This window comes from Prevotella sp. MGM1, assembly GCF_002933775.1.
GTDB lineage: Bacteria > Bacteroidota > Bacteroidia > Bacteroidales > Bacteroidaceae > Prevotella.
On sequence record NZ_BEWV01000199.1, the window covers coordinates 1 to 54,416 of the forward strand.

Consider the following 54,416-nt stretch of genomic DNA (forward strand, 5'->3'; position numbering starts at 1 on the left):
AATAAGCATTTGGCTTAACTCCTTAACTTCTTGACTCCGAAGAAAAATCTTCCGAACTCCTGTAAAACTACTTCTTAACTCCGAAGAAAAATTTCTAAAGAACTACTTCACCACTTTTATGTTGACGTTGCTCTTCTTTATATTCTTGGCGTTGGCAAACTCAGCGTCGCCACGGGTTATGATGTCTATATCTGTCAGCGTGATACCGTCTATGGGCATTTCGGGAAGTCCCTTGAATTCCATGGCACGTCCCGAGCCGTTGCAAACGACCCTGCGTATGTCTATATTGCGGAATATCGGGGTTGTCTCGTCCACTGGTTTCTTGTCTGACACATTGGGATTGTCACCATCGGCGATAGACTCGGCGATAGACTTTCCGCCGTAATACATATTGAACGTGATCGCGTCGTTCTTTATGTCGTTCATAGATATGCCGTCGATGAATATGTTTTCGACAATTCCTCCGCGTCCGCGGGTACTCTTGAAGCGAAGACCTACATCGGTACCGAGAAACTGACAGTCGGTCACCATGATGTTGCGCACGCCGCCACTCATCTCCGAACCTACCACGAAACCGCCATGACCGGCAAACACCGTACATCCGTCTACCACCACGTTCTCACACGGACGGCCACGACGACGACCGTCGGCGTCTTTTCCGCTCTTGATACAGATACCGTCGTCACCGGCATCAAACTTGGAGTTTACAATCAAGGCGTTCTTGCACGATTCGAGATCAAGGGCGTCACCGTTCTGAGCATACGATGGGTTTCGAGCAAGTACATCGTCTATTATGATGTTCTCGCACATCAGAGGATGTATGTTCCAAGCGGGGGAATTCTGGAAAATAACGCCCTGCAACAACACGTTCTTGCAGTTGACGAGACTCACCATCACGGGGCGCAGGAAACGTTTGACGCTGTTCCAGTCGTCTTCCGACTTCATTCCCTGCGGCACATTCATGTTAGCTCCGGCATCGCCCTTGGCATACCCCTCGGAGGGAAACCACAGGTCGGCACGTTTCAGTACGCCTCCCTTGCCGGTGAACGACTTCCACTGTGCCTCGGTCACCTTCGCTTTTTTGAGCGGACGCCAGTATTGGCCGTTACCATCTATAGCCCCTTTGCCGGTTACGGCAATGTTAGTGGCTCCGTTTGCGCTCAGCGGAGACTGGCAACGGCGTGTCTCAAGTCCCTCGAAAGATGTGCTGATAAGCGGATAGAGTGACTCGTCGGCCGCGAAAAGGATTACCGCTCCCTTTTCAAGATGCAGGTTGATATTGCTCTTCAACACTATCGGCCCTGTATGCCATATACCTCTCGGCACGACAAGCCGGCCGCCGCCCTTGCCGCTCAGGTTGTCTATCGCCTTGGCAAAGGCTTCGGTACATAGGGTCTTGCCGTCGCCAACGGCTCCGAAATCTTTCAGGTTCACGTCACGTTCGGGAAACACCGGTGCTTTCACCTCCGGCATCTTGAAAGGCAGGTTGGCCGTGTAGTGCTTGTAAGGATTGTCCGCATGCACGCTTGCGGCAAAGGCGAGCGCGGCGACAAAGATACTCAATAAGGTCTTTTTCATGCTGTTTTTATTGTTTTATGATTAGTAATTATTATATGTCACAGTGGTTTTTACAACACACTTCGATACATCTTAATCGATGCCCGACCGGCGTTCATTACATGCCACAGCGGAATGTGCGCCGCAATTCAGGACTCCTCATCCGTCATTCGACAGGCTATTATCACACGTCACAATCTCTGTTCCGGCGTCACGGGCGTCTCTTCTCCCATTATCTCACGCAGCGGTATCATCACGAAATCACGCTCTTGCATCAGCGGATGAGGGATTTTAAGGTCGGGCTCGTCGACGGTAATGTCGTCGTAGAGCAGTATGTCGATGTCAATCGCACGGTCGTGATACCGCCCCGCCACGGTCTTCTCCCTGCGTCCGAGCCGTCGTTCTATCCGCCTGGTACGGTCAAGCACTTCCCGCGGACTCATGACCGTATCGCAACAGACCACCGCATTGACGAAACGGTTGGCCGACTCGAAGCCCCACGGCTCGGTATCATAAAGAGCAGACCGGCACACAACGGTGCCGATCTGCTCTCCTATCTCGTCAATGGCCTCCGAAATGGTGCGCCGGCAGTCGCCTATATTCGCTCCGAGACCAAGGTATAACTTGTGCATGGACATATTATGTTGTTGCAGACATCCGGTAATCCGACTTCAATATCGGATTTGCGTCTCGATATTCTGTATACTATTGGGGTATAACCATCCGGCAATCCTACGGTAAACGGTATTCAAACCGACTTGAATTCACCCGCAGACAGGCCGTCGTCAGCCGGCCATCACATCATCAATCGTCAACAATGAGAAGCGCGTCGCCATAGCAACCGAAGCGATAACCGTTTTTAAGGGCTTTCGAATAGGCCTCCATCACGATATCGTAGCCACCGAACGCAGCTGTGGTCATGAGCATGGTGGACTCGGGATGGTAGAAATTGGCGATCAGACTGTTTGCCATTCCGAAGTCGTAGGGCGGGAAAATAAACTTGTTCGTCCACCCTTCGTACTCTTTCAGCAGCCCGTCGGTGCCCACTGCGGTCTCAGTGGCACGGGCTGTGCTCACTCCCACGGCGCAGATACGGTGCCCTGCCATCTTGGCGCCGTTAACAATGCGGCACGCTTCGGGACCTATCTCCATCTGCTCGGAACTCATCTTGTGCTTGGTGAGGTCCTCGACTTCTATCGGCTTGAAGTTGCCGAGACCGCAATGCACGGTGATATACGAGAAGTTATACCCCCTGATTTCCATCATTTTCATCAGTTCGCGGCTGAAATGGAGACCCGATGACGGTGCGGTGACCGCTCCCTCGTTCTTTGCGTATATGGTCTGGAAGTTCTCCATATCGTCGGCCGTAGCCTGACGGTGGTCAACAATATATCGTGGCAACGGAGCCTCGCCGAGAGAAAACAGCTCGCGCTTGAACTCATCGTGAGGGCAATCGTACAGAAAACGCAACGTGCGGCCGCGGCTTGTGGTATTGTCTATCACCTCGGCGACCATCGGCCCGTCTTCATCGAAGAACAGTTTATTGCCTATTCGTATCTTGCGGGCTGGCTCAACGAGCACATCCCACAGCCGGAGCTCTTCGTTAAGCTCGCGCAACAGAAATACTTCTATCTTGGCGTCGGTCTTCTCTTTCGTACCGTAAAGACGCGCGGGAAACACTTTCGTATCGTTAAATATGAACGTGTCGCCCTCATCGAAATAGTTGACAATATCCCTGAACGTGAGAAACAGCGGACTACCGTCGGCATCTTTCATCTCATTGCCGTCGGCATCGGTCTTGAACATGTCTATGGCCCGGCTCTTACGGTGCACGACCATCAGGCGACATTCATCTCTGTGATACACTTTATCTATCGTTCCGTCCTCATTTTCGAAAGCACGGAATGCCGGTTCGAGCGCCACTTGCGCCTCCGGCAACTTGAATTTGAATTGTGACAGTTTCATATTTAGTATTCTCCTTTCTTTATATTATCATATACAGGTCTTCGCGTCATCGTCTACCGGCAATGCTTTCCAGCCATGCGGGGAAGTCGTCCAAGGCGACGCATCGCTCCAGCCTTACATCCCCTATACGGGTACGGCACAACTCGGTGAGAAAAGCGCCGCTGCCGAGCGCTATCCCGATGTCGCGCGCCAAAGCCCTGATATACGTACCCTTGCCGCATACCACACGTATACCCATCTGCATCCTGACAGGGTCGAAAAATGTGAGTTCTATCTCGTCAATGCGCAATGTCTTGGGCTTGAGTTCCACTTTCTCACCCTTACGCATCATCTTATATGCCCGCTTGCCGTCTATCTTGCACGCCGAATACTCCGGCGGCACCTGCTGTATCTCTCCGAGAAAGCGCGGAAGAGTGTCGAGAATAAGCTCCCGGGTGATGTGCGCCGTAGGGAATGTGTAGTCTACCGTATGCTCACGGTCGTAGCTCGGGGTGGTGCATCCGAGTTGCAGCGTGGCCGTATATTCCTTGTCACGATACTGCAAAGCCTCTATTTCCTTGGTCTTCCGTCCGGTGCATATTATCAACACGCCCGTGGCCAACGGGTCAAGAGTGCCCGCATGGCCTGTCTTCACTTTCTTGATACCTATACGCCGCGATATGAGATAACGCACACGGGCAAGCGCTCCAAAACTCGACATGCCGTAAGGCTTGTTCAAATATACAATTTCTCCTTCGGTGAAATTCATCGCAGGGATACTTTTAATCATAAAACAGAGAACAAGACAGTGGCCGTTCCGGCTATGGCACAGTAGATACCGAAGTATACCAGCTTGCCTTTCTTGACTATATCAATCATCCATCTGCACGCCACGCAACCCGACAGGAACGCCGCCACGAAGCCGACCACAAGCGGAAGGGTGTCTATCCCGCCGAAAGTGTCCTCGCCCTTGACGGCCTTCATTACATCGAGAAGAGCCTCGCCGAGAATGGGCGGGATAACCATGAGGAAAGAGAACTGCGCGAGATTTTCTTTCTTGTTGCCCAGCAGCAGACCGGTGGCGATCGTACTGCCCGAACGCGACAGGCCCGGCATCACGGCACAAGCCTGCGCCAGACCGATAATCAGGGCGTCGAGCCAGCCTATATGCTCTTTCTGACGCGGCTTGGCATAGTAAGAGAATGTAAGAAGAACGGCTGTCACAAGGAGCATGCACCCCACGACAAGCAGTCCCGATCCGAAGATTTCCTCCACTTTATCCTTGAAAAACACTCCCACTATACCGATAGGGACCATCGACACGACGATATTCAAAGCATATTTGGTCTCCGCGTTAAGTTCGCACTTGAACAACCCGCGTACAATCCAGTCTATCTCGCTCCAAAGAATGACAAGCGTGCTCATCACCGTTGCCACATGGACAAGAACGGTGAAAGCCAGATTTTCCGCCCCTTCCAGTCCGAAGAGATGTGAGCCTATGGCCAAATGTCCGCTACTGCTCACCGGGAGATACTCCGTCAGCCCCTGCACAAGGCCTAAGATCAATGCCTCAAACCAATTCATCGGTATTCTCCGGATTTACGGTTTCTTCCTTTTTATCATCATTTCCCGCCACGGTCTTGGGCTTGTGAAGAACTGAATATATCATCGACAGGAAGCCGATGACACACAGCGCCGGAGCAAGTTTAATGCGTCGTGCGCTGAATATTTCCGGATTATAGGTCGTGTCTGTCGACCCCGGACCACTCATCAGAATAAAACCGAGAACTATCACTGCCATGCTCACGGCAAGGAGGATGAAGTTCACACGGTCGAAAGCAAAATTTCTCTTATCCATATTTATTATTGGTGATATGTTTTCTTACCGGTACTGAAATGCACGGCCGGCATATCCGGCACGTATCCACCGTATGGCGTACATGCATCCGTCAGATATTGTAAAGCTCCCCGGCTGTCATTTTCAGGAATTTATTGACAGACAGGTACGAGCACACTGCAGTAATCACTATTCCGAAGAGGAACACCGAGCCTGCCGTGGCGGCAAGTTCCTCCCATGTGACAATCGTCATGATGCCCGGCTCATAGCGATAGAGCATATAAAAGCCTCCGCCGAGAGCCGTACAGGCAAACAGGGCGGCAAGCAATCCTAGCCCCATGGCACGGCGCAGGAACGGACGGCGTATAAATCCCCATGACGCTCCGACGAGCTTCATGGTGTGAATGAGGAAACGGCGTGAGTATATGCCAAGGCGCACGGTGTTGCTGATAAGCGAGAAAGAGACGCAGGTGAGCAGCACGGCGAGCACGAGGAGCACTATGCTGACCTTGCCCAGATTATCGTTCACGCTGTCCATCAGGTCTTCCTGGTATGCCACGTCAGTGACTTCCGGCCGCTTGCGCAACTCTTTCGATATCCACCTGAGGGAGTCGCGGTTGGCGTAATCGGCTTTCATACGTACCTCGACAGTGGCTACAAAGGGATTGAACCCGAGAAATTCCGACGGGTCGGAACCCATCGCGGCGCACTGCTCCTGCTGGGCCTGTTCCTTGCTGATGTAGTCTATGTCATGAGAATAAGGCCTGCGGTAAAGGTCACGGCACAGCATGCGGGCCTGATTTACGGAGACCGAGTCTCCGAGCATTAACGTCACGGTGAGGTTTTCCTTGACATAGGCAGACAGGTTACGCGCCGCAAGCACGAAAAACACCATCAACCCGAGAAGGATCAGCACCAATGTGGTGCTTATACATAACGTCACGGCCTGCATCCCGCCACGCGAACGGTTCTTTTTCTTTCTTTTTCCCATTATCTTTTCGGACGTAATACACCAAAATTGATGCAAAGTAACAAAAAAATCCATTAACACACAATACATTTAACATGTATTAACCGCAGTCGTGCGGTATTTTTATGTACCTTTGAATTCCATTAAAAGAAATACAGATGAGTACTATCATTTATCCATCGCCAATATTCGGACCTGTGAGAAGCCGCAGGCTCGGAGTGTCGCTCGGCATCAACCTGCTGCCGGCCGACGGCAAGGTATGCACATTCGACTGCATATATTGCGAATGCGGATTTAACAAAGACCACCGCCCCACCCTCGGAATGCCGTCGCGGGGCGAGGTGGCGGCCGCACTCGAAGCCAAACTGCAAGAAATGAAAGCGGATGGAACGGCCCCCGACGTGCTGACATTCGCAGGCAACGGAGAGCCGACATGCCACCCTGAGTTTGCCGGAATAATAGACGACACCATATCGCTACGCGACCTCCACTTCCCGGACGCGAAAATTTCGGTGCTCAGCAACTCTACCCGCATCACCCGCCGCAACGTACACGACGCACTGATGAGGGTGGACAACAACATTCTGAAACTCGACACGACAGACATCGGGTACATAAATGCCGTGGACAGGCCGACAGGCACATTCGACCTCGAAGCCGTAAAGGAAGCTATGAGGGCTTTCAAAGGGCATCTCATCATACAGACGATGTTCATGACAGGAGAGGCCGACGGACGGAGCGTGGACAATACCGGCGACGAATATGTGGCACCGTGGCTCGAAACGGTGAAAAGCATAAGCCCCGAGAGCGTGATGATATACACCATAGACAGGGAGACACCGGCACACGGACTGAGAAAAGCTCCGAAAGAGGCACTCGACGCCATCCGCGACAGGGTGATCGCCTGCGGCATACCGTGCACCGCTTCATACTGAACGGCAGGGGGCTATTGTCCGAACGGCCGCGACAAACATCAGGCACGATGAAGAGCAGACAGCAAAAAACCATTGCATATAGCGTGAAGTATAGCATGAAAATACTTGATTACGGAAGAATATTTCGCTATATTTGCATCAAACCAAAAAGCGAAATCCATGAAAAGAATGATATTTTTATTACACTCAGCACACCTGCCGCTGCATATTCATACACTTACGGAATACCATAAAATCTGACATCCGCATGCGGCAGGGTGCTTGAAACGATACGTTTTACATATTTATTGTCCGTCGGCACAGGCCGACAGATATGCTTGCGGGGCCTCACCACTGTGTGAGACCCCGCAAACATGTTTACACGAAGATGAATATTTATGCAAAAACAGGCTTTATGCCGCCTCCAACGGGATACTGATCGGAGTACGTTCGGTAGCTAAACGGACTCCAACGGGATACCGAATGCAACGCAACGGGTATCCCAATGCAGCACAATAAGCATTCTATTGCAAAAAAACGGCAAATCAACCTAAAAGCAATGAGAAACCTGTCATTTTTCAAAGTATTTTACACCGTGTAACGACCCGTATTGCATAAATATACAATATCGGAACTGCCGCCGGCATTACGAACAATATTTACAAAATGACGACCTGACGGTCTGAGCCATACCGCATGCGGAACAAAAAAATTCCGGCCCGACCGCATGACAGTGATATACACCGATGTCATGCGGCCGGGCCGGAAACCGTTTGATGAAAAAACCTAAGGCTGTTCTATCACCAATCCGGAATCACATCTTGCCTATGATCCCGAGCTTGGTGGCACGTATGAATTCAATGATGTTGCGCACTTCCTTTCCGTCGGGCACCTGCTGTTCAATCTGCATCACGGCGTCGAACACCGATGTCTGGCCGTGGAACACAAGTCGGTAGGCATTGGCGATATGTGCTATAACCTTATCGCTCACACCGTAATTTTGAAGGATTACCTTATTCACGCCACCATAACGCACAGGGTTGTCGGTAGCCACGATAAAAGGAGGGATATCCTTACTGAAACGGCTTCCGGCCTGTATCATCGCCGCGTCGCCCACACGGGCGCCCGGATTGGCAATCACTCCGGATGAGAAAATAACACGGTCTCCAATCTCGCAGTCTCCGCCGATTTTCGTTCCGTAGCCGAACACGTTTACATTGCCTATCTTGGTGTCGTGCGACACATGCACGCCTTCCATAAGGAAGTTGCGGTTGCCTATCACCGTACGGCCGTCACTGAACGTGGCACGGTTGATAACCACATTCTCACGTATCACGTTCTCATCACCGATAATCAACTGTGAGGCGTCGCCACGATAGTTGAAGTCCTGAGGCACGGCGCCAAGCACGGTATTCTGGAAAACCTTGTTTCCACGACCGAGACGTGTACCGTTCATCACACTGACGTACGGATAGATGACACAGTCGTCACCTATCACCACATCGTCTTCTATATATGCGAAAGGATAGATGGTAACGTTTTGGCCAATCTTCGCTTTCGGACTGATTTCTGCTCTTTCGCTTATCATAAAAATGAGGTTTATATGTTAAATGTAAATATGTTAGATGCCTGATGTCAGATGCTGGATACGGTATGAAAAATGTGTGTCACGCCTTGTGTCAGGCGTCAAATGCCAGACGACAAGTAGCTTTCTGACGTTCGTCATCCAACATTTAACATCAGGCATTTACATTAATATCTTCCGCCGCCGAGTGCGGTGTAAAGACTCACCACGGCCTGCATCTTCGAGAAGTCGTCGGCAGCCTTCGACAGTTCGGCGTTGAGCAGGCTCGACTGTGCCGATATTACTTCGAGATAGGTGCTTCCGCTGCTTGCGTAGAGCTGTTTGGTGTCTTCCACGTTCTGGCGCAACACAGCCACCTGCTTGGCTTCGAGGCGGCTTTTCTCATCAGAAGAGTTGTACTGCACGAGAGCATTGCTAACCTCACTGCCGGCCTTCAAGATGGCGTTCTGCCAGTTGTTGTATGCCTGTTCCTGCTGAGCCTTGGCCACTTTCAGGCCGGCTACCAGCTGGCCGCGGGCGAAAATCGGCTGGGTAAGGCTTCCGATGGCAGAGAGCAACCACTTGCCGGGGTTGACAATGCCCATGCCGGAGTTATTGGTATAGGCACCCGAACCGCTGATGGTGATGCTCGGATAGAAACGGCTGCGGGCCGTCTCGGTGTCATAGAAACACTGAGCGAGGGTCATCTCGGCATAGTGGACGTCCGGACGGTTGTTGAGCATCTGTATCGCTATGCCGGTGCTGAACTCGGCGGGCAGCGACTGCTCATCGAGCTTGCCGCGGGCGATAGTCTGTGCCGGCTGACCGAGCAGCAACGAAAGCGAGTTTTCCGTCTCACGAATCTGCCTGTTGATGTCGGCGGCCTGCGCCTGGACTGAATAGTAGCTTGCCTCAGCGCTCTGAACACTTGTCGAACGTGCGCGGCCAAGCTCTTTCTGCAACTTCATCATCTCCCACGTGTTCTTCGTCAGGCCCACCATCTCGTCTACTATTGCTTTCTGCTTGTCGAGCATCAGCAGCGTGTAGTACATGTTGGCGATACCGGTGATTACGCCGGTCTTCACCACAAGCTGATAGTCTTTCATGCCGAGAAGTGCCACCTGGGCGCTGCGCTTCTGCGAAAGCAGGTTTCCAAACAGGTCGATGCTCCAACTTGCGCTAACGGGAAGAGAATATATTTTCGAGGGAGTGTGCCCGTCCCATGATGAAAGCGTGCCCTGGGGGGTAAGCGAGATGGAGGGCAGGAATGCCAACTTCGAAGAGAGGAGCTGTGCCTCTACCATCTTTACGTTGAGGGCTGCGTTCTGCAAGTCGAAGTTATACTTCAACCCGGTCTCTATCAGTCCCTGCAACTGAGGATCGGTGAACACACTGCGCCACGGCAGATTGCCGAAACTTGTGGTGTCGCTCACTGCCAGCGTGTCCGTCAGCGATGTCACATCGCGCACCAATCCCTTTGTGTTCACATCCGGGCGCTCGTATTTATTGTATAGTCCGCAGCTGCCGAGAAGCAGCGATGCGGACATTATCATCATTAGTTTCTTCATAATCTTTCTGTCATTTATTTATCTACGGGACGTGTGTATTGCAACAACTCCGAATCAACATGGGCATCATCGTCCTTAAACGCTATCGGCTTGATCTTCTCTTGTATCAACTGGAAGATGTAGAACAGCGCCGGAACAACCATAATCTGGCAGAGCATACCGATAAGCATACCGCCGACGGCTGCCGCTCCAAGAGTCATGTTACCGTTGTAACCGGCTCCCATGGGGACAAGCAACGGCAAAAGACCGATAATCATGGCGAGAGATGTCATGAGAATAGGACGCAGACGGGCTGCCGCTCCCAATACGGCTGACCATGATATGGCCATACCGGTACGACGACGCTCAAGGGCGAACTCCACAATAAGGATGGCGTTCTTCGCCAACAGACCGATAAGCATGATAAGGGCAATCTGCATATAGATGTCGTTCTGCTTTCCGAAGAGGTTGGTGAACAGGAATGCGCCGGCCAATCCGAACGGAATCGACAGTATTACAGACAGCGGCAGCACATAACTCTCATACTGGGCTGAAAGAATCAGGTATACGAACGTCAGACAGAGCACGAAGATTATAGCCGTGGAGTTGCTCGATTCCTGCTCCGAACGGGTCAGACCAGAGAACTCATACGAGAAGCCCTCGGGAAGACTTGTAGCGGCTACCTCTTCCATTGCCTTGATAACATCACCCGTAGAGTATCCTTCCGCCGGCGACGCATTGACGTTTATAGACGTAAACAGGTTGAAACGGTCTATCTCCTGAGGCGCGTAAATCTTCGTCAGGTTGACATACTCCTTGATAGGGCTCATGCCGTTATTGGTACGTACATATATGTTATCGAGACTCTTCAAGTCGCCGCGGAACTCATAGGCCGCCTGTATCATCACACGATACAGCTTACCGTAGCTGTTGAAGTTGGAGGCGTAAAGTCCTCCGAAGTATCCCTGCATGGTAGAAAGAACCACCGACGGGTCGATACCGCTCTGCTTACACTTCGATACGTCGACATCCATCATGTACTGAGGATATTTAGAATTGTACTGCGTCATGGCGCTGCTCACCTCGGGACGCTTGTTCAACTCGCCGAGGAACTTCTGTGTCGTCTCGAAGAACTTATTCACATCTCCACCGGTACGGTCCTGCATAGAGAAAGTAAGACCGTTCGTAGCGGAGAATCCTTGTACCATAGGCGGCTGGAATGCCAAAATCTGCGCGCCTTTGATTGACGCTGTCTGCTTGTAAATCATTCCGAGCACCATGGATGAACCGAGATTGTGCACACCTACGTACTTCAACGGTCCCTCGGCAGCGTTACGCTCCTCGAAACTCTTCAACTTCACGATGAACGTTCCCTGGTTTGAACCTTGTCCGCCGATAAAGCTGTATCCTGTGATACGCAGAGTATTAGACACCGCAGGGTTGCTCTTCAACATCCTGTCAACCTGGTCCATCACTCCGTTCGTCTTTTCAAGGCCCGTGCCGGGAGGCGTTGCCACGGTAACGAAGAGCGTACCTGTATCCTCGTCGGGCACAAGTCCCGTTCGGGTATTCATCATCAGTACGGCCATTGCCGCTATACCCACTATCGTCGCGCCTACGGCTATGAGCGGACGCTCCACTATACGGCGCACACCGCCCTGATATTTATTCAGCACTTTGCCGTAAGCGGCGTTGAAAGCGGCATGGAAACGATCCACTCTCGACATCTTACGTTCCGTTCCGTCGGCGTTGTGCGGCTTCAACAGCATGGCGCAAAGAGCCGGAGAAAGAGTCAAAGCGTTGAGCGCCGAGATCACAATGGATATGGCCATGGTAACACCGAACTCACGGTAGAACGTACCGCTTGTACCTCCGAGGAACGACACCGGTACAAACACGGCCGCCATCACGAGTGTAATGGATATGATAGCTCCCGATATTTCACTCATGGCATCTTTCGACGCGGTGACAGCACTCTTGTAACCGAGGTCAAGCTTGGCGTGCACGGCCTCGACCACCACTATGGCGTCGTCCACCACTATGGCGATGGCAAGCACGAGAGCGGCCAGCGTCAAGAGGTTAAGCGAGAAGCCGAATACATACAGGAAGAAGAATGTTCCCACCAGAGATACCGGCACCGCGATAAGCGGGATGAGCGTGGAACGTATGTCCTGCAAGAAGATATACACCACGATAAACACCAACACAAATGCCTCTACAAGGGTTTTGACAAGCTCGTCGATCGAAGCGTCGAGGAACTCGGTCACATCTTGCAGCAACTTGATCTGCACTCCGGGCGGCAATGCCTTCTCCGCCTCCGCCAACACGGCCTTTACATCATCCGCAATCTGAGTAGCGTTACTGCCGGCAGTCTGCGTCACCATCATCATACACGAAGCCTCACCGTCCACCGACTGCATGAACGAGTAGTAAAGACCGCCCAGTTCGACGTTCGCCACGTCCTTGACACGCACCGTGCGTCCGTCGGTATCGCTCGTGATAATCATGTTCTGGAACTCCTCGGGAGTTTTCAGACGACCTTTATATCGTATTGTATACTCGTACTGATTGTCCGTCTGCTCGCCGAACTTACCGGGAGCGGCCTCAATGTTCTGCTGAGCCAGCACGCCGGTGATGTCGCTCGGCATGAGGTTGTGGTTCTTCATCTTCACCGGATCGAGCCATAGGCGCATAGTGTAAGACTGCAAACCCATGGCCTGACACTCACCCACACCCTTCACACGCTTGATGGCGGGTATGATATTGATGTCGGCATAGTTGCCGAGGAACTTGTTGTCGTATTTCTCCGGATCACCGGTGATGGCGAAAATGAGCACGTTACTGTTCTGACGCTTCATCACCTGCACACCGGCACGGGTAACCTCGGCAGGCAACAGCGCCGAAGCCTGCGACACACGGTTCTGCACATTCACCTGTGCCATGTCGGCATTGGCGCCCTGCTGGAAGTATACGGTGATTGAGCCGGAACCGTCGTTAGTGGCGGCCGAGGTCATATAGGTCATGCCCTCCACACCGTTTATCTGCTCCTCAAGCGGTGTTATCACCGAGTTGAGCACCGTCTCGGCATTGGCACCGCTATACGAAGCGCGCACCATGATTGTAGGCGGAGCGATGTCGGGATATTGCTCGATAGGCAGCGACACCAGTCCGATAAAGCCCAGGATGACTATCAGGATGGAAATCACCGTCGATAGCACCGGGCGTTCTATAAATCTGTCTAATTTCATTGTTCTCTAATAATCGGTTTTACATTCCCATTGCTTTCTTAAACGCACTGAGGTCGCCCTGGGCCTCGCCGAGTTTCTCGGCTTTCTGCAATTTCTCTGCATACTGAGCCTCGGTAAGCGGTTTTATTTCAAGTCCGTCAGACAGTGCGGACACACCGTAAACAACAATAGACTGTCCGGCCTTCACGCCGTTTTCTATTATATAAGTCTTGCCGTCGTTATCCGGATTTACGGTAACGGGAGTATATTTCACCTTGTTATCCTTGCCCACGACATATACAAAATACTTGTCCTGTACCTGTGTCACAGCATCCTGAGGAACAACGATCGCACCCTGCTTGGTCTGCGGGATGATAACAGAGCCTGAACCGCCGCTCTTGAGTAGATGTTCAGGATTGGCGAAATCAGCACGAACCTGCACGGCTCCCGTCGAAGCGTCTATCACTCCGCTTATCGCCGCGATATGTCCTTCGTGTCCGAACACGCTTCCATCGGCCAGTTGCAACTTGACCGCCGGAAAATCCTTGACTGCCGCGGTCATTCCACCGGCTGCCCTGGACAGGCTCATGATGTCTTTCTCCGTCATGGAGAAGTACACCTGCATGGTCTTGATGTCGGCCACGGTTGTCAACGGCTGCTGAACGGACGAGCTGACGAGCGCTCCCACCTTGTATGGCAATTCGCCCACCACGCCGTCTGCCGGACTTGTCACATAGCAGAAGTCGAGATTTTGCTTTGCCGATATATATCCGGCCTCGGCCTGTGCCAGAGCGGCCTGTGCCGACTCGTACGTATTTGCGGCCGACTGCAGTTCGTAATCTCCTATCACCTTGTTCTCAAACAGCTTCTTACTGTTCTCGTATGTCAGTTTGGCCGTGTTAAGTTGGGCCTTGGCCGCATTTACAGAGGCCTTAGACTGGCGCACGGCAGCCTCATAAGTGACATTATCTATCACAAAGAGCACCTGCCCCTTGCGCACTTGCTGACCTTCATGAACATTCACCTTTGTGATAAATCCTGCTACCTTCGGACGGATCTCCACATCCTGCACACCCTTGATTGTGGCCGGATATGAATTTGACAACATTGCCTGCTGTGCCTGGATTGTCCTCACAGCATACTCATTGTCACCGAAATTGGGCTTGCCGCCTTTCTTGCCGCCTCCGCAAGAGACAAGCACCGCAGCCAAAGCCACCAAGAAAAACATCTTCTTCTGTTTCATACTTTCTTTTTATATACTATTGATTTACTATTATTGCTTTACAGGGTAGTTCCTTAACAGACAATCAAATTAAACGCAACAGGTAAGAAAACTTTTTTTACCTGTTGAGTTTCCAGGTTGCAAATATAGTCATAATTATATTATATGGCCGATTTCAGCTTTTTAATTTAACAATAATTATTCACAAGTTAAGGATTTGTAACTAAACATAGGCACGCTCCATGCAATCATACCAGCCTCATTTCCCTCGCTTTGTCCATAAGCAGGCGCATGAGCGGCTCGCGCTCGTTAGGCACCCGGTTATCGAGCACGGCATCCTTGAGAGCCTGTTTCAGAGCGCCCACTTCCCTGCACGGGCCGAGACCGAACATTTCCATTATCTCGTTACCGTCGATACATGGCTGAAGCATCCGTTTGTAGTCTTTCTCTTTCAGGTCGGCGAGCTTCTCGCGGACAACACGGAAATTCTCGAGAAAACACTTCTTCCGAACCTGGTTCTTGCTCGTGATGTCGGCCTCACAAAGTGTCATAAGGTCGTCTATGTCATCGCCGGCATCATTCATCAGACGGCGCACGGCACTGTCGGTCACCACCTCGTCGGCAATCACTATCGGCCGCATGTGCAGGTCCACGAGCTTCTGCACGTATTTCATCTTGGCATCCAGCGGCAATGCCAGCCTGCGGAAAGTCTGAGGCACCATCTTCGCCCCTATGAAATTATGGTTATGAAACGTCCATCCCTGAGCCGCATCCCAGCGCTTGCCGCGTGTCTTGCCGATGTCGTGCATCAGCGCGGCCCATCGCAGCCACAGGTTGTCAGAGCGCCGGCACACGTTGTCGAGCACCTCGAGAGTATGGTAGAAATTGTTCTTGTGCGACCTGCCGTTCTTCGTTTCCACTATGTCGAGCGCAGCCAGCTCGGGCAATATGATGTTGAGCAGTCCGCAACGCTGCAAGTCAACAAAACCGCGGCTCGGCGTGTCGGTCATCATTATCTTGTTCAGTTCGTCTTTTATACGCTCGCCGCTCACGATCTTTATCCGGTCGGCGTTTCGTTCGAGAGCCTCGAACGTCTCTTCCTCTATCATGAAGTTCAGCTGCGTGGCAAACCGTATGCAGCGCATCATGCGCAACGGGTCGTCCGAGAAGGTTATGTCCGGGTCGAGCGGGGTACATATCGTGCGCTCTTCAAGGTCATAAATGCCATCGAACGGGTCTACCAGCTCTCCGTACCGTCCGGCGTTCAGGCACACGGCCATGGCGTTGATCGTGAAGTCCCGGCGGTTCTGGTCGTCTTCGAGCGTGCCGTCTTCCACCACCGGTTTGCGCGAGTCGTGACTATAGCTCTCCCGGCGCGCGCCCACAAACTCCACTTCCATGTCGCCGAATTTCACCTGGGCGGTGCCGAAATTCCGGAATACCGAAAGACGGGCCTTGCGACCGAGCATCCTTTTCAACTCAGACGCCACCTCGATGCCGCTGCCCACCACAACCACATCTATATCGTTTGACGGACGTTCGAGAAACAGGTCCCTCACGTATCCGCCCACCACATAACACTCCACTCCGAGCTTGTCGGCAGCGGTTGAAATCTTGCGGAATATCTCTCTGTCGAGCACTTCCGCCAGTTCTTCGTCAGTAAGTATTTTCATTTCCTTGAATACACTCGTTCAGGCACCAACGCACCTTGTCCTTTTAAACGTGAATAAGGTTGCAAAAGTACACATTATATATGACATAGCCAAAAAGAAAAGACTTTTTCAACCACGCAAAAACAATATTTCACACACAGGGCACCATTATCCTCTCAACACACAAGGCAAATGAGACACAGACTGCCATAAAAACGACGTTTTGTAAACAAACAGTCACACAGGACATCACGACACCGAAGTGCATAAACATGCAATACCGGAAGAAAAGCAACGAAATATCCTTTGTTTTTTGATATACACACAACATGAAAACAATTAAAACGCCACTGTTCCGCAACCGGCATCCCGTCATACCGCAACCGGTATCCCAATGCAATGCATTTAGCGTCTAAACGGAATGCGACAAGTATCCAAACGCAACGCAATAAGCACCCTAATGCAGCACGAAAATATCGGTATAAACGCAAAAAGGCTCCCGATGCCACGCACCGGGAGCCTTTGAATAATTCGCCTATAATACGACCGTATATGCAAAAACGGCTTCACGACCAGAGAGACAAGCACATACCCTCATGCCTAAACCGCACACATATTACTACGGTGACGACCCCACCATATCGCGATTATCAAAAATCGCAGCCGTCAAAAACCGTATATTTATACACATTCCAATATCAACCATATATTTATCCAACACTTTTGTAAATATTTATCACGACAGAAACGCTTTTAAAGCGATTTGCCGAGAACAAATATACGCAAAAAAGCGATGGAAACAAAATGTCATCGCGATACACTTCACGATACACCGTAACAAAATACAACACCAACAAGACAAAGACACACATTAAATAAAAAACAATAAAAAAACGAAGTTTTATTCTTAAAATGACCGCACAGGCATTGATAATCGGGAAAAGATGATTAATTTTGCGGGACATTACCAAAAAGCTCATACACAATGAAATCGAAAACGCTTATCATATCGCTCGCCGCTGCGGCAGCCGTCTGCGGATGTAACAGCACACAAAAAGAAGCCGAGAAACTGCTCGAAAGCGCCAACTACGACTTCGTGCACGGACGCTACGACATTGCGCTCGATGCCATCGACTCACTGCGAAAGATATATCCCAACGCCATTGAGGTGCGCAAGCAGGCGCTTGAACTGCAACAGCGCATCGCCTTGAAGAAAGCGCAGGAAGACGCCGAGGAAGCAGACAAGCTGTATCAGATAGCGAGCAGAGACTATGAGGTGATGAGAAAAGCGGTGGAGAAAAGCGGAGCCTACGCCACACAGGAACAGATAGACGAACTGACAAGGAGAAGAATAGAGCGCGACTCCATGAAAATCATGATGGACACACAGTTTGCCAAAATCAGATACATACACCGCCGGCAGTTGCAAAACGACAAATGAGAAACCCCGATTTGGCTGTTTCGTAATATTTTAATAATTTTGCAGCGAATAAACAATCACTCACAATGGCAACAACCGAAACAAACACCGACGGACAGTTTGAACAGGTGATAAGCGAATGCCGCTCACTGTTCGGCAAAAAACTGCACGACTACGGTGCCTCTTGGCGCATACTCAGACCGTCATCGCTCACCGACCAGCTGTTCATCAAGGCAAAACGGATACGCAGCCTTGAAATAAAAAAGGTATCGAAAGTGGGTGACGACATACGTCCGGAGTTCATAGCGCTGATAAACTACGGAATCATAGGCCTGATACAGCTCGAAAAGGGATTTTCCGACACTGTGGACATGACCGCCGGCGAGGCCATGGAGCACTACGACCGGCACGCGCTCGAAGCGCTCGAACTCATGAAACGCAAGAACCACGACTATGATGAGGCCTGGCGGTCGATGCGCGTGAGCAGTTACACAGACTTCATACTGACGAAGATCGAGCGCATCAAAGAGATTGAGAATCTCGGGGGCGACACGATAGCAAGCGAGGGTATAGACTCGAACTACATGGATATAATAAACTACGCCGTATTCGGAGCGATCAAACTGAGCGATAAGTGAGAGCAGTTTCAGTAAACGCCTGCCGCCTGTTACTCGCCGTGACATTCATATTCTCGGGATTTGTCAAGGCCGTGGATCCTACGGGCACGCAGATAAAGATAACGGACTATGCCGAGGCAATGGGACTGGCGGGATACATCCCCGACTTCATCGCCATGATGGCGGCCGTGATTTTGGCCGCGGCCGAGTTCACCATCGGCATAGCGTTCCTGTTCGCCATACGCCGCAAACTGACATCGCAAGTGGCGCTTGCCGTCATGGCCGCATTTACTCCGTTCACGCTGTGGATAGCCGTTGCGGACCCGGTGAGCGACTGCGGATGCTTCGGCGACGCAGTGAAACTGACCAACTGGCAGACATTCTGGAAAAACACGGTGCTGCTCGGCGCGGCATTCGTGATGTGGCGGCGACCGCTCACAGTGGTGAGACTGATAGGCAAGAGCAATCAATGGATAGTGATTAACTACACGGTGGTGTTCATCCTGTTCGTCTCGGGCTACTCGCTGTACTACCTGCCGCCGTTCGACTTCCGCCCATATCGTATCGGGGCGAATATCAGACAGGGCATGGAAATGCCGCCAGGAAAGACCGGCCCGCAATTCGAGACAACATTCATAATGGAAAAAGACGGTGAGAGAAAAGAGTTCACACTCGACAGCTATCCCGATTCCACATGGACTTTCGTAGACAGCAAGACTGTACAGACGGCCGAGGGATACATACCACCGATACACGACTTCTCGATAGTGACGAGAGACGGCAACGAAGATATAACCGACAGGGTTCTCGACGACAAGGGATTCACGTTCCTGCTCGCGGCACCGCATCTGGAAACGGCAGACGACAGCCGGCTCGACATGATAAACGCCGTGTACGAATATGCCGAGGAAAACGACATACCTTTCTACTGCCTGACTGCAAGCGGAGAGAAAGCCATGAACAGGTGGCAGGCCATCACGGGAGCCGAATATCCGTTCTGCACCACCGACCCCACAACCCTTCAGACCATGATAAGGAGCAACCCGGGGCTGATACTCATCGAAAACGGTACCGTGGCAGGAAAATGGAGCTGCAACGACCTGCCGGACGAGAACTCGCTCACAGGCATTCTCGACAACATAAGGGCCGGGAACACAAACGAGCATTCGACCACCGGAAAGGTGGCGTTCATAATAATGTGGTACATTCTGCCACTCTTCGTCCTCACTCTGGCAGACAGGCTATGGGCATGGACAAAGTGGCTGAAAAGAAAGAAAAATTCGAATAAAATATATAAACTCTTAAAACAAAAGAAAATGAGAAAAAAAATTGTGGCAGGCAACTGGAAAATGAACATGAACCTGCAAGACGGTATCGCACTGGCAAAGGAGCTGAACGACACTCTTACTACTGACAAGCCAAACTGTGGCGTTGTCATCTGCACCCCGTTTATCCACCTGGCAAGCATCGCCCAATTCCTCAATCAGGACGTTATCGGCCTCGGCGCCGAGAACTGCGCCGACAAGGAGAGCGGAGCATATACCGGAGAGGTATCGGCAGAGATGGTGAAGAGCACCGGAGCACAGTACGTGATACTCGGCCACTCAGAGCGCCGCGGATACTACGGAGAGACTCCCGAGATACTGAAAGAGAAAGTACTGCTCGCATTGAAGAACGGCCTGAAAGTGATTTTCTGTATCGGAGAGAGCCTTGAAGAGCGCGAGGCCGACAAGCAGAACGAGGTTGTGAAAGCCGAGCTGGAAGGCAGCGTATTCAACCTGACAGCCGACGAGTTCAAGAACATCGTCATCGCATACGAGCCTATCTGGGCTATCGGCACAGGAAAGACTGCCACCGCAGAGCAGGCCGAGGAGATCCACGCTTTCATACGCAGCGTTGTGGCTGATAAATATGGCAAAGAAGTGGCTGAAGACACAACCATCCTCTATGGCGGAAGCTGCAAGGCAAGCAACGCTCCCGAACTGTTCGCCAAGCCGAATATCGACGGCGGACTGATCGGCGGCGCATCATTGAAAGCAGCCGACTTCAAGGGCATCATCGACGCGTTCAACTAACAACGGAGGAAGGTGAAGACTTGCTGTTTCGAGGATTGAAAATGGAGGATACAGGAATGAGGCATGCGTGACGGGATATCATGCCCGGTGCCACTCATATCTTCATCCTATATCCGCCATTCACAACCCTCGAAACATTCCCGACCCCGACCCCATAAAAACTCTGCAAAGAATGCGCAAAGCGATTATAATATCACTCCTTTCATGCTTCGCCGCCACGGCCGGCGCACAGACATTCATCGACAGGCTGCAAAAGAAGACCGCCGGCCAGGGTGTGGTGACCGTGACACAGGACGAGGCTGTGAGCAATCTGGTAAACGGCCCGAGAACGGCAACCGCACCGTCAAGAAGCACATCCGGCAGCAAAAGTATGCCGATGGCACGGAAAACGGAAAGCATGCCGGCAACAGGAAAGGTCAACACCGAAACCACAGCGTCCCGGAATACCGTAGCGACAGAGAGCGAGGCACCACGAACGACAACGTCTAGAACCCGAAAGGTTACCGGATACAGAGTGCAGGCATTTGCCGGCGGCAACACCAGGCAAGACAGGCAGAACGCCGAAAAAACAGGAAACAGAATAAAATCGGCATTCCCTGACGAGTCAATATATGTGCATTTCTATTCTCCACGCTGGATATGCCGTGTGGGAAACTACAAGACATACGAGGAGGCGCACCGCATGCTTGAAGCCATTCAAGGACTCGGGTACAAGCAGGCATCGATAGTGAAAGGAAAAATCAGCGTACAATATTAATCAAATGAACTTGGAAACAGAACACTGTGAGAGCCTCGACAAACTGGCCTCACACTACGAAAGCATTCTCGGACTGCTCGGAGAAAACCCTGAGCGAGAAGGCCTGGTAAAGACACCTATGCGCGTGGCAAAGGCCATGCGGGTGCTGACAAGAGGCTACGGAATGGACGCCAACAAGGTGTTGACAGACGCCTTGTTCAAAGAAGATTACAGCCAGATGGTAATAGTGAAAGATATTGACTTCTTCTCACTCTGCGAACATCACATGCTGCCTTTCTACGGCAAAGCGCACGTGGCATATATACCCAACGGATATATCACCGGACTGAGCAAGATAGCACGCGTGGTGGATATATTCTCACACAGATTGCAGGTACAGGAACGAATGACATCGCAGATAAAGGAGTGCATCGAGCAGACACTGCACCCGCTCGGAGTGATGGTCGTGGTGGAGGCACGCCACATGTGCATGCAGATGAGAGGCGTGGAGAAACAGAACTCCGTGACGACGACAAGCGATTTCAGCGGGGCATTCAACCAGGCAAAGACGCGGCAGGAATTCATGAACCTGATACACAGCAAGTAAAGCGGGCCTGAACAGAACAATAATCGGCAACCATTTAAAACACACGGACATGTATCAAGCAGACAGAGGCACATACAAAAAAGAGACTTTCACGGAATTATTCTACCACAGTTGTCTCGGGAAGCTCATCATCATGGCGGTGATTGTCGCCTTCGGACTACTATTCGCCAACCTGTCGGTTCCGACCGAGGATGACATGATCTACAACACGGCCGACGGAATAAGCCAGTGTATCAACGAGAACAAACTCTCGAAAAATGATAGAATCGATGATGTGGTACGCAATTTCACGGCTATCTTCACCGACAGTGACTCTGCCTCGATAATAAATAACCTGAAAGACTTCGACAAATACAACCGTCTCGAAGTATACAGACACACATTCTACTCGACAGCACGGGTACACAACAACTTCCGCCCCGAGGGCACAAGAGTGGCAATAGGCATCTTCGGAATAGTAATCCCAACTGTCAGCTACAACGATATTGTGATGACCGTGGGGCCGGTAAGAAAGGAATACAACCAAAAGATTATCGAGACAAACTACGATGACGAGTATTTCGGCACCAACCCCGACCTTGGCAACACTTACAATACCTACCAAGGCGACGGCAGCGCCGAATGAGACGCAAGACACCCTTTACACACCCCGCACGACAACGGACGCCCTATCTCAGACTGCGGAAAAATTCTTTCATCATCATGGCGCACTCATCACCGAGCACGCCGGTGACTATCTCTGCCTTCGGATGCATCGCACCGGGGGCAAGTTTTTTATAGCCGCGTTTCTCATCGGGCGCGCCATAAACTATACGGGGTATCTGTGCCCACCCGATAGCGCCCGCACACATGGCACACGGCTCGACCGTCACATACAAAGTACATCCGGTGAGATACTTGCCGCCAAGCATATTGGCGGCCGATGTAATGGCCTGCATCTCGGCATGGGCTGTCACGTCGTTAAGAGTCTCGGTGAGATTATGTGCTCTCGATATTATCTTCCCTTTGCACACTATCACCGCCCCGATGGGAATCTCGCCGGCTTTGAGTGCCTCTTCGGCCTCTGTAATGGCCTTGCGCATATACTTCTCGTCTTCTTTAAGTTGCTCTTCCGCCGTCATATCCATATTATTTTTATATACTGCGACAAGTGGGCCTAAGCGATGTGGACAGCATTGGTCGCCAAGGCACAACTTATCTGATACAAAAGTAATACAAATTCTTTGACGAACGGGATAAAAATGCTATTTTTGCAATAATAAACAACAAACCAACCGTCCGCCTGCCGATAAGCCGCTACAAACGCATTACAAGCATATCCACAAATCGGACAACATATAAAAAGAACGAGACAGATGGCAGAACACAATGATTTCGGGCAATGGGGAGAACGCGTCGCAGCCGACTTTCTCGAACAAAAAGGGTACGGTATCATGCGTCGCAACTGGCGGTTCGGCCATCGCGACATCGACATAATAGCCGTAGACAGAGACACTTTGGTGATAGCCGAGGTTAAAACAAGAGCCGGAAACACACTGACGGAACCGGAAACGGCCGTCGACAGCCGCAAGATGCGCTCGCTGGCAATGGCGGCAAACGCTTTCGTGAAGAAACATGGAATAGACGCTCCGATACGTTTCGACATCATTGCCGTCACCGGAGCCAGCGGAGGCGAATACAGTATAAACCACATCAAGGACGCTTTCACCCCGCTGCCTTACTGATATAAGAACGGCAGAGAAACCCACACAATGGAACATATAAAGACTATTTTCATCGAAGAGACCGGCTCGACGATAGATTTCCTGCGGTATTACCGTGGCGAAGAGGGAACCCGCATGACAGTGGTATGCGCCGAAAACCAGACCGCCGGCCGGGGCCAAGGCACCAACCGGTGGGAAAGCGAAGCCGGAAAGAACCTATTGCTCGCCGTCAAGGCATATCCGAAAAATGTACAGGCACACCGGCAGTTCGTATTGCTCGAAGCGGGAGCGTTGGCTGTAAAAGACGCGTTGGAACGACACACGGACGGCATCTGCGTCAAATGGCCTAACGACGTGTATCACGGCGACTGCAAAATAAGCGGCACCCTGTCCGAATGCACCATCGCCCACGGCCTCGTCACGAGTTGCATAATAGGTACGGGCATCAACATAAACCAGCGGCTGTTTGCCGGCGACGCTCCAAACCCGACGTCACTGGCGGTAATCAACGGAAAGGATGCCGACCGAATGGAGGTTCTCGGAGTATTCATCAGACACCTGTCGACATATCTCGACATGATAGACGGCGGACACCACGATGACATACACGCCATGTACAAGGAGGCATTATACCGCCGACACGGCATCCACGCATACCGGGACAAGGACGGAGAGTTTGACGCCACGATAGAATCAGTAAGTCCCAACGGCATGCTAACGCTCGCTACGGCAGACGGGAAGCGACGCGAATACGCCTTCAAAGAGGTGTCTTTCATCATAAACAGCAATCAATCAAACAACAAATAACATTATGGCAAAGTACAAAAGAATATTGTTGAAGCTCAGCGGCGAGAGCCTCATGGGCAACCAGAACTACGGAATAGACCCCGAACGGCTGGCCGACTACGCCCGCCAGATTAAGGAAGTGAGCGAAATGGGAGTGCAGATAGGCATCGTAATCGGCGGGGGCAATATCTTCCGGGGCCTCAGCGGCTCGCAGAAAGGCTTCGACCGGGTGAAAGGCGACCAGATGGGTATGTGCGCCACGGTTATCAACTCGCTCGCACTCAGTTCGGCACTCGAAGCCATCGGCGTGCGCACCAGCGTGCTCACGGCTATCCGCATGGAGCCGATAGGCGAGTTCTATACCAAGTGGCGCGCCATCGAGGCCATGGAAGCAGGCCGCGTCTGCATCTTCTCGGCAGGCACGGGCAGTCCCTACTTCACCACCGACACCGGCTCGTCGCTGCGCGGAATAGAAATCGAGGCCGACGTGATGTTGAAGGGAACACGTGTCGACGGTATTTATACCGCAGACCCTGAGAAAGACCCCGAGGCCACCAAGTTCGACGAGATAACATACGACGAGATTTACACCCGCGGCTTAAAGGTGATGGATCTCACGGCAACCACGATGTGCAAGGAGAACAACCTGCCGATATACGTGTTCAACATGGACGTTGTCGGCAACCTGAAAAAGGTGATGGACGGCGAGCCTATCGGCACGCTGGTACACAACTGACAACCTTGCCGACGCACATTCACGGTATGATGCCCACCCGACGAGGCTGCCGCAAGCAGCGGAATGTGAGCCGAAAGCAAAACAAATTACAAACAATAAGCGACACATTGCCAATCGGCGGGCAAACGGCCGCAAATATCGGGGAAAGCCGTTCCGGCTTTCCCCTTTTCTTTTTTGCCTCAACTCCATATCCCGTGTATTTCCGTTCGCACAGCCTAAAAGGTTTCACTATACTCATCTTTTATTGCTTATATCCGAAAAATATATTAATTTTGCAACTTAGTGTAATGATTCTTTATGGTTGACGATATGTCAAAACGTTTTTATTCGCATCGCACATACATATTATATATAGTGGCAGCGGCAGTAGCCACGGTAGTTTTATCCGCCTGCTCGGCACCCGAATACCGCCGGGAACTGATTGAGGCGGACAGTCTTACATCCGTAAATCCCAATGATGCGACGGCCATGCTCGACTCTATCAGCAGCGCAATGGCGGCCGCTCCCGAGCATGAGCGGATGTACTACGAGTTGCTGCGCATCAAAGCGGCCGACAAGGCATACGCCACGCACACGTCGGACAGTGCTATTCTCAAACTTGTGGAATATTACGAGAATGGCGGCGACAGCCGGCTTCTGCCCGAGGTATACTACTATGCCGGAAGCGTTTACCGTGATCTAAACGATGCCCCACGCGCCATCGAATTTTACCAAAAAGCGGAAGAAACGCTGAAAGACAGCAAAAACTATCGGCTCCTGAGCAATATTAGCGCACAAGAGGGATTTATTTTCGGGCAACAATACCTTTATGAAGAAGCATTACAAGCACATTTGAAAGCATATAAATACGATAGCATTCTAAAAGATACCGTGAACATGGTATATTCTTTACGAGATATTGCAGACATACACAGATACAACAAAAGTCTAGATAGTTGCCTTATATATTTCAAAAAGGCAATGTCTTTTGCTACAAAAATAAATAATCATGAAATAATAAATGATATAAATTCATCTATAACCAATTTATATATAAAAAAACAAGACTATGATACTGCTCTAAAACTGCTCAAAGCCAATTTATATAACAATGAGAATAAAAGTAAAAGCCATGATTATAATATGGCTGTCAATATTTATATGCAAACTAACCAATATGATTCCGCATATAAATATTCCATGAAGTTATTAGACATTGGTACTATGCACGCAAAACAAACTGCAAGCGAAAGTCTTGCCAAAATTTATTTGAATAAAGGTGACTATATCAACGTCGAGAAATATATGCAGTTAACCAAGACCCATATAGACTCCATATTTAAAATCACCGCCGCCGAATCTGTGGCTAGAATGAGCTCACTATATAACTATAAACTGCGCGAAAAAGAGAACTTGGAGCTGAAAGCCGAAAATGCATCGCAGCTGAACATCATTCTGTTCAGCTGCATAATAATCTGCGCAATATCGGGAATTCTCGCAATATACATCATCAGAAACGTCCAAAAACGCAAGGAGCAGACCGAGAAATTCAAACGAATGAAAGCGGAACTGTTCAAGCAAAGCGAGGCATACATCAACGAAAACAAAGCCAAAATAGCCGAACTGGAAAAACAACTGTTCTCCACCGCCAACGAAAACAAAAGCCTCACGGAAAAGATAGAGCAGCAAAAGGCAGACCTGATACTCGCCAACGAAAACGCGAAACGAAAACAAGCAAGAAACGAGGCGGCAAGAGCAAGACTCGCAAATACCGAAATATATAAAACAATCATTCAGCGGGCAAAGGCAGACAAGGTGCTGCACGTTGATGAATGGAAAACACTCGACGAGACTATCAACGCAGAAATTGAGAATTTCCGCAACACAATCTACGAATATCATGATATCAGCACGCAGGAATATCGCATCTGCATGCTCATCAGACTCGATATTCCGATAAAAGACATAGGCACCCTCCTGAGCCTCTCCACCAGCGGAATATCGAAAGCCAGAAAGCGGTTGCAAGAAAAACTATTCGGAAACGACGGAACCGCAAAAGACTTTGACGCTTTCATCAAATCCCTGTAAACCAATAATTTAGCTCTCTTTTGTCAATAACCTGTCAACTCTTGACGGCTATTGTCAACTTAATGTCAACGCTTTTCGTTGGCATTCTTTTTTCGTATTCATACTTTTGCATCGAAATCAGAAATCAAACGAAATCGAAAAAAATAAAAGTATGAAAAAGAAATTTATGATTTGTTGCATGGCAATCATCACAAGTATGGGCATGCACGCACAGGGAAAAACAGTTGAACTACATTGGGATATTCCAAAAACTGACCAACATCGCTTTGAAGTCCCCACGGTAAAGTACGACAAAGACGAAGTTACCATCAGCGCAGACACCATTATATATAATGCACATATTATAATAAAAGATGCCACCGGAAACACAATCTATGATAAAAAGAAAATGATAAACCCGGCAGAAACCACATTAAGCATTCCCGAAGAATATCAAAACGACAAATTCACTATCGAGATTTACTATAAGGATAAATACGTTTACGGATATTTTGAATAAACAAATTATAATCAATTTAAAAATCAACAAAATGAAAAATATTTTAATGAGCACTATGCTCGCAGTAGTAATGCTTGCTTCTTGCAGCAATGAAGAATACGTAAATAATGATACCGAGCCATCGGATGAAGTTGCAAGGACATTTAAATATATGTCATTAAATGATCAGTTGGCACTTAATAATTCCCAAACTCGCACTGATAAAGTAAACCCAGATTATTCTGAAAAAAATAACGTTACGATAGTTATATGCAGATGGTCTGAATGGGGAAGAACAAGCAGAAACTGCCGAGGCTTCGGATTATGCAATTTTGAATGGTTCCCTAAAAACACCAAATTAACATACGATAAAAAATATGTTACAACCTATTTGCAACAAGACGAAAATGGGAAAAAATTTGTAGATTTATTCTTATCTGAACCGCTAAAAGATATCAATCCCGAAGAGATACCAAATTTGCATATTGATTGTAATTTGACTGGCACATACGATAAAATTCATGCGGACAAAATCGAATTAGATAGTATAGGAAATCCTGTTTATGCAGGCCATATTGAAAAAATGCCAACCTCACTTACAATGAAAAAAGGTGATTACCAATATAACCCCAGTCTTGGTACAAATGGCGGATATCGTATTTATTTTGAATAATAGCCATATACACTGATAATGTTCATAACACTATATGATGATATTGTGTTATGAACACTATATGACTACTGCATAAAAAAAATAACATGAAGCATTTTTTTATTTTATCAGTATTTCTTGCCATGCTGCCCATGAGCGGAAATGCACAGTGCAACCCCAACGCCACGACGAAATACCTATGCCTCGGCATCGAGCCGAATATAGGAGCGTCGTTCGGCAACAAGGGGATGAGGATGAACAACTATGCCCTCGACCTTTACTTGGGCATACAAGGGCGGCTGAACATCGTGGGAAGCGTGGAGCAGACATACAACTACTACAAGATGGACGACGTGAAAACGTATTTCTCGAACACGGGACTCGCCGGCGGACTGGCATACCAATTCGTAAAAAACGCCAAAAGTCACTGGCAGATGAAAGCCAAAATGGGAAGCACGATAGGGCACGCCGACTGGAAAAATACGTTCTATGACGTATCGGTGAGTTTCGTTCCGCAAATAGGCAAATCGTCGTCGAACGGCTCACTGAGCCTGGGCTACCGCTATGCCCACTCGAGGACAGAAGACATCGGGCACCATAATTTCATCTATTTCGCACTTGGTTTCGGACTATGATTATTTAATATAATCATAAAAAGATATCAATACTAATAAATACAAAAACAAAAAGCATTCATCCATGAACAAATTTATATTGACAGCCCTGCTGATAGCAGCTCCTTTTCTTATGCACGCAGAAGAAAAGGAAAGATGAAGTGGCCAGATTTGGCTTGTACACCGAATTGAAGTTAGACGCAAGTTTCAGGCAGCATGGCACCGAAGCCGGAGCACTTAACCTGACATTGGGTTTTGAGCCGATAAAAAAGTTGTCTGTGGCGTTCAACTGGAAACCGACACTGACATTGTATAACAACAATGACTTGAAAACCTCTTCTCGTCACCCGATGTCATCGGCGGAAGCATCGGATACAGAATCTTCCGGTAGAAAAACGGCACGAGATACGTACCCGAAGGTCAGTCGCTCGACATCCGCACTTCCATCAACTCCACACTGGGAGGCAATGATTTGAAATTCACTTCATACGACGTAGGACTGTACTACTATCAGCGGAAATCCGTTTCCGCTCCTGTCACGGGCATCGGTTTCAGGCACACATCATACCACACACCGGGCATTCAAGACACCTACTGCGTGTTTATAGAATGCGGTTTCAGGTTCTAACCTTATATAATACCGATACCATAAACACCAAGTGAGGCCCCGCAGCCTGCCGCCATAACCAATAAAGATGTTACACTATCTACATGCAGACATGCGGCGGCCTCACTTTCGCCAATCAATCGTAAAACAAACAAATACCCTTAACCACAATGAGAATATCAAATCCCGGAATATTCATGCCGCTATTCTTCACGTTTTTCTTGATAATAATCACGTGGTTCTTCACGCCCGACACGCCGTTATGGCTCTTCACCCGGTTCACGCTGATAGCAAGCATGGCCATATACCTGTCTACCTGCTTCCTGAAATCGGACAACAAGAACCTCGCCCACCTCACGCTCACGGGCGATGCCTTCGTCGCCGGGGGCTTGTTCATGGTTGCGGCATTCGCCGACTCCGAGCATCTGCAATTGTGCATGATACTTATCTGCGTGCCCCTGGCAGACATGATGCGGTATGTTTGCCGCGAAGACCCGCCAAAGAGGTACTACCCCATAGATCACCGGAACACGTGGATAGTGTACACCGAGATTGCGCTCACGGTGCTGACATACACCGTCATCGTGATATGTAATTTCAGATACCCGTCGCTTCTCGACGTAGTGTTTCTCTCGCTGGCGGCCGTGGCTTTCCTCATCGGTTTCTACCTGATGACAAGCGAGGAAGCACTGATGCCCGAAGAGAGGGAAAAATATCTGCCCATGACATTCTTGGCCGTCCCGCTGGCTTTGTGCTCGCCATACATATACCGGAGCGTGGGCAAAGCCTCGTTTGTATATTGCATCGCCTTAGCGTTGGTGATTGTCGTCATTCTCACCCTCGACACGATGCGATTTGCTGCGCGCGACAGATGATTGCAACAGCAAGATACATACTCTCCGCTGCACGGCAGTGACATTTTATACTTTAGATTGTTGCGCTTTCCGCTGTTTATTCGTACTTTTGTAGACAATAAGCCACGACAACTATACAGTTTGACAAGAGATATGGAATACTCACTGTTATAATATCACACCGCATTAACATGGTGAAAACAGTGCCGAGGAATATATAAATGATAACAACAATAAACATAATGGCATGAAGAGACAAGAAAACATGAAGAAAATGATCTTCATACTGCTGTTGGCGGCCATGCTGCCGACGAGCATTATGGCACAGTGCAACCCCAACGCCACGACGAAAAACCTGTGTCTCGGCATTGAGCCGAACATAGGAGCGTCGTTCTGCAAACAGGCAAGTCTTCATCGCACGGGTTGCTGAGCGTGGGTTGCCGCTATGCTCACTCTCGGACAGAATACATCGGACACCATAGTTTCATATATCTCGGCCTCGGACTATGAGAAAACCGGCACGGTGGCTTTTGATTATTCAACTGTTTCGTAATGAGTGATATGTAAAAATAAAATCACAATACAATAACTGTATTTTTATACGCCATGAGTAAATATTTATGCAAATATATAAACGGCATACACTTGTTTTTCTTTGTTTTTTGATACTTTTTCAATTGTCTCAAAACAAAATATCCGTTGCTAATATACAAAATTTTAAAGCGGAATGCAAGAGAATTTTAACGGTAAAAATGCATTTTTACCGTTAAACGCTTTCCTCGAAGTCCACATATTCACCATCGCCGTCGGCGAATATCTTACGGTCGGCGGTCGCGGGGTCGCGGTTGTCGATAATGGTTGTACCCGAGGCGGTGGTGTGTGTCCGTGCGCCGGCTGTTCCGCCGTTCATGCCGTTCCATGCCGACGATGACGATCTGCCGCCGGCACGCTGTCGGTCGCCGTTGCGGTTTCCTGCACGGCTGCCTCCGGTGAAATCGCCCGTGGCAGCGCGTGCCGCGTCGCGAAACATGCCGAGACCTCTCGCCACAATGCGTACCACCACCATGGCCGCCACGGCAATGATGACGAACATCAACAATAATATGAACAACAGGCCTTGCAACATGGGCAGATAAAGACTTGGTGACTATGCCTTGCGGCGCGATGTGAACACCGACAAAGCCACATACCACGCTATGACGGCGGCAAAACCGCTCATGCCGAGCAACAGAAGCATCGGCACGCAGGTGACGATGAAGATATACTTGACCTCGTTGCCGCTCCACCCCCACGTCTTGAATTTGAGGGCAAACATGGGTATCTCGGCCACTAGAACCAAACTGCTGACGAACACCATCAGCACAACAGCGGCCACCGCCCATGGCGATGACGAAAGCACCGAGCCTCCTCCGACGATCAGTGATGCCCAAAAGAGCGCATTGGCGGGAGTCGGCAGGCCGATGAAAGAAGTGGTCTGCCGCTCATCGAGATTGAACTTGGCAAGGCGGAGAGCCGAAAAAGCAGCCATGACAAACGCCACATAGGGAATGAAAGTACCGATAATGCCGACAGACGGCGGATATATGGCGGTATCGAGAAAGGTAAATATCATCGCAGATGGAGCCACACCGAAAGTGACGCAGTCGGCAAGGGAGTCAAGTTCCTTGCCTATTGGCGACGATACACCGAGCAAACGTGCGCTCATTCCATCAAAGAAATCAAACACCGCACCAATTATTATAAAAAGAAACGCCGTCTCGTAACATCCGAGAAAGGCGTTGTATACTGCCACACACCCCGACATGAGGTTGCATGATGTTATCGAGTTGGGTATATGACGTTTGATACTGTTGGCCATTGTCACTTCATTTTTGCTATTACCGTGAGGTCACCTGTGGTCTTCTGACCCATCTTCACGCACACCTCGGTGCCTAACGGCAGGAACACATCCACCCGAGAGCCGAGCTTTATGAAACCGAGATGCTCGTCGATGAAGCACTCTTCGCCCGCCTTGGCGTATGTGACGATGCGGCGCGCCATGGCTCCCGCTATCTGGCGGCAGAGCACCTGCTCGCCCTCGGGGGTCTCGATCATCACGTCGGCGCGCTCGTTCTCCTCACTGGCCTTTGGCAGCCAGGCCTTGTGGAAATTACCGTTGCGATGCTTTACAAACTTCACCTTGCCGTCCACGGGGAACCAGTTGGCATGAACATTGAACAGACTCATGAAGATGGATATCATCAAACGGCGGTCATGGAAATACTCGTTCTCCTCAACTTCCTCTATTACCACTATCGTACCGTCTGCCGGTGCCACAACAGTACGCTCGGTGCTGCCCTCGAAAAAACGTTTCGGGCAGCGATAGAAGTTGAGCACAATCATCCAAACAATACTGAAAACGCACACAAACGCAGCGAACGGCACCTTGCAATCGACATAACGCCACAGCAGAAAAGCCACGGCTATGAGCAAGATAAGACTTACAGTCAGAGTGTTTGTTCCTTCACGATGTATTCTAATCTTTTTCAGTTTCCTAAGTCTTTTATCCATCAGTAAGTTTCAGGTTATATGTATATGCCTTGCAAAGGTACTCTTTTTTTACTTACCCCGCAAACTTTTTACCTTTATTCTTTGGCTGTATCAGGTTTTAAGCGTAACTTTACGCCTCAAAAATCAGGAACAGACAAAGATACCGCATGCAAGATTTCGTACACCTACACGTTCACACCTACTACTCTATCCTTGACGGCCAGGCGAGCATCCCCAAGCTCGTGGACAAGGCCGTGGGCAACGGTATGCGCGGAATGGCAATCACCGACCACGGCAACATGATGGGCATAAAAGAGTTTTTCAACTACTGCAAAGGCATCAACGGCAAGCGCAAGGACAAGGGCGAGGAACCGTTCAAGCCTATTTTCGGTTGTGAGATGTATGTGGTGCGCAACGGCCGACGGCTTACAGACAAGGACAAGTCTGCGGGAGACTCAGGCGGTAATCACCTTGTGGTGCTGGCGAAAAACGAACGCGGCTATCACAACCTTATTAAACTGGTGTCGAAAGCATGGGTAGAGGGCTTCTACGGACGACCGAGAACGGACCACGTGGAACTGGAAAAGCACAGCGAGGGACTCATCGTCTGCTCGGCGTGCATCGCCGGCGAGGTGCCCGCCAAGATTCTTAACAATGACATAAAGGGTGCCGAGGAAGCCATTTTATGGTTCAAGCGGGTATTCGGCGACGACTATTACCTGGAATTGCAACGGCATGAGGTGAAGCGCCCCGATATTAAGGCCAATCGTGAGACGTTTCCTTTACAGCAAAGAGCCAACAAGGTTATAATCGAACTGGCCCACAAGCACGGCGTGAAACTGGTATGCACGAACGACAGCCACTTCGTAGACGAGGAGAACGCCGAGGCACACGACCGTCTGCTTTGCCTGTCTACCGGTAAAGATCTCGATGACCCTACACGCATGCTGTATTCGAAACAGGAATGGTTCAAGACCAGGGAGGAAATGAACGAGGTGTTCTCCGACGTTCCCGAAGCGCTGGCCAACACCTGCGAAATACTCGACAAGGTGGAGACATACTCGATAGACCACGATCCAATCATGCCGTTCTTCCCAATCCCCGAGGAGTTCGGCACGGAAGAAGAATACCGTGCGAGACTCACGGAACAGCAACTGTATGACGAATTCACATCGGACGAGAACGGCCAAAATCCGCTTCCGCCCGAGGAAGGAGCGAAAAAAATAAAGAAACTGGGCGGATACGACCGTCTGTACCGTATCAAGTTCGAGGCCGACTATCTGAGCAAACTGGCCTACGACGGAGCGTACAAGCTCTACGGCACGCCACTGTCTGACGAAGTGAAGGAACGTGTGAACTTCGAACTGCACATAATGAAGACGATGGGATTTCCCGGCTACTTCCTCATCGTGCAGGACTTTATCAACTCCGCCCGCGAGGAGCTGGGGGTGATGGTCGGTCCGGGGCGCGGCTCGGCTGCCGGTTCGGTGGTGGCCTATTGCCTCGGCATCACCAAGATAGACCCCATCAAATATGACCTCCTGTTCGAGCGCTTCCTCAATCCCGACCGAATTTCGCTCCCCGATATAGATACCGACTTCGACGACGACGGCCGCGGTCGTGTGCTCGAATGGGTGGAAGACAAGTACGGGCACGACAAGGTAGCGCACATCATTACCTATGGAACCATGGCAACCAAGAATTCCATCAAGGATGTGGCGCGCGTGGAGAAACTGCCGCTCGAACGAAGCAAACAGCTATGTAACGCTATCCCCGACAAACTGCCCAATGGCCTGAAGATGAACCTGGCCAATGCCATAAGCGTAATCCCCGAACTGAGAGAGGCGGAAGCCAGCGCCAACAAACTCGAAAGCGAGACGATAAGATACGCCAAGATGCTCGAAGGCACGGTGCGAAACACCGGCATACACGCCTGCGGAACGATTATATGCCGCGATGCCATCAGCGACTGGGTGCCGGTGTCTACGGCCGAAGACAAAAGCAATCCCGGCCACAAGTTGCTCTGCACGCAATACGACGGCCACGTCATCGAGGAGACCGGCCTCATCAAGATGGACTTCCTCGGCCTCAAAACGTTGTCACAGCTCAAAGAGGCCGTGGAGAACGTCAGACTGAGGCACGGTGTGGAGATAGATCTCGACAACATACCGATAGACGACGAGCTGACATACCGGCTTTACTGCGAAGGCCGCACGATAGGCACGTTCCAGTTCGAGTCCGCCGGCATGCAAAAGTATCTCCGCGAGCTGCAGCCGTCGGTCTTCGAGGACCTGATTGCCATGAACGCGCTCTACCGTCCGGGGCCCATGGACTACATTCCGTCGTTCATCGCACGTAAAAACGGACGGGAAGAGATTAAATACGATATCCCCTGCATGGAGAAGTACCTGAAAGACACATACGGGATTACGGTCTATCAGGAGCAGGTCATGCTTCTCTCCCGGCAACTCGCCAACTTCACCAGAGGCGAGAGCGACGCCCTCCGCAAGGCGATGGGAAAGAAGAAGAAGGCCATCGTAGACGCCATGAAGCCTAAATTCATAGAAGGCGGCAAGGCAAACGGCCACGATCCGAAAGTACTTGAAAAGATATGGTCCGACTGGGAGAAGTTCGCCTCATACGCATTCAACAAGAGTCACGCCACGTGCTACTCGTGGGTGGCTTACCAGACAGCATATCTCAAAGCGCACTACCCGGCCGAATTCATGGCTGGCATCATGAGCCGAAGTCTCGACAACATAAACGATATCACCAAGTTCATGGACGAATGCCGCGCGATGGGCATCCCGACGCTCGGCCCCGACGTGAACGAGAGCCGCCAGAAGTTCAGCGTAAACAAGAAAGGGGAAATCCGGTTCGGCATCAGCGCCATAAAGGGCGTGGGCGGAACGGCGGCCGACGCCATCATATCGGAACGCGAAACGAACGGCCCTTACAAGAGCATTTTCGACTTCATACAGCGTATCAACCTCAACGCCGTAAACCGGAAATGCGTCGAATCGCTCGTGCTCAGCGGCGGTTTCGACAGCTTCGGCATCAGGCGCGAGGACTTCTTTGCCAAAAATCCGAAAGGCGAGGCATTCATAGATACCTTCGTACGTTACGGACAGACATTCCAAATGGAGATGAACCAGATGCGCAACTCGCTCTTCGGAGGCGACAACGAAGTGGAGATTGCCACCCCGCCGATAATAAGGGGCGAGATGTGGAGCGATATCGAGCGGCTCAACAAGGAACGGGATCTTGTCGGTATATACATATCGGCGCACCCGCTCGACGAGTACAAGATAATACTTGACAATCTTTGCAACACCAAATGCAGCGAGCTATCGGACATTTCGCAACTCCAAGACCGGGAAGACATCATCATGGGAGGTATCGTCACGGCTGTCACTTCGAAGTTCACGAAAAACGGAAAGCCATGCGGTTTCGTGACGATAGAAGATTTCGAAGGCTCCGGCGAGCTGGCACTCTTCGGTGAGGAATGGGGACGCTGGAACGGCATGTTCAAGGAAGGATGCACCATTTACATGACAGCGAAGTGCCAGCAACGCTACCGCGACAGCAAATTCTTCGACCTTCGCCTCCAAAACATCGAGTACTTACAGTCTGTGAAAGACAAGGCCATCGACCGGATAACCATCTCACTTCTAACAGATGAGCTGAACGACCAGATCGTTACCGAACTGAACGAGATCATAAACGAGAACCCCGGACAGACCAAACTGTTCTTCCGCCTGCACGATTCGAGCGGCAAGAACCACGTGTTGCTACGCAGCGGCAACCGGATGGTAGACGTAAAACGAAATCTCATAGCCTATATCGAGCAGAACAAGAACGTGCTCGACTATAAGATTAACTGACGGACGAACGCCGACGGCATTTCAAACATCAGGCAACAAATAAAGCAGATGGTCGTGAACGAAAGCTCACGACCATCTGTTTTTTATTCCATTAAAACTCAAAAAGCCTTCACACAGACATTATCATCATCTCCTCCGCCTGCCGCTCCACAGGCAAACAGCCGCAAGTATGCCCATGACAAATATAAACAAGAGCGCAAACACACCGGAAGATGTGTATATCCGGCCCGTATGCGCTTCGAGAGCCACGTTCCACAGCGACATTGGCAACGTGGAAAGGCATTCCGGTTGTCCGATCACTGATGTCCCGTTATCATACTCCACTACCGTGGGCATCGGCTCGCCGGTAGCCGAACGCACACATATATCGGCTGAATAGCCGCTCACGGCATGCTTGCCGAATGGAGGCCCCGGCTCGGGCGAAACACTGTCGCCGGTAAACCGGTCGGTAATGCGCCCCGTACTCCTGTCCCAAAGGTACATCCCCGAGAACGAGCCGGCAAGCCAACGGTTGCCTCCCGGCTCACGTTCAAGCACGTTCAAGCCCATCACACTGACAGCGGGAGCTTCGCGCAACGGCTCGGGAACACTCCCGAACTCCTTTAACGAGTAAAAGCCTTCCGACGTGGAGAGCATCCAGTCGCCCGCTACATCATCCCTGCGCAGCATCCGCAACTTGTCCGTCCAAGGATTGCCACTGTCCAACGACGTGAACGGTACGGCCGGAACATCGCACGACAGCAATCCTATCATGACAGGCGGGCGCAGGCTCCACCCGGTGACAACCACCAAAAGCAACAGATACAGGGTCTTGCGGCCGGCATAGTCGTGCACCCGCCGCATCTTTTTCAATGCCGAAGAAATACACGCGCCACCCTTTCCACGCCTCAACACACCGAGCAACAGCCAATAAGCCACACCCGTAATACATAGGACGACAAGCACAACGGCGACCAAATCCATCACCAAACGCCCCGAAAGGCCGAACAATTCGCCGCTGTGAAGCATCCATACCGTGCGAAAGAGGCTCACCGTGCCATCATGACCGGCAGGAGCACGCAATACAACCCGGCGGAACCCGCTGCCGCCCGGGCCGGAAACATAAAGGCACGAGCGTCCCACGACAATCACGCTGTCGCCGGACACCACCATGTCGGAAAGCCGCTCGCCGCCATTCGGCAGGGCCACTTGCGACCATCCGCCACGCTCTCCGCGCATGAAAAGGCCGAAAGGCGACAGCGCATAGAGTGTGCCCGAGGCCGCGCGCGCCATCGAACGGATGTTACGCATATCGGCGCCACACGGCAAGCCGTCGTTAAAGTCGGTCACGCGAACGGCGGAGCATAGCCCCGCCGGCAGGCTGTCCAACGCCACAAAAGGCTCGCCGGACACCAGAAACACCCCGCCGGCACCATAGACAAGCACCCGCCCCGCACTATCGGGCGAGTGCTTGCCACAGTCAAAGCGGCCGTCGCAGACCAATGTGCCGCGAAGCAAACCGTTATTCCAATCTTGAAAGCGATATACGGTGGGCAGCAAGCCGCGGCTCACACTCAATCCGGCAATGGCCCGGCGGTGGTTCAGCAACACGCCCGACACACAAAACACCACGATGAAGAAGCATGCGGCCAGCCCTGTCCATTTATGCAACGTCCTCCTGCTCACGCTTTCCTCTTCTTTACGGCCTCAACCCACATATATAAGGCAAGCGACACGAACGCGATGAGCATGACTATCATCTGCACCGCATACTTATGCGGCTCCACCCATATCTCGTTAAAGAAGTCCATGCGGCCGAGAATCTCCACCGGTGTCCAGAATACTATCACCGTGGCGATGGACATCCGTATGTTGGCACCCCACGAAGCGAGGCGCAACTGGCGGCGGAACATCAGCACGGCACCGGCCAAACAGCCCACGCCGACAAGGAAAGTGACGGGATGGCGGTCGCCGAGGAAGCGGCTGTCGTAGCAGAACATGAGCAGAAGATAGCTCGTCCAGAGAATCATGTTGAGCTCCATGAACGTCACTATGCTCGTGTGCCGGGTCATGGGGCGCGCCGCTATCTCCGTCTTCCGCCCCAGAAACAGCGTCCGTTGCCACCAGTTGATGAAGCCGCAACCGGTTTTAGTGCAGAAGACATACAGCATCATGACCATCATCCACAGGCCGAACGTGGCCGGAAGAATAAGGTACTCGGGCTTGGTGACTATCTCGCCGTCGACAATCTCGGGCTGCGTGCCCCAGCGGTTGGCGTAGTACTGAAAAAGAAACTCCACCCAACCTGTCCAGAAGAGCAGGCCGCCGAAAAGCCCGAGAAGCGTCTGCCGGGTGTCGCCCCGGACGAAAACACCCGCCACCACGACAGCCAGCCCCGCGCCTCCCATGGCGAAAGCCCAGCCGTGCACGGCCGAGGGAGGCATCGTCCGCTCCATCATTATCATCAGTGCGTGTCCGAGAGGCATCATGAACAGCACCAACAGAAAACTCATTACCGTTTTCCACCAGTTATTTTTTCTTTCCATAAAACAAGTTATTGTGCTTCCGCTGTGTATCGCCCGCCGGCCGGCACTCCGGCCGACAGCCACGAGACACAAGACGGAGGGTTAAAAAATCCTGTCGATATCCACCGAAAGGCCGACGCTGACGGTGGTTCCTGTTGTCACGGGCGACTTGCAGTAATAATACTCCGGCACGTAGCCTAACAGGTTGTCGACCGTCACCGACAGGCGGCAGGCGTCGAAAAGACGGTGCGAGGCCGTCAGTTTCCAGATGGCGTAGCCCGGATAATGCCGCTCCACGGTCTCCTCGAACGAAGCCAGCGAGTACTCCATGCAGTCAGCCGAAGAGAGCAACCGCCCCGAGAGCGATATGCCCGTGGCCTGCCGTGCGCTCCACCTCCGGTCGTAGTCGAGGCGCACCGTGGCCGCATGCGGACGGGTAGACAAGCCCACCGGCAGTCCGTTCTTCACGCTCTCATGGGTATATACGTAAGACAGATGAGCCGAAATGCCGCAGGGATAGCGTGCCGACACGCTCGCGTCGACTCCCGATATGCGCATGGACGACATGTTGACGTACGACTGTCCGCCGAGAGCCGTGTTCCACGCCGTGCTTATCCTATTGTCAACGAAGTTGCAGAAGCCCGTGACCGTGATGTTATACCGCCCCCGCGTGTACTCGGCCGAGAGTTGCAGGTTGTCGCTCGTCTCGGGACGGAGGCCGCTGTTGCCGTAGATCATGAATATCCCGGCCATGTCGTAGTCCATGAACATCTCTTTGAGAGACGGCGCGCGGAAACCGTCGGAGTACGAAGCGCGCAGCGACAGGTGCGGGAACCTGTACATCAGGCCGGCCTTCGGCGACACATGGCGCACGGACGCACCAGAGAAATAGTCGAACCGCAGGCCGCCGATGACGCTGAGCCGCTCTGTCAGCGCCCAGTCCATCTGCACGAAAGCGTCGATATTATACTGGCTTCGCGACCCGTTGCCGTCAAACTGGTAGGACATGAGGTAATCGCCGAACCAGTCTCCGCCGACAGAGAGCACCGTGTTTTCGGCAAACGAATGGTTGTACAACGCCCGCACCGCATGCTGGCGGTTGCTGTAATTGCGGTCGTCGCTGCCCGTCTTCACCGTATATTCGCTTTTGTCGTATTGGTCATAGCCGTAGCTCAGCTCGATGTTTCCCGCCGAACCGACCGACAAGTCGGCTCTCAGGCCTCCCGAATAATCCCTGTAACGGTCTTTGACGCTCTTCAACGTGTTGCGCTCACGGAAGAAATAACCGCCCCGGGCGGTGAGCGTCAGCCGCTCAGAGGGTTTAAACACGAGTCGTTCTTTCACGTTCCACGTCGTGTTTCCTATTATTTTGTTGAAGTCGCCGGCCGTGATTTGCCCTGGCTTCAGCAGGTTGATGTCGTCTACCGCCGTGCGCTGCACCGTGGTGACGCTGCTCAGCCCACCACTACGCAGCCCGAGCAGCCCGCCGTAGCGGTATTCGCCGTGCGCCCCGTGGCGGCCGCCGGCATTGGCCGACCAGTCGCGGCGCTGCTTCTTGCTGATGATGTTTATCACCCCGCCGACAGCGGCCGAGCCGTAGAGCGACGATGCCGCCCCTTTCACTATCTCTATGCGCTCGATGCTTTGCAGGTCGATGCGAGAATAGTCGATGTTGTCCATCGTCTCGCCCGCCATGCGCTCGCCGTCGACAAGAAACAGCACGCCGTTGCCGCCGAAGCCCTGCATGTCGAGCGTCGTCTGCTGGTTCATGGCGAAGGTGAACTCCATGCCGGGCAGTTCCTGCTGCAACAGGTCCTTGATGTCGGCGGCGTTGCGCTTCTCTATATCCGCCGCCGTGATGACACGGGTGACTATCGGCACGTCTTTCAGCGTCTTCGGCGTGCGTGTCCCCGTGACCACCACCGTGCCGAGAGCCACCGAGTCGCTCACCCCGGCTGCCGCCGACAAGCCCGCGGCCGGAATTTCCGCTCCTCGGCCGGCCGACACGGGAGCCGAGAGGACAAACGCCGACATGACAAACGCGAAATACCTGCTGCCGGACATTATTTGTTATCGGTGAATTTGAACACGAGGTCGAAAGGCATCTTGCCCACTTTCAACGAATATGTGAGCGCGAGTTTTCCACCTGTCACCGTTCCGTTGAGCGCTCCCCTGTATTCCTTTCCATCCACTTCAAGGTCTATCTCGGCCGGGCCGATGGTATATGCGCCATTGCCTGACGAGGCCACACTCACGCCTTTCATCGTGAAGCCGGCTATTACCATATCCGTGCCGCCCATATTATAAGACGCTCCCGGCAGCGTGAGCGTCGCCGTGCCGTCGCTCCCGGCAGCTATTTTCACCGTCGTGGCAAACGGGTCTATCGCAATACCGGGCATTGCGGGCAGGCTCATGTTCATCACTCCGGAGTAGTCTCCCGCCACATTCCCGGCAGCCGACGGAGTGCTGCCGCTTTCTTCATCGTCACCGCAACTTGCCGTTGCCACTGTCATGGCCGCCATCATCACGACCATCATCATCAAATTGAAAATCTTTTTCATTCAGTTTTAATTTTATTGTTTTGTCTTTTGTCTTTTTCCGGGTGCAAAATTAATTCTATTCCATTGACGGTGCAATACTTAAAAATTATGATTTTAACAATAAACGACTTTTATAGTTCAGAGTGTAGAGTGCGGATGAATAATATTTATTATTGATTTATGTATTTAAAGACAAGAGGGTGAACTCTATTTACCGTCCATGCCGGCCTTGTCTGACTACGAGTAATAATATAAAAACGCAAAGGGCGCAAAGACGCAAAGGTACATACCTGCCTTATTTAAATACGAGTAATCATACCTCTGCACCCTGAACCCTAAACTCTGTACTACGGATAATAATACCTCTGCACTACAAAACGCTTCTTCTGAATAATGTTGACAAAACGCGTTCCATAATTCGTTTATTTCAAAATAAAAACCCCGCGGCCGAAAATATCGCCGTATTTTGAGGTTTTCGCAAGTGCTTGTGTTTCAGCGTGATATGTCTGCCACCCCTACTCCACACAAAAAACCTACTCCACATACAATCCCGATTTTTCACAACCGGCGTCCCGTTGCGCCGCAACGGGCATTCCGTCATCACCCGACGACCAACCCGACGCACTGCAACCACTATCCAAACGCCCTCCAACGACTATCCCGTTGCAAAACAGCGGCAAAACCACCGTTTCTCAAAGAGCGGCCCGCAGCCTTGTGTATCGCAATCCGTATCGCACTGTTTTTTCTATTTCGACGAAAAATAAAGTGTTAAATTCGTGATATTATGTTTACAACCGCGGCATAAACCGTAGCGAACAACACCCGGCTGAAGCGTATGCCGCAGGCCATCGACCGCTCGATACAAAACAATGACCACTATATATATAATGTCCTTACACTGTCCCGTGCCCCAATCCCGCCGCATCCGCCGCGACGGCACGGAACCGAAAGGAACATTAAAAACATATTACTCTCACATAAAATTAGGTTATTTAACCACCCGCCGCTTGGCAGCGAACAAATAATGTCGTATCTTTGCACTATCAATTAGTAAAACACCATAAAACAAATAAAGCTATGGAAGTAAAGATTACAAACGAGAATTTCGAGACATTAAAGAATAGTGAGCAGCCGCTCGTAGTGGATTTCTGGGCTACATGGTGCGGTCCCTGCCGTATGATAGCCCCCATCGTTTCCGAACTCGCCGATGAGTACGACGGCAAGATAACCGTGGGCAAGTGTGACGTTGAGGAGAACGATGATGTGGCTGCCGAGTTCGGAATACGCAACATCCCAACCCTGCTGTTCTTCAAGAACGGCCAATTGGTAGACAAGATTGTGGGAGCTGCCTCAAAAGAGAAGATCAACGAAAAAATGCAAACCCTCCTCTGATTATGGCCGACTTTGAAGACGAGTTGCGGATGGACGAGGAGGAGAACGCACGCGAGGCGGAATTCATTCTCAACAATCTGCCGGCGGAAATAAAAGAGAAGTTCTCTACCGATGACATCCTGTACATGATGGATGCCATAGTGGAGTACTACTTCACCAGCGGAGTGCTCGATGCCGAAGGAGACAGCGACGGGTACATTGACATCGACCTGCAGAAAGTGGCAGAATACGTATGCAAAAAAGCTGAGGAAGACAAACGCGGAATATATGACCCCGACGAAATCTTCTTCGTGGCACAGGCCGATCTCGACTTTCAGGAAGGAACGGAATAATTTTCATAACGGTTTAAAGGAAAAGAGGAATGACAAGCTATCGCTGTCATTCCTCTTTCAGTTTGTCACGGCAAGGTTGCTACGGCATTCAATAACAAACCGCCATGGTTCGCAATAACGCTCATAATAATACGGCTGTATATTTCAATCCTTTATCAAAACAGTCCTTCCACCGTCTTCACGCTCGGCTATCTCCACCCTCAGAGCGTCTTCGGGCAACAGGTCTTCTATCAGTTCGGGCCACTCGATGAAACATAGAGCGCCACTGTAAAAATAGTCCTCGTAGCCCATGTCGTACACTTCGTCGAGTTTCTTGATGCGGTAGAAGTCAAAGTGATAGATGAGTTCATCGGTGGTATCGCTGCGATACTCATTGACGATGGCAAATGTGGGCGATGTTATGACGTCCGTGACGCCGAGTTCCTCACACACTGCCTTGATGAACGTAGTCTTTCCTGCGCCCATTTTACCATAGAAAGCTATCACCGTGCTTTCTCCGAGGGCAGCCACAAACTCATGGGCCGCCTCGCGGATATTTTCCAAATCGTTTATCTGTATTTCCATTTGCTTAATTCGTAATTTTCAATTTAACAACTGCATTTTCAGAATCCGCAACCAATCGCTGCGATACAAGCCTCATCACCGTTTCTTTCCTGTCATCGTCACCACAGGGATTATCATCTCTTCCATAGATATGCCGCCATGCTGGAATGTGTTTTTATAATAAGACACGTAGTAATTATAATTATTGGGATATGCGAAAAAAGAGTCACCAGTGGCGAAAACATAACTCGTACTGATGTTGGGAGCGGGCAACTGGGCTCGCCTCGGGTCTTTGATGACAAAGAGTTCCTTGCTGTCGTAAGCCAGGTTCTTTCCGAGTTTATAGCGCAGGTTGGTGTTGGTATTGCGGTCGCCGATTATTTTGACCGGCTTGTCTGTACGTATCGAGCCATGGTCGGTGGTGACAATCACTTTACAGTCTGTCTGCGACAGTAGCCTGAACAGTTCGGCTATAACAGAATGGCGGAACCAGCTCAGAGTGATGCTACGATATGCCGACTCGTTATTTGCCAGCTCACGGACCATCTTCGACTCCGTGCGTGCATGGCTGAGCATGTCTATGAAATTGAATACGACCACATTCAGGTCATTCCGCCCGAGATTTTTGAACTGTTGCATGAACTTCTCCGCTCCCGCAGAGTCGTTTATCTTATGATATGAATAGGTGTGACGACGGCGATAACGGTCGAGCTGCGTGCCGATGAGCGGTCCCTCATTGAGGTTTTTTCCTTCCTCCTCGTCTTCGTCAACCCATAGCTCGGGAAACATCTCGGCAATCCTGTTGGGCATCAAACCGCTGAAAATGGCATTGCGAGCATACTGCGTCGCGGTGGGAAGGATGCTGAAATACAAGTCCTCCTCTATGTCGAATGAGTCTCCTATCTCACCGGCTATCATCCGCCACTGGTCGTAACGGAAGTTATCAAACACCACAAGAAAAACCTTCTCGCCAGCGTCGAGTGCCGGGAACACCTTGCTCTTGAACAGCTCGGGACTCATCATGGGGTGGTCCAAGCCCTGAGATGACGGATTAAGCGCGTCTACCCAATCGAGATAATTCTTCTTTATGAACTTGGAGAAGCCGTTGTTGGCCTCTTCTTTCTGCATACAAAGCATCTCGGTCATGCTGCTTGACGTGCCGCTAAGTTCCAACTCCCAGTGCACAAGCCTGCGGTATAAATCAATCCAATCCTGATATGTGCGGCAGTCGCTTATCTGCATGGATATCTGTTGGAAATTCTGTTGATAGCCACTCTGCGTCACCTCCGTCACAATCTCCTTGCGATGTATGTTTTTTTTCAGGGCAAGCAATATCTGATTGGGGTTAACCGGCTTTATCAGATAGTCGGCAATCTTCGAACCTATGGCCTGGTCCATGATGTTCTCCTCCTCGCTCTTTGTCACCATCACCACCGGAACCGCGGGAGCAATCTCCTTTATCCGTTGCAATGTCTCAAGTCCGCTGAGACCGGGCATCATCTCGTCAAGCAGCACAAGGTCAAAGCTCTGCTGACGGCACTGTTCGACGGCATCAAGACCGTTTGTCACCGTGACCACCTCATAGCCTTTCTTTTCAAGAAACAGCAGGTGCGCCCGCAGCAATTCGATCTCATCGTCTGCCCAAAGTAATAATCCGTTGCTCATCTGTAAAAGTCTTCATCAAAATCGAAACCGTCTGCCGGCGGCTCATTGTTATTATTGTTCGGCGGCAGTCCGATACCGTCGAAAAGTTCATCGGCATTGCGGGTACCGGTTCCGTCGTTATCACTGCCGGCACCTTCGCCATCCTCATCCGCTCCATCTTCCCCGTTTTCAGGTTGCTCTATGGTCTCCGGAATATCGAGCAGGGACTCATCGCTGACCCGCAACGGAGCGAACGAGCGTTCGAAGAACCGCTCATAGTCAACATAACTATACCGGATGCCAAGCAGCTTCAAGTTCTCCTCACTTATTATTATACGGCGACAACCTTTCAATCGCTCCGCCATATCTTTGTCTGAATAGAGACGGCGGGCATATTGCAGGGCCTCATCGTAATTCAGGAAACCGCTGATAAGCATGCGGCTGATTTCTCCGTCGTCATCGACGACAATATCGAAATTACGGACGAGGAAATTGGAAAAGTTGTATCTCGCCATCTCATAAAGCAGCTGATTGGAATTGACAGAGTCCGGACGGAACGCAAGGAGGAACACGAAACCGGTATTCCTCTCCATGCTCAACGTATCGGTGGCTGTGGAGTCACTGTCAGCGGACACCCCGCGGCGAGACCATATATCGCCTATATCAAACTTGCCGCCATGCAAGCGCCTGCCGGCCTGCACACCTTTTATTATCATCCCGGCCAGTTCGGTAACCTCACTGTCGGGATATTTCTCCACCACTTCTTTCATATCGGCCACACACGCCGCAGCGTCTCCGTCGTTAAGATGCCCCAATCCGTTGATGAAAATGAACTTTGGACGGTTTATTCCGAGAGGGAACCGCTCGGCAGAAAGTCGTGCGTTCGCTTTGACCTCATCATACCTGTCGGCCTTGAAAGCATCGTATGTAGCGGCGTAGAGCGAATCTTCTATATGAACGCCAAAGCGGGCGTTCTCGGCAAAATAAGGATCGCTAAGCAATATTGTCCATTTGCTGTCGGGATAAGTATCGCGCAGACGAGCAAGGCAGTGTTCGGCCATGGCGGTATCGCCACGACGTGAATAAATAAGAAACAGGTGATACCACGCCTCGTCGTTTCTGTCATAGTCGGAATACTGTCCCGTGAGCCGAGTGAGCGCTTTCTCGCTGAGAGTGAGATTATCGAGTTTATCCTTGAAAATGACTCCTGAGTTGAACAGCCCGTCTTTTATTATATTGTCGCTTTCAGCCTTTTGTTCTTCCGTAAAAGGAATCTGTGCCATATAATACTCACGCTTATGGGGATCGTCAGCCACGCTATCGGCCGCCGCCCCGAAAACATCAGTAGTCACACTGTCGGTGGCAATGGAGTCGGAAACAGCCGTATCGTCAGAAAGTTCATCGACATTATTATCCACACCGGCCTCCATGTCGGCGGCAAGATTTACCACGGTGCGGTTGACACGCTGCCAATCGTCCGTATTCTCACGCTTTCCCCACAACCGTTGAAATGCTGCCTTACCCTGATTTACGACCATCGGATTGTAAAAATACCACTGTCCAGACTGATTTACAGGAGCCGCGGGGGTATTACCGGCCGCCTGGCCGTTGCCTTGCGCACCTTGCTGCTGCAACTGTTTCTCGACCTCAGCCTCCCGGGCGGCACGTTCTTCCTCCTTTTCCTTTTTCTTCAACGCCTCTATCACACGATCAATAGCGGCATTGCGCTCTGCCTCAGGCATTTTGGCCAATAGCTGAAGAGAGTCTTGCAGATGCACCGCCTCGGTATGGGGGACAAGTTCATCAAGAACCTTGGAACGCCGGGAGAGTTGCTCGTAGTCGTCCCGTTCCTTATCGAGCAGGCCTATCGCCTCTCCATAGCAACGCTGGGCATCGGCATACCGCTCTTTCACCCAATAAAGATCTCCAAGTTTCAGCAACAGCACGCCTTTCTCTATTCCGCCACGAACGGACTTCTCATTACCTTTCTCGTATGCCGCAATGGCATTCACTGTATCGCGCTCGGCAAGATATATGTTGCCGATGGCATAATAAACCTGATCAAGATAATCCTTATTATTGTCTGAAACAGCCATGCGGCGCAACCGACGTATCATCTGCCTGGAACGTCCTGCCGCCATGACCTCGGTCTGGGCTATGCGGGCGTTGAACTCCAACTCATACGGAGGACTCTGCCGCACGACCTTGCGAAACGCCCTATATGCCTCCTCACGATTGCCAAGCTTGGTCTGGATCTGCCCCATGAGATACCACTGACGGGCACGCTGCTTGCGGCGCCGTTCATGTTTTATCACCCGTGAAAGATATTTCACCGCCTCGTCATATTGCCGTGCATGTATGTAATAGTCGGCATAGGCATAGTCCCAGTCTCTCACCGCACGATAATGCATAGTGTCACGCCGCATCTTCGTTATCACGTCCTCGGCATCGTAGAGCCAGTCGAGTTCGGCATAGCTTTTTGCCAGCCATGCACGGGCTATGCCGTTGATGGCCGGTTGTGTGGCATACAAGCGGGACATATAGGAGAATGTGGCGGCAGCCTCATCGAAATCACCTTTCTGAAACTGTGACTTACCGAGCAAAAGCCATGCCCTCCACAAGAACGGATTATACTCGCGGCGGTTGAGCCACTCTATATCCTTGGCTGTCTTGCGACGGCTCTTGGTCCATTCGGGACGCCGCTTGATGCTGTGCAGCTTTATGGCCTTCTCCGATTTCTCTATCGCACGGTCGAAATTGGTCTTGCCAAGATCGCGGCTTGCCTTGTTGCCAACAGTATAGAGAGGTATCATCTCCGTGAAATTATCCTTGTTGCCGCTCTCTTTGGCCAGCGCTCCGTCTATAAATGCCTGGCTTCCGTTATAATAAGTATTGTATCGGGCGTTGAACGAATGCCACCAACGGCTCTTGCCGGTGTTCTTCTGCGTGGAACAACCCGCCACCACAAGCAGAACCGCGGCGGATAAAAGCAGGACTATATGTCTCGTTCTATGATGTGTCATCATTATATCTAAACTTCAGATATGTGGTTTTATTGTTTGCCAAAGGTTTTTCTTTTGACTCAACCGGCTATCAGAAGCATCATTTCATCTTTTATCTGGTCGGGTACGTTGATGCCCCGTAGCGAAAGGCTGCGACACCAGTCGGCCACCTCCTCCGGTCTCATGGAAAGCATCACGGCACCAAACTCATCGGCCTCGTCATCCGTATATCCGTCAGAAGGTCTGCCGGAATATGCGTCAAGCTCCTCGTCATCGAAATATTCGGGTTCTTTCGCTGCCGCTTCGAGCATGCAATCCATATTGCATTTAGTGCCGCCACCGGCACATCCCGAGCAGTCTTGCCCGACTGTCACCACACCGCCGTCATCGTCTGTGCGATAGAACAGTTTTGCCATTACGGCGGTCAATACGCCAAGAACAACTATTGCCGCTGCTAAAACGAACATAAACTATGGATTTACAGTTGGCGTATATCAAAGTCAACACGCCGCAAATCGTTCCAATACTGAGGATATGACTTGGTGACAACACCGGGATTGTTTATCCTCAGACCATCGATTTTCATCGAGAGAGGAGCAAAAGCGAGAGCCATGCGATGGTCTTCGTATGTGTCGATGACAGGTATCGGCTCGGCATCACACCGTTCTCCGGTCCATCTGAGTTCACGACCGTCTATTTCCTCTATGACATAACCGAGCTTGCGCATCTCAGTCTTCAATGCCTCTATACGGTCGGTCTCCTTTATTTTCAATGTCTGCAAGCCCTTGAAATGAAACGGTACGCCAAGTGCGGCACAGCAAGTGACAAACGTCTGGGCGAGATCGGGAGCATTGATGAAATCATATTCGAGACGCGGCACCATGCGACCGGTATTCTCTATTGTAACCATTCTCGGCACATCGGAACCGGAGACATCGAAAACAGTCTTCACTCCAAGCAGACTGAAAAGATATCTAACCGATGAATCGCCCTGCCTGCTACTGTCCGTCAACCCGGAAAGGGTAATCCTGCTGCCCGGCCCGCCAAGAGCGACCATCTCATACCAATACGATGCGGCACTCCAATCATTCTCTATATCATAATGATGTGCCGCATAAGGACGTGGTTTGACCTCTATAGTCCGATTGTCTTTCCACACTGCATCCGCTCCAAAATCGCCCATCATGCACAACGTAAGGTCGATATATGGGCGGGAGATTATTTCGCCCGTGAGGTTGAGCGTAAGCCCGCTACGCATCACGGGACCTATCATCAACAGGGCGGAAATATACTGCGAACTGACGTTTCCTTGTATTTCAAGTGTTCCTCCTTCTATCTCTCCGCCGGTGATACGCAGCGGCGGGAAACCTTCTTCACCCACATACTCTATGTTTGCGCCAAGACGGCGGAGAGCATTCACGAGCACACCAATCGGACGATGGCACATACGGTCTGTCCCGGTGATGACATGCGTACCCGGACGCACTGAAAGAAAGGCAGTCATGAAACGCATTGCCGTGCCGGCAGCCTTGATATCAATGACATCAGGCATGTCTGTAAGAGCTTTTACCATCACATCGGTATCATCACAGTCTGACAGATTGCAAGGTATCACATCGCCACCGGCAAGAGCGCTGATGACAAGGGCACGGTTACTGATGCTCTTAGACGACGGCAATTCTATCTCTCCTACAATCTGCCTCGGGGCGGTCAGTTCATATTGCATGTTTATATGGTTTTCTTTTTAATCTTAATAAATAATATGTATTACAAAAAAACACGGAATGAGCGAAATGAAACTCACCTCAAGCAACCGGGCATGATCATCAACCTGCGCCGAGACGCGCTCTGTCTCATCCGATGATGGTGCAAATCGAGAGAAAACATAGTTGTATGAAGCCACCGAAATGCGCCTATCTCGTGCAAAGATAGCCTAAATAGAATACACGGCAAAGGAAATAACATTAATTAATTAGCACACTGAATTTCCGTTAATCATAAGACAGGCGTCACAATATTTCTCTCGCAATCCAAGCACATGCCTCAGCATCGGCCAGTGCGTGATGATGCCGAGCGAGATTATAGCCGCACTCGGCCGCCACCGTTTGCAGCTGATGATTTGCCAGATACGGAAAAGCCCGGCGTGACGCCGAGTACGTGCAATGAAACAGATAGTCGGGATAGTCCATCTGATAGCAACGGAACACGGCTTTCAGGCATCCTTCGTCAAAGGATTTATTATGGGCCACAAGCGGCAGACCGGCTATCAACGGTTCTATATCCGCCCAAACTTTCGGGAACACGCGCGCTTCCTCTGTATCGTCACGGGTGAGTCCGTGCACCCGGGTACACCAATAGTTATAATAGTTTGGCTCAGGCTGAATAAGCGAATAGTACGTATCCGTTATCTCACCATCCCTGACCACAACCACACCTACAGAGCACACGCTCGTGCGCTCATTATTAGCTGTCTCGAAATCTATCGCCGCAAAGTCTCTCATATATATCCACGCATTTAACAGTTCAAACCAAACGATTGAAGGTCTGCCGGCATTTTACTTCTTATCTCACTTTAATCCAAAGAAATCCAAATCCGGATTTTTCATTATCACCTCAAACATATCACGCAGTGTGCATTACTTTCATCACTGGCGAATGGTGCCTCCTTATCTCTCCGAGTAATAAAGCGCACGAACTTAGAGCGTATCATACTCTCGGTATCTTTTGCGCAATCATCATCCGGGTCGAATTCTGTTACCATGAATTTACCTACACTACCGCATTTGCCGTCGTTTACCATAAAATCACAGCTGTCATAGTCTCTATCCACCAAAACTTACGGGATTTGCAATCTTTGCGACCAAACGCTCTTTCCATACCAAAGCAACTTTATTATTAACATGTGTCACACATTATAATCCGCTTTGCGCAACCACCGCGTTTTAACAAAAGAACCGATAAACAGAACCCACATTGCAAATTTAACCATTTCCATGGAATTACGAACAGAAAGACAAATGTTTAATAGCATGAGGAATGGAAAAGGCGGCACACAGCAGGATAAATAGCCGACGGAGACACCGTATTTTTAAAGACATAAGCGAATAGTGGAAAAGATATTCAAAAGCAGGAAACAATAAAAGAGCATCTTCATGCTGCCGCGATTAAACCATACATCATGTATGTCCGTCTAATAAAAACGGGATTTGAAATACTACTATCACTAAAACAATATCATAATGAACAAACTGTCAAACTATCGTTTTGCCGCGCTTGCATTATTGTGTTGCGCGGCCATGCAGCTTCACGCACAGGATCCGCGTGAACGCTATTACTACTACGAAGTGCTTGAACCCAAACACGAATACAAGCCAAAAGTAGACGGGTATGCAGCCGAAAGGATCACGGAGAAACTCAACCGCGGGCTTACAGCCGTACCGGCCAAGGACGGAAAAAGCGTATATCTCAGCTGGCGGCTGCTTGCCTCCGATGGCGATGGCGCAGCATTCCACGTCTACCGTAAGACAGGAGGCAAGACAAAACGTCTCACACGCAAACCAGTCACGACAACATGCGACTTTACAGATAAGGCTCCGACGGCAAAAGCTGTGTATAGCGTGAAAACAGTAAAAGGCAACGCCGATGAAGGACGGATTGAGGTTGAACTCGCAAAACTAAAGCCTTACACGTCAATCAAACTGAAAGATAACGACCGGGCCGGAAAAATCGCATTGGCCGACCTAAACGGTGACGGCACTTACGACTACATAGTGCGCACCCCTTCGAGCAACGTAGATCCAGGAATGCCAGGCGACAAGACCGGAATAACCTATAAGATATCGGCCTATCTCAACGACGGCACATATCTGTGGACATACGATCTCGGGCCGGGCATAGAGCCGGGAATATGGTATTCGCCTTTCGTTGTCTACGATTTCAACGGCGACGGACGTGCTGAGGTAGCGCTAAAGACTTCCGGCTCCGACTTTATCAAAGACCCGAAAGGCCGTGTGTGCGGCGGCAGTGAGTTCATGACAGTACTTGACGGCATGACAGGTAAGGAAATAGCTTCCGTGCCGTGGCCCGAACGTAACGACCGATATGGCAACCTGGTACGCCAGAACCGCAACCAGATGGGCGTGGCATTCCTTGACGGCAAGACTCCTTATATTCTCGCGGCGCGCGGCACTTACAAACTGATGGTGGTCGACGCATGGATGCTTAAAGACGGGAAACTCACTCGGGCATGGCGCTGGGACGGTGACGAGGAGAACCCGGTGATACGAAGCATGGGGGCGCACAGCATGGTGACAGGCGATGTGGATAACGACGGGCGCGACGAGATACTGCTCGGCTCGTGCATGCTCGACGACAACGGTACGGCACTATGGTCGTCGGGACTCGGTCATAGCGACAAGGCTTATCTGTGCAAGTTGCGTCCCGACTGGGAAGGGCTACAAGTATTCCTGGCTATTGAGCCGAAAAAAGAAGACGGAAGAGGCGTATGCGTGGTTGACGCCAAAACAGGACAACAGATATGGAATATCGGACATACTACATATCACGTGGGTAGCGGTATGGTGGCCGACTTCAATCCCGAATGGCCCGGAATGGAATGTTTCGCCGGCGAGGATCGCAAGGGTGGCAGCACGGATAAGTATCTGCTGACAGCAGACGGAAAGAAAGTGGAGACAAAACAGGGCGGAGTACCGGGAACCCACCCCTGGCTGTGGTGGGATGCCGACTTGCTTCGTGAGACTATAACCCGCAGCGGCAATAACGGTGACCGCAACAGCGGCCGCTGGACACAAAGTGTGTGGAAATGGAAAGGCGAAACGCTGACAGAAGACATCGAAGGCAGCATATTAATGACAGCTGACATTGACGGCGACTGGCGCGAAGAGATTATAACGGCATTGCCGGGTGAGTTGAGAGTATACCGCACCGCCATTCCGGCACGTGACCGCCGCGTCACACTCATGCAGGATCCGCTATACCGCAGCTATATAATGCACGGCAGTATGGGATATCCTCAATCACCGGTCACTTCATATTACTTAGGAGAATAAGCTTGAATAGAGAGCCTGCGTCATTCATGCCGGCTCTCTATTATAAGTTTTATTGAAATATCTGTCTTAAAATCATCTATAAAGATATTATTTCTTTATTTCATATTTTACCGTCTGACTCCACGAAACATCTATTTTTCATATCTGAGATAAAAAAACACCGACAAAATTTGCATCTTTCGTCTATTATAAGTAACTTTGCACCCGCATTAAGGATATTACATACTTAATCGGGATGTAGCGCAGTTGGTTAGCGCACGCGTCTGGGGGGCGTGAGGTCGCAAGTTCGAGTCTTGTCATCCCGACAAAACCTGCATAAATCGTTGTAGAACAACTCTTTATGCAGGTTTTTGCTTTTAATGGTCGGACAGAAGTCAGACAACACATATCTATCGAGTATTAACGTATTTCTTTTCGTCGCTGAAAAGAAATAAAAAAAATGCCTACAACCGAAAAAATCGCAATTAATGAAATAAAGGGATATACACCCCCTTTATTGTCAATGGGAAAACAAAATTTTGTTTATTTCTACGCATTCGGGGTCAGCGGATTTTTCCGGTGGGCGGGAGAGAGTATCAAGAGTATAATGTG

49 protein-coding genes and 1 tRNA gene are annotated in these 54,416 nt (G+C 50.8%); 23 read left to right on the forward strand and 27 right to left on the reverse strand.

What is annotated here, in order from left to right:
• Positions 1-102: 102 nt before the first annotated feature.
• The 7 genes from MoGM_RS07630 to MoGM_RS07660 all read right to left on the reverse strand — a co-directional run bounded on the left by MoGM_RS07630 (position 103) and on the right by MoGM_RS07660 (position 6,329).
• Positions 103-1,578: a glycoside hydrolase family 28 protein gene (locus tag MoGM_RS07630; protein ID WP_104369490.1), complete on the reverse strand. Its 1,476-nt coding sequence runs from the start codon at positions 1,576-1,578 to the stop codon at positions 103-105.
• A gap of 170 nt (positions 1,579-1,748) precedes the next feature.
• On the reverse strand, positions 1,749-2,189 hold the full coding sequence (folK, locus tag MoGM_RS07635) for a 2-amino-4-hydroxy-6-hydroxymethyldihydropteridine diphosphokinase (protein WP_104369535.1): 441 nt from the start codon (positions 2,187-2,189) through the stop codon (positions 1,749-1,751).
• 172 nt (positions 2,190-2,361) lie between these two features.
• Positions 2,362-3,522 carry a tRNA preQ1(34) S-adenosylmethionine ribosyltransferase-isomerase QueA gene (gene queA, locus MoGM_RS07640; RefSeq protein WP_104369491.1) on the reverse strand — a complete coding sequence of 387 codons (1,161 nt, stop codon included), beginning with the start codon at positions 3,520-3,522 and terminating at the stop codon, positions 2,362-2,364.
• A gap of 46 nt (positions 3,523-3,568) precedes the next feature.
• Complete coding sequence (gene truB, locus MoGM_RS07645) at positions 3,569-4,270, reverse strand: tRNA pseudouridine(55) synthase TruB (RefSeq protein WP_104369492.1); 702 nt, start codon at positions 4,268-4,270, stop codon at positions 3,569-3,571.
• A gap of 17 nt (positions 4,271-4,287) precedes the next feature.
• Entirely contained in the window at positions 4,288-5,085 is a 798-nt protein-coding gene (locus tag MoGM_RS07650; protein ID WP_104369493.1) for an undecaprenyl-diphosphate phosphatase, read from the reverse strand.
• Entirely contained in the window at positions 5,072-5,359 is a 288-nt protein-coding gene (locus MoGM_RS07655) for a DUF3098 domain-containing protein (RefSeq protein WP_104369494.1), read from the reverse strand. The genes MoGM_RS07650 and MoGM_RS07655 overlap by 14 nt, the downstream gene beginning before the upstream one ends.
• 91 nt (positions 5,360-5,450) lie before the next feature.
• On the reverse strand, positions 5,451-6,329 hold the full coding sequence (locus MoGM_RS07660) for an ABC transporter permease (protein WP_104369495.1): 879 nt from the start codon (positions 6,327-6,329) through the stop codon (positions 5,451-5,453).
• Between the two features lie 137 nt (positions 6,330-6,466).
• On the opposite strand from MoGM_RS07660, the gene MoGM_RS07665 reads away from it, so the two are divergent.
• Positions 6,467-7,243, forward strand: a complete 777-nt coding sequence (locus tag MoGM_RS07665; protein ID WP_104369496.1) for a radical SAM protein — start codon at positions 6,467-6,469, stop codon at positions 7,241-7,243.
• A 793-nt stretch (positions 7,244-8,036) separates the two neighbouring features.
• Here the strand turns inward: MoGM_RS07665 and lpxA are convergent.
• From lpxA to MoGM_RS07695, 5 genes are all read right to left on the reverse strand, one after another.
• Positions 8,037-8,810: an acyl-ACP--UDP-N-acetylglucosamine O-acyltransferase gene (gene lpxA / locus MoGM_RS07675; protein ID WP_104369498.1), complete on the reverse strand. Its 774-nt coding sequence runs from the start codon at positions 8,808-8,810 to the stop codon at positions 8,037-8,039.
• 164 nt (positions 8,811-8,974) lie between these two features.
• A complete protein-coding gene (locus MoGM_RS07680; protein ID WP_233210210.1) occupies positions 8,975-10,354 on the reverse strand; it encodes an efflux transporter outer membrane subunit in 1,380 nt (459 codons plus the stop codon).
• A 14-nt stretch (positions 10,355-10,368) separates the two neighbouring features.
• Positions 10,369-13,581 carry an efflux RND transporter permease subunit gene (locus MoGM_RS07685; RefSeq protein WP_104369500.1) on the reverse strand — a complete coding sequence of 1,071 codons (3,213 nt, stop codon included), beginning with the start codon at positions 13,579-13,581 and terminating at the stop codon, positions 10,369-10,371.
• 19 nt (positions 13,582-13,600) lie between these two features.
• The gene (locus tag MoGM_RS07690; protein WP_104369501.1) at positions 13,601-14,803 is read right to left on the reverse strand and encodes an efflux RND transporter periplasmic adaptor subunit; all 1,203 of its coding nucleotides are present in this window, start codon (positions 14,801-14,803) and stop codon (positions 13,601-13,603) included.
• Between the two features lie 227 nt (positions 14,804-15,030).
• Positions 15,031-16,455 carry a CCA tRNA nucleotidyltransferase gene (locus MoGM_RS07695; protein WP_104369502.1) on the reverse strand — a complete coding sequence of 475 codons (1,425 nt, stop codon included), beginning with the start codon at positions 16,453-16,455 and terminating at the stop codon, positions 15,031-15,033.
• A gap of 964 nt (positions 16,456-17,419) precedes the next feature.
• On the opposite strand from MoGM_RS07695, the gene MoGM_RS07700 reads away from it, so the two are divergent.
• The 6 genes from MoGM_RS07700 to MoGM_RS07725 all read left to right on the forward strand — a co-directional run bounded on the left by MoGM_RS07700 (position 17,420) and on the right by MoGM_RS07725 (position 22,514).
• Positions 17,420-17,875 carry a hypothetical protein gene (locus MoGM_RS07700; protein WP_104369503.1) on the forward strand — a complete coding sequence of 152 codons (456 nt, stop codon included), beginning with the start codon at positions 17,420-17,422 and terminating at the stop codon, positions 17,873-17,875.
• Between the two features lie 65 nt (positions 17,876-17,940).
• Positions 17,941-18,492 (forward strand): DUF1599 domain-containing protein, encoded by a 552-nt coding sequence (locus MoGM_RS07705; protein WP_104369504.1) that lies wholly within the window; start codon positions 17,941-17,943, stop codon positions 18,490-18,492.
• Entirely contained in the window at positions 18,489-20,546 is a 2,058-nt protein-coding gene (locus tag MoGM_RS07710) for a BT_3928 family protein (RefSeq protein WP_104369505.1), read from the forward strand. Before MoGM_RS07705 ends, MoGM_RS07710 begins: the two co-directional genes overlap by 4 nt.
• A gap of 172 nt (positions 20,547-20,718) precedes the next feature.
• A complete protein-coding gene (locus MoGM_RS07715; RefSeq protein WP_104369506.1) occupies positions 20,719-21,303 on the forward strand; it encodes an SPOR domain-containing protein in 585 nt (194 codons plus the stop codon).
• A gap of 4 nt (positions 21,304-21,307) precedes the next feature.
• Complete coding sequence (gene folE / locus MoGM_RS07720; protein WP_104369507.1) at positions 21,308-21,889, forward strand: GTP cyclohydrolase I FolE; 582 nt, start codon at positions 21,308-21,310, stop codon at positions 21,887-21,889.
• Positions 21,890-21,938: 49 nt separating this feature from the next.
• Complete coding sequence (locus tag MoGM_RS07725) at positions 21,939-22,514, forward strand: hypothetical protein (RefSeq protein ID WP_104369508.1); 576 nt, start codon at positions 21,939-21,941, stop codon at positions 22,512-22,514.
• 43 nt (positions 22,515-22,557) lie between these two features.
• Here the strand turns inward: MoGM_RS07725 and MoGM_RS07730 are convergent, their stop codons facing one another.
• Positions 22,558-23,010, reverse strand: coding sequence for a nucleoside deaminase (locus MoGM_RS07730; RefSeq protein WP_104369536.1), 453 nt, complete (start codon positions 23,008-23,010; stop codon positions 22,558-22,560).
• A 234-nt stretch (positions 23,011-23,244) separates the two neighbouring features.
• Here MoGM_RS07730 and MoGM_RS07735 point away from each other — a divergent pair, with 234 nt between their 5' ends.
• From MoGM_RS07735 to MoGM_RS07780, 11 genes are all read left to right on the forward strand, one after another.
• Positions 23,245-23,613, forward strand: coding sequence for a YraN family protein (locus MoGM_RS07735; RefSeq protein ID WP_104369509.1), 369 nt, complete (start codon positions 23,245-23,247; stop codon positions 23,611-23,613).
• 27 nt (positions 23,614-23,640) lie between these two features.
• Entirely contained in the window at positions 23,641-24,399 is a 759-nt protein-coding gene (locus tag MoGM_RS07740) for a biotin--[acetyl-CoA-carboxylase] ligase (protein ID WP_104369510.1), read from the forward strand.
• A 4-nt stretch (positions 24,400-24,403) separates the two neighbouring features.
• Positions 24,404-25,114, forward strand: a complete 711-nt coding sequence (gene pyrH / locus MoGM_RS07745) for a UMP kinase (protein ID WP_104369511.1) — start codon at positions 24,404-24,406, stop codon at positions 25,112-25,114.
• A 309-nt stretch (positions 25,115-25,423) separates the two neighbouring features.
• Positions 25,424-27,181, forward strand: coding sequence for a lipopolysaccharide assembly protein LapB (locus tag MoGM_RS07750; protein WP_158249581.1), 1,758 nt, complete (start codon positions 25,424-25,426; stop codon positions 27,179-27,181).
• 151 nt (positions 27,182-27,332) lie between these two features.
• The gene (locus MoGM_RS07755; RefSeq protein WP_146078689.1) at positions 27,333-27,680 is read left to right on the forward strand and encodes a DUF3244 domain-containing protein; all 348 of its coding nucleotides are present in this window, start codon (positions 27,333-27,335) and stop codon (positions 27,678-27,680) included.
• A 31-nt stretch (positions 27,681-27,711) separates the two neighbouring features.
• Positions 27,712-28,332, forward strand: a complete 621-nt coding sequence (locus MoGM_RS07760) for a hypothetical protein (protein WP_146078690.1) — start codon at positions 27,712-27,714, stop codon at positions 28,330-28,332.
• Between the two features lie 86 nt (positions 28,333-28,418).
• Positions 28,419-28,946 (forward strand): hypothetical protein, encoded by a 528-nt coding sequence (locus MoGM_RS07765; RefSeq protein ID WP_146078691.1) that lies wholly within the window; start codon positions 28,419-28,421, stop codon positions 28,944-28,946.
• Positions 28,947-29,113: 167 nt separating this feature from the next.
• Positions 29,114-29,401, forward strand: a complete 288-nt coding sequence (locus MoGM_RS07770) for a hypothetical protein (protein ID WP_146078692.1) — start codon at positions 29,114-29,116, stop codon at positions 29,399-29,401.
• Positions 29,398-29,553 carry a hypothetical protein gene (locus MoGM_RS13070; protein WP_158249582.1) on the forward strand — a complete coding sequence of 52 codons (156 nt, stop codon included), beginning with the start codon at positions 29,398-29,400 and terminating at the stop codon, positions 29,551-29,553. The genes MoGM_RS07770 and MoGM_RS13070 overlap by 4 nt, the downstream gene beginning before the upstream one ends.
• A gap of 149 nt (positions 29,554-29,702) precedes the next feature.
• Positions 29,703-30,407 (forward strand): hypothetical protein, encoded by a 705-nt coding sequence (locus MoGM_RS07775; protein ID WP_104369517.1) that lies wholly within the window; start codon positions 29,703-29,705, stop codon positions 30,405-30,407.
• Between the two features lie 226 nt (positions 30,408-30,633).
• Positions 30,634-30,816 (forward strand): hypothetical protein, encoded by a 183-nt coding sequence (locus tag MoGM_RS07780; RefSeq protein ID WP_104369518.1) that lies wholly within the window; start codon positions 30,634-30,636, stop codon positions 30,814-30,816.
• Between the two features lie 336 nt (positions 30,817-31,152).
• Here the strand turns inward: MoGM_RS07780 and MoGM_RS07785 are convergent, their stop codons facing one another.
• The 3 genes from MoGM_RS07785 to MoGM_RS07795 are packed head-to-tail and all read right to left on the reverse strand — an operon-like array spanning position 31,153 to position 32,936.
• Positions 31,153-31,497, reverse strand: a complete 345-nt coding sequence (locus tag MoGM_RS07785) for a DUF4834 family protein (protein WP_158249583.1) — start codon at positions 31,495-31,497, stop codon at positions 31,153-31,155.
• 36 nt (positions 31,498-31,533) lie between these two features.
• Positions 31,534-32,244, reverse strand: coding sequence for a phosphatidylcholine/phosphatidylserine synthase (locus tag MoGM_RS07790; protein ID WP_104369520.1), 711 nt, complete (start codon positions 32,242-32,244; stop codon positions 31,534-31,536).
• A 2-nt stretch (positions 32,245-32,246) separates the two neighbouring features.
• Positions 32,247-32,936 carry a phosphatidylserine decarboxylase family protein gene (locus MoGM_RS07795; protein WP_104369521.1) on the reverse strand — a complete coding sequence of 230 codons (690 nt, stop codon included), beginning with the start codon at positions 32,934-32,936 and terminating at the stop codon, positions 32,247-32,249.
• A 146-nt stretch (positions 32,937-33,082) separates the two neighbouring features.
• On the opposite strand from MoGM_RS07795, the gene dnaE reads away from it, so the two are divergent.
• Entirely contained in the window at positions 33,083-36,799 is a 3,717-nt protein-coding gene (dnaE, locus tag MoGM_RS07800) for a DNA polymerase III subunit alpha (protein ID WP_104369522.1), read from the forward strand.
• 126 nt (positions 36,800-36,925) lie between these two features.
• Here dnaE and MoGM_RS07805 read toward each other — a convergent pair whose 3' ends face one another.
• From MoGM_RS07805 to MoGM_RS07820, 4 genes are all read right to left on the reverse strand, one after another.
• Positions 36,926-38,464 carry a PepSY domain-containing protein gene (locus tag MoGM_RS07805; RefSeq protein WP_104369523.1) on the reverse strand — a complete coding sequence of 513 codons (1,539 nt, stop codon included), beginning with the start codon at positions 38,462-38,464 and terminating at the stop codon, positions 36,926-36,928.
• Positions 38,461-39,324 (reverse strand): hypothetical protein, encoded by an 864-nt coding sequence (locus tag MoGM_RS07810; protein ID WP_104369537.1) that lies wholly within the window; start codon positions 39,322-39,324, stop codon positions 38,461-38,463. The genes MoGM_RS07805 and MoGM_RS07810 overlap by 4 nt, the downstream gene beginning before the upstream one ends.
• 81 nt (positions 39,325-39,405) lie before the next feature.
• Positions 39,406-41,367 (reverse strand): TonB-dependent siderophore receptor, encoded by a 1,962-nt coding sequence (locus MoGM_RS07815; RefSeq protein ID WP_104369524.1) that lies wholly within the window; start codon positions 41,365-41,367, stop codon positions 39,406-39,408.
• Positions 41,367-41,864, reverse strand: coding sequence for a calycin-like domain-containing protein (locus MoGM_RS07820; RefSeq protein WP_104369525.1), 498 nt, complete (start codon positions 41,862-41,864; stop codon positions 41,367-41,369). Before MoGM_RS07820 ends, MoGM_RS07815 begins: the two co-directional genes overlap by 1 nt.
• A 1,056-nt stretch (positions 41,865-42,920) precedes the next feature.
• On the opposite strand from MoGM_RS07820, the gene trxA reads away from it, so the two are divergent.
• Both trxA and MoGM_RS07830 read left to right on the forward strand, forming a co-directional pair.
• Positions 42,921-43,235: a thioredoxin gene (gene trxA / locus MoGM_RS07825; RefSeq protein ID WP_104369526.1), complete on the forward strand. Its 315-nt coding sequence runs from the start codon at positions 42,921-42,923 to the stop codon at positions 43,233-43,235.
• Between the two features lie 2 nt (positions 43,236-43,237).
• Entirely contained in the window at positions 43,238-43,567 is a 330-nt protein-coding gene (locus tag MoGM_RS07830) for a hypothetical protein (RefSeq protein ID WP_104369527.1), read from the forward strand.
• Between the two features lie 144 nt (positions 43,568-43,711).
• On the opposite strand, the gene tsaE is transcribed toward MoGM_RS07830, so the two are convergent.
• The 7 genes from tsaE to MoGM_RS07865 form a co-directional block, all read right to left on the reverse strand.
• The gene (gene tsaE, locus MoGM_RS07835) at positions 43,712-44,131 is read right to left on the reverse strand and encodes a tRNA (adenosine(37)-N6)-threonylcarbamoyltransferase complex ATPase subunit type 1 TsaE (RefSeq protein ID WP_104369528.1); all 420 of its coding nucleotides are present in this window, start codon (positions 44,129-44,131) and stop codon (positions 43,712-43,714) included.
• A gap of 75 nt (positions 44,132-44,206) precedes the next feature.
• On the reverse strand, positions 44,207-45,775 hold the full coding sequence (locus MoGM_RS07840; protein ID WP_104369529.1) for a PglZ domain-containing protein: 1,569 nt from the start codon (positions 45,773-45,775) through the stop codon (positions 44,207-44,209).
• Entirely contained in the window at positions 45,772-48,780 is a 3,009-nt protein-coding gene (locus MoGM_RS07845; protein ID WP_371410516.1) for a tetratricopeptide repeat protein, read from the reverse strand. The genes MoGM_RS07840 and MoGM_RS07845 overlap by 4 nt, the downstream gene beginning before the upstream one ends.
• 56 nt (positions 48,781-48,836) lie before the next feature.
• Complete coding sequence (locus tag MoGM_RS07850; RefSeq protein WP_104369530.1) at positions 48,837-49,223, reverse strand: hypothetical protein; 387 nt, start codon at positions 49,221-49,223, stop codon at positions 48,837-48,839.
• A gap of 11 nt (positions 49,224-49,234) precedes the next feature.
• Positions 49,235-50,482 carry a 3-phosphoshikimate 1-carboxyvinyltransferase gene (locus MoGM_RS07855; protein WP_104369531.1) on the reverse strand — a complete coding sequence of 416 codons (1,248 nt, stop codon included), beginning with the start codon at positions 50,480-50,482 and terminating at the stop codon, positions 49,235-49,237.
• Positions 50,483-50,765: 283 nt separating this feature from the next.
• Positions 50,766-51,257, reverse strand: a complete 492-nt coding sequence (locus MoGM_RS07860; protein WP_104369532.1) for an exonuclease domain-containing protein — start codon at positions 51,255-51,257, stop codon at positions 50,766-50,768.
• A 107-nt stretch (positions 51,258-51,364) separates the two neighbouring features.
• Positions 51,365-51,586, reverse strand: coding sequence for a hypothetical protein (locus MoGM_RS07865; protein WP_104369533.1), 222 nt, complete (start codon positions 51,584-51,586; stop codon positions 51,365-51,367).
• Between the two features lie 409 nt (positions 51,587-51,995).
• Here MoGM_RS07865 and MoGM_RS07870 point away from each other — a divergent pair, with 409 nt between their 5' ends.
• Positions 51,996-53,825 (forward strand): silent information regulator protein Sir2, encoded by a 1,830-nt coding sequence (locus MoGM_RS07870; protein WP_104369534.1) that lies wholly within the window; start codon positions 51,996-51,998, stop codon positions 53,823-53,825.
• Between the two features lie 231 nt (positions 53,826-54,056).
• Positions 54,057-54,130: transfer RNA gene (locus MoGM_RS07875), tRNA-Pro, on the forward strand.
• The last annotated feature ends 286 nt before the right edge of the window (positions 54,131-54,416 follow it).

Bases quoted from the DNA above. Each gene is read 5' to 3' on its own strand.
- MoGM_RS07850 (WP_104369530.1), bottom strand. From the start codon at position 49,223: ATGTTCGTTTTAGCAGCGGCAATAGTTGTTCTTGGCGTATTGACCGCC.
- MoGM_RS07725 (WP_104369508.1), top strand. From the start codon at position 21,939: ATGTATCAAGCAGACAGAGGCACATACAAAAAAGAGACTTTCACGGAA.
- MoGM_RS07830 (WP_104369527.1), top strand. From the start codon at position 43,238: ATGGCCGACTTTGAAGACGAGTTGCGGATGGACGAGGAGGAGAACGCA.
- MoGM_RS07665 (WP_104369496.1), top strand. From the start codon at position 6,467: ATGAGTACTATCATTTATCCATCGCCAATATTCGGACCTGTGAGAAGC.
- MoGM_RS07690 (WP_104369501.1), bottom strand. From the start codon at position 14,803: ATGAAACAGAAGAAGATGTTTTTCTTGGTGGCTTTGGCTGCGGTGCTT.
- MoGM_RS07655 (WP_104369494.1), bottom strand. From the start codon at position 5,359: ATGGATAAGAGAAATTTTGCTTTCGACCGTGTGAACTTCATCCTCCTT.
- dnaE (WP_104369522.1), top strand. From the start codon at position 33,083: ATGCAAGATTTCGTACACCTACACGTTCACACCTACTACTCTATCCTT.
- MoGM_RS07870 (WP_104369534.1), top strand. From the start codon at position 51,996: ATGAACAAACTGTCAAACTATCGTTTTGCCGCGCTTGCATTATTGTGT.
- MoGM_RS07750 (WP_158249581.1), top strand. From the start codon at position 25,424: ATGTCAAAACGTTTTTATTCGCATCGCACATACATATTATATATAGTG.
- queA (WP_104369491.1), bottom strand. From the start codon at position 3,522: ATGAAACTGTCACAATTCAAATTCAAGTTGCCGGAGGCGCAAGTGGCG.
- MoGM_RS07820 (WP_104369525.1), bottom strand. From the start codon at position 41,864: ATGAAAAAGATTTTCAATTTGATGATGATGGTCGTGATGATGGCGGCC.
- MoGM_RS07790 (WP_104369520.1), bottom strand. From the start codon at position 32,244: ATGGCCAACAGTATCAAACGTCATATACCCAACTCGATAACATCATGC.
- MoGM_RS07780 (WP_104369518.1), top strand. From the start codon at position 30,634: ATGAAGAGACAAGAAAACATGAAGAAAATGATCTTCATACTGCTGTTG.
- MoGM_RS07650 (WP_104369493.1), bottom strand. From the start codon at position 5,085: ATGAATTGGTTTGAGGCATTGATCTTAGGCCTTGTGCAGGGGCTGACG.
- MoGM_RS07815 (WP_104369524.1), bottom strand. From the start codon at position 41,367: ATGTCCGGCAGCAGGTATTTCGCGTTTGTCATGTCGGCGTTTGTCCTC.
- MoGM_RS07735 (WP_104369509.1), top strand. From the start codon at position 23,245: ATGGCAGAACACAATGATTTCGGGCAATGGGGAGAACGCGTCGCAGCC.
- truB (WP_104369492.1), bottom strand. From the start codon at position 4,270: ATGAATTTCACCGAAGGAGAAATTGTATATTTGAACAAGCCTTACGGC.
- folK (WP_104369535.1), bottom strand. From the start codon at position 2,189: ATGCACAAGTTATACCTTGGTCTCGGAGCGAATATAGGCGACTGCCGG.
- MoGM_RS07685 (WP_104369500.1), bottom strand. From the start codon at position 13,581: ATGAAATTAGACAGATTTATAGAACGCCCGGTGCTATCGACGGTGATT.
- MoGM_RS07700 (WP_104369503.1), top strand. From the start codon at position 17,420: ATGAAATCGAAAACGCTTATCATATCGCTCGCCGCTGCGGCAGCCGTC.
- MoGM_RS07860 (WP_104369532.1), bottom strand. From the start codon at position 51,257: ATGAGAGACTTTGCGGCGATAGATTTCGAGACAGCTAATAATGAGCGC.
- MoGM_RS07760 (WP_146078690.1), top strand. From the start codon at position 27,712: ATGAAAAATATTTTAATGAGCACTATGCTCGCAGTAGTAATGCTTGCT.
- MoGM_RS07845 (WP_371410516.1), bottom strand. From the start codon at position 48,780: ATGATGACACATCATAGAACGAGACATATAGTCCTGCTTTTATCCGCC.
- MoGM_RS07840 (WP_104369529.1), bottom strand. From the start codon at position 45,775: ATGAGCAACGGATTATTACTTTGGGCAGACGATGAGATCGAATTGCTG.
- MoGM_RS07775 (WP_104369517.1), top strand. From the start codon at position 29,703: ATGAGAATATCAAATCCCGGAATATTCATGCCGCTATTCTTCACGTTT.
- MoGM_RS07855 (WP_104369531.1), bottom strand. From the start codon at position 50,482: ATGCAATATGAACTGACCGCCCCGAGGCAGATTGTAGGAGAGATAGAA.
- MoGM_RS07810 (WP_104369537.1), bottom strand. From the start codon at position 39,324: ATGGAAAGAAAAAATAACTGGTGGAAAACGGTAATGAGTTTTCTGTTG.
- MoGM_RS07740 (WP_104369510.1), top strand. From the start codon at position 23,641: ATGGAACATATAAAGACTATTTTCATCGAAGAGACCGGCTCGACGATA.
- MoGM_RS07755 (WP_146078689.1), top strand. From the start codon at position 27,333: ATGAAAAAGAAATTTATGATTTGTTGCATGGCAATCATCACAAGTATG.
- MoGM_RS07660 (WP_104369495.1), bottom strand. From the start codon at position 6,329: ATGGGAAAAAGAAAGAAAAAGAACCGTTCGCGTGGCGGGATGCAGGCC.
- tsaE (WP_104369528.1), bottom strand. From the start codon at position 44,131: ATGGAAATACAGATAAACGATTTGGAAAATATCCGCGAGGCGGCCCAT.
- MoGM_RS07715 (WP_104369506.1), top strand. From the start codon at position 20,719: ATGCGCAAAGCGATTATAATATCACTCCTTTCATGCTTCGCCGCCACG.
- MoGM_RS07705 (WP_104369504.1), top strand. From the start codon at position 17,941: ATGGCAACAACCGAAACAAACACCGACGGACAGTTTGAACAGGTGATA.
- MoGM_RS07765 (WP_146078691.1), top strand. From the start codon at position 28,419: ATGAAGCATTTTTTTATTTTATCAGTATTTCTTGCCATGCTGCCCATG.
- folE (WP_104369507.1), top strand. From the start codon at position 21,308: ATGAACTTGGAAACAGAACACTGTGAGAGCCTCGACAAACTGGCCTCA.
- MoGM_RS07630 (WP_104369490.1), bottom strand. From the start codon at position 1,578: ATGAAAAAGACCTTATTGAGTATCTTTGTCGCCGCGCTCGCCTTTGCC.
- MoGM_RS07695 (WP_104369502.1), bottom strand. From the start codon at position 16,455: ATGAAAATACTTACTGACGAAGAACTGGCGGAAGTGCTCGACAGAGAG.
- MoGM_RS07730 (WP_104369536.1), bottom strand. From the start codon at position 23,010: ATGACGGCGGAAGAGCAACTTAAAGAAGACGAGAAGTATATGCGCAAG.
- pyrH (WP_104369511.1), top strand. From the start codon at position 24,404: ATGGCAAAGTACAAAAGAATATTGTTGAAGCTCAGCGGCGAGAGCCTC.
- MoGM_RS07680 (WP_233210210.1), bottom strand. From the start codon at position 10,354: ATGAAGAAACTAATGATGATAATGTCCGCATCGCTGCTTCTCGGCAGC.
- lpxA (WP_104369498.1), bottom strand. From the start codon at position 8,810: ATGATAAGCGAAAGAGCAGAAATCAGTCCGAAAGCGAAGATTGGCCAA.
- trxA (WP_104369526.1), top strand. From the start codon at position 42,921: ATGGAAGTAAAGATTACAAACGAGAATTTCGAGACATTAAAGAATAGT.
- MoGM_RS07795 (WP_104369521.1), bottom strand. From the start codon at position 32,936: ATGGATAAAAGACTTAGGAAACTGAAAAAGATTAGAATACATCGTGAA.